Here is a 46,211-nt window from a genome sequence, read left to right as displayed (position 1 = left end):
CTGCCCCGTCTCCGAGGCAACCCCTCGAACTTACCAGCCATTGAGCAGTTCTGCGAACCGATCTCCGGAACCGTTGGTTTCAAGGGGTTGTCGACAAGCACAGGGCAGCCCACATCGAAGTCACCGGAGTGAATGGAGTGGTTTGCGCCGGATCTTGGCGACGTCAAAAGATTAGCAGTCCCCGATGACCACTCGGGACAGAACCGCGAAACCCACCGGCACGGCGTTCCGGCTCATCCGGAACCGGCGGGACCGGAAACATAGACTCGGCGAGTGAGCATCGAGACGCCGCCTACGGCGAAGAAGGTTCCCAGCGAGCGGGTGCACCACGGGGACACCGTGGTCGATGACTACGCGTGGCTGATGGCCAAGGACGACCCGGAGACCATCGCCCATCTCGAAGCTGAGAACGCCTACACCCAGCACACGACCGCCCACCTGAAGCCCCTGCAGGAGACGATCTTCCAGGAGATCAAGGGCCGGACGCTGGAGACCGACCTGTCCGTCCCCACCCGCAAGGGTGACTGGTGGTACTACTCCCGGACCGAGGAGGGCAAGCAGTACGGCATCCAGTGCCGGGTGCCCGCCGACGGGGAGACCCCGCCCGACCTGAAGGCCGAGGAGTCACTGCCCGGCGAGCAGATCCTGCTCGACGGCAACGAGCTGGCCGGCGACAGCGACTTCTTCGCCATCGGCACCAGCGCGGTCAGCCCGGACGGCACCCTCCTGGCCTACTCCGTCAACTTCACCGGCGACGAGCGCTTCACCCTGAAGGTGAAGAACCTCGTCACCGGCGAGACCCTCCCCGACGAGATCCCCGGCATCTTCTACGGCGGCGCCTGGGCGGCCGACGGCAGCACGTTCTTCTACACGACGGTCGACGAGGCCTGGCGGCCCGACAAGGTCCACCGGCACGTGATCGGCACCCCGGCCGCCGACGACGTCCTCGTCTACGAGGAGACCGACGAGCGGTTCTGGATCGGCATCGGCCTGACCCGCAGCGAGCGCTACCTCGTCCTCTCCGCCGGGAGCAAGATCACCAGCGAGATCCGCATCCTGGAGGCGGACGACCCGACCGGCGGGTTCCGCGTCGTACGGCCCCGCAAGACCGGCGTCGAGTACGGCATCGACCACGCGGGCGACCGCTTCCTGGTCCTGCACAACCGCAACGCCGAGAACTTCGAGGTGGCCACGGCCCCGATCGACGACCCCGGCACCTGGACGCCGCTGATCGAGCACCGCCAGGACACCCGCCTGCTCGACGTCGAGGCGTTCGCGAGCCACATCGTGGTGCACTTCCGCCGGGACGGCCTCACCGGCATCCGCGTGCTGCCCACGGAGGGCGGCACCGACCGTGACGCGCTCCTGGCGGCGGCGTACGAGATCCCCTTCCCCGAGCCGATCTACGACGTGGCCCCCTCGGGCAACCCCGAGTTCGTCACCGGCCGCCTCCGCCTCGGCTACACCAGCATGATCACGCCGCCCTCGGTCTACGACTTCGACCTGCGGAGCAGGGAGCTGATCCTGCTCAAGCGCAAGCCCGTGCTCGGCGGCTACGACCCCGGCGACTACGAGCAGTTCCGCGAGTGGGCCACCGCCTCGGACGGCACCCGCGTCCCGATCTCGATCGCGGTCAGGAAGGGCACCGAGCGGCCGGCGCCCACCGTCCTGTACGGCTACGGCAGCTACGAGATCTCGATCGACCCGTCGTTCTCGGTGGCCAGGCTGAGCCTGCTCGACCGGGGCTTCGTCTTCGCCATCGCCCATGTCAGGGGCGGCGGCGAGATGGGCCGCAGGTGGTACGAGGACGGCAAGTTCCAGCACAAGAAGAACACCTTCACCGACTTCGTCGCCTGCGCCGAGCACCTCAAGGCCACCGGCTGGTCCTCCAGCGTGGTCGCGCGCGGCGGCTCGGCCGGCGGGCTGCTGATGGGCGCGATCGCCAACCTCGCGCCGGAGCTGTTCGCGGGCGTGGTCGCCGAGGTGCCGTTCGTGGACCCGCTGACCTCGATCCTCGACCCGTCGCTCCCGCTCACCGTCATCGAGTGGGACGAGTGGGGCGATCCCCTGCACAACCCGGACGTGTACCACTACATGAAGTCGTACTCGCCCTATGAGAACGTGAGCGGGAAGGTCTACCCGCCGATCCTGGCGATCACGAGCCTCAACGACACCCGGGTCCTCTATCACGAGCCCGCCAAGTGGGTCGCCAGGCTCCGCGAGGTCGCCCAGGGCGGGCCGTTCCTGCTCAAGACGGAGATGGGCGCCGGGCACGGCGGCCGCAGCGGCAGGTACGACTCCTGGCGTGAGGAGGCCTTCACCCTCTCCTGGATTCTCGACACATCGAAGGTGACGCAGTGACATACATCGCCGCCGCCGACCGCTACGACGGGCGGCAGCCCTACAACAGGGTGGGCAGGAGCGGGCTCAGGCTGCCCGCGGTCTCGCTGGGGCTGTGGCACAACTTCGGCGACGACAAGCCCTTCGGGGTCCAGCGGGACATCCTGCGCCGGGCCTTCGACCTCGGAGTGACCCACTTCGACCTGGCCAACAACTACGGCCCGCCGTACGGCTCGGCGGAGACCAACTTCGGGCGGCACTTCCGCGAGGACTTCGCCTCCTACCGCGACGAGCTGGTCATCTCGACCAAGGCGGGCTACGACATGTGGCCCGGGCCGTACGGCGAGTGGGGTTCGCGCAAGTACCTGCTGGCCAGCCTGGACCAGTCGCTCAAGCGGATGGGCCTGGACTACGTCGACATCTTCTACAGCCATCGGTTCGATCCGGACACGCCGCTGGAGGAGACGATGGGCGCGCTGGACCACGCGGTGCGCTCCGGCAGGGCGCTGTACGCCGGGATCTCGTCCTACTCGCCCGAGCAGACCGCCGAGGCGGCGCGGATCCTGCGTGAGATGGGCACGCCGCTGCTGATCCACCAGCCGTCCTACTCGATGCTGAACCGGTGGATCGAGGGCGGGCTGCTGGACGTGCTGCAGGACGAGGGCGTGGGCTGCATCGCGTTCTCGCCGCTGGCCCAGGGCATGCTGACCGACCGCTATCTCGACGGGATCCCGGAGGGGTCGCGCGCGTCGCTGGGGCACTTCCTCAAGCCGGAGATGCTCACCGAGGAGACCATGCGGCACATCCGCACCCTCAACGAGATCGCGGCGGCGCGCGGCCAGTCGCTGGCGCAGATGGCCCTGGCCTGGGCGCTGCGCGACAGGCGGGTGACCTCGGTGCTGATCGGCGCGAGCAGTGTGGCGCAGTTGGAGAACAGCCTCGCGGCGGTGGGGAACCTCTCGTTCACCTCCGAGGAACTGGCGGCGATCGACAAGGACGCGGTCGAGGCCGGCGTCAACCTCTGGGCGGTCTGAGGACGGGCGGTCTGAGGACCCGGGAGCTCACAGGGCCTCGTTGCGCTGCAGGTAGGTGAACGAGGCCCACCCCGGCAGGACCGGGAGCCAGAAGGTGAGCAGCCGGAACAGCAGCACCGCGGGGGTGGCGATCCCCTGCGGCAGGCCGGCGAGGGTGAGGCCGCCGATGAGGGCGGCCTCCACCGCGCCCAGGCCGCCGGGGGTCGGGGCGGCCGATCCGATGGCGTTGCCGGCGAGGAAGACCACGGCGACGGCGGCGAAGTTGAGGGATCCGCCGAAGGCCCGGACGCAGGAGTCGAGGCAGACGACGAAGAAGATCGTCAGCAGCAGGGTGCCGGTGAACCCCTCGGCGATCTTCCGGGGGGACTGGAGCACGTCCAGCAGCCGGGGGACGACGCCGGAGAACAGCGAGCGCAGGCGTGAGGTGACCATCCGCCGCAGCTTCGGGATGCCCACGACGAAGACGATCAGCACGGCCACGGCCAGCAGCACGAACACCAGCGTGCGCGACGGGGTGAAGGACTCGGCCGTGCCGGATCCGGTGATGTAGGCGAACAGCAGCAGCAGCCCGATGTGGAAGGCCAGGCCGACGAACTGGGAGGCGCCCACGCTGGCCATCGCCTGGCCCGGCGGGATCCCGCGCTTCTGCAGATAGCGGGTGTTGATGGCGACGCCGCCCACCGCGGCCGGGGCGACCAGCTTGACGAACGACCCGGCGAACTGCGCGAGCACGGTGTGGCCCAGCGGGAGCTTCTCCGGCACGAAGCCCATCAGCATCAGCGCGGCGGCCACGTAGCTCAGCATCGCGGCGGCGAAGGCCGCCCCCGTCCAGCCCCACTTCGCCGAGGTGATGATGTTCAGGTTGAGCTGGGTCAGGTAGTACACCACGAAGTAGGCGGCGAAGGCACTGGCGATGATCGTGACGAGGGTCCGCGGGCGGAACCGCTCCAGCCGGACCTCCTCGGCCTCGGCCTTGGGTTCGAGGGCGACGATCTCCTCGCGGATCGCGGTCAGCAGTTCCTTGTTGTCCTTGTTCAGGGCCGCCCTGGTCTCGCGGGTGAGGGCGATGCGCTGCAGCAGCGGCATCGCGGCGGCCAGCGTGTTCGCCCCGGTCACGGCCGCCGCGGCGCGGACCGAGCGCTCGGCGCCGACCCGCAGGCTGAGGTAGGTGAGCAGCTGGGCGATGTCGAGGCGCAGCAGCAGGTCGCCGGCGGCGATCTCGCCGCTGCGGGCGTCCATCAGGACGACCCGGCCCTCGTTGTCGACGTGGATGCTGTCGCCGGTCAGCCTGCGGTGGGCCAGCCGCTGGACCTGCAGGAGCAGGACCTGCTCCCAGATCTGGGCGAGCAGGTGGTCGTCGATCTCCTCGTCGGGGATGTCGGCCAGCGCGCGGGTGCCGGTGTGCTCGTAGACGAGCAGCGCGGCCTCGGCGCCGATCTCGCTGGTGCCGACCAGCCGGGGACTGCCGACCCCGGCGGCCTGCGTGGCGTAGGCCATCAGGGCCTCGCGCTCCAGCTCGGCGCGGAGCGAGCGGATGGCCCGGCGGCGGGTCTCGGAGTTGAGCCGGATCCGGCGCCAGAGGCGGTAGAGCAGGCCGGCGACCTGGCGGTCGCGGTCGAGGACGGTGACGTCGAGGCGTTCGCCGTCCCTCAGGCCGATGGCGTATCTGCGGCTGCCCTGGTGGTCGTCCTCCAGCCTGCGGGCCTTGACCGGGTGGAAGCCCAGCTTGCGGACCGCGGCGACGATCGCGCTGCCCGGCGGGCGGGTGTTGGGGCTGCCGATGCCGTACAGCGTGGCGAACCCGACCGCGAGGCCGACGAGGATCGAGACGATGATGCCCAGGACGGTGGCGGCCAGGCCGGCGAACAGCGCGACCGCGTTGACCCCGACGGCCGTCCACAGGGCCGCGCGCCAGGTGGGGCGGCGGGAGATGCGCATCGCCGTGACGTAGGCGATGACCGAGGTGAGCAGGGTGTTGATCGGCTCGACCCCGGTTCTGCCGCCGGTGAGCAGCAGCCGCAGGTCCTCGGGACCTGCGGTGAGGATCCACTCGCCCAGGACGAAGGACAGCACCATCCCGGCGATGGCCGCGAACAGTCCCTCCGCCACGCGCAGACCGTCGCGGTGGAGCACCCGCTCCACCGCGTAGGCGGTGGGGATGCCGAGCATGGCGACTCCGCCCAGCACGCCGACCAGGCCGCTCAGCAGGAACGGCACGCGCTTGGTGCCGTCGGCCACGTCGGCCTCCAGCCCGTTGAGCGTCTTCTTCGCCACCAGCGCGAGCAGGATGACCGCGGCCAGGGCCGCCAGGGTGGCCAGGAACCGCAGGGCGTCCGAGGGACGGCGGATGCGCTGCGGGAGCAGCGGCTCGACGACGAGTACGACGGGGTCATCCCCGGCCGGCGGCCTGCCGCCGGTCGTCGTCTCGTCGCGTTCCTTGGTGTCCTTCACTGGGAGCGATTCTGCCCGTTTCGTATTACAGGTGCATCACTGATCTTTCCCTCCAGTGTCCACAATGAAGTCATGCGCATCTCACTGGCCTCCGACAGTCTTGACGGCGTGGCGCCCGTTCTGGTCTCCGAACTGGAGGGGCGGGGGCACACGGTCATCGCCCGCGGCGCCGTTTCCGGCGAGCGGGCCGACTGGGCGTGGTGCTGCGCGAGGGCGGCCCGTGACGTGGCCGAGGGGGCCGCCGACCAGGCGGTCGTGTGCTGCTGGACCGGGACCGGGGCGTCGATCGCGGCGAACAAGGTGCCCGGCGTGCGCGCGGCGCTGTGCGTGGACGCGGCGACCGCGGCCGGGGCGCGCAAATGGAACGACGCCAACGTGCTGGCCCTCAGTCTGCGGCTCACCTCGGTCCCGCTTCTGGGGGAGATCCTGGACGCCTGGTTCGACGGCGCTCCCAGCACCGACGAGGAGGACATGGCCAACATCGCGTATCTCTCCGAGATGGAGAATTGACCTTTCCTCCCGTCACGGCGATTGGATCGACCGAGGTGGCGCCTGTCAGGCTGGCTCCGTACCCCGCCTGACGTGGTCGCGGGGGCTTTCCCTCTCCGATGGAGTCAGAGGAGTTCTCGCATGCGCACTCGCGCGTACCTGGCTCTGCCGGCCGTTCTCGCCGCGGCGTCGGCCGTGGCCCTGTCCGCCCCGGTCCCGGCCCTGCCCGCCGTACCGGCCCCGGCATCCCCGGTCGTGTCGGCCTCGGTGCCACCGGTCGTACGGGCCGTGCAGGCCGTACGGGCGGTGCAGGCCCTGCGGGCCGCGCGGATCGCCCGGGCCGTCGTCCCCGATCCCGTACTGCGCCGCCGGATGGTCACGGCCCCCTTCGTCAGGCGGCACCTGCAGACGTTCCAGGAGATCGCCGACGCCAACGGCGGGACCCGCGCCGCGGGCACCTCCGGATACGACGCCTCGGCCGCCTACGTGGCCGGCCGGCTGCGCAGGGCCGGGTACGCGGTCACCCTGCAGGAGTTCGAGTTCCCGTTCTTCCGGGAGATCACCGAGACCACCATGAGCAGGGTCTCGCCCCAGCCGAAGGTCTACACGCGCGACACGGACTTCACGACCATGGTGTACTCCGGCTCGGGCCGGGTCACCGCCGCCGTGCGGCCCGTGGACCTCACCCTGCCGCCGGGTGAGGTCAACACCTCCACCTCCGGGTGCGAGGCGGGCGACTTCGCCGGGTTCCCCCCGGGTGACATCGCGCTGATCCAGCGCGGCACCTGCACCTTCCAGGTCAAGGCCGAGAACGCCCAGGCCGCCGGGGCCGGAGGCGTGATCATCTTCAACGAGGGCCAGGAGGGCGAGGGCGACGCCGACCGCCGCCGCCTGCTGCGCGGCAACCTCGGCGCGCCGAACACGCGCATCCCCGTCCTCGGGACCACCTTCGCGATCGGCCAGGAGCTGTCCGCGCCCGGGACGACGGTCTCCCTGGCCGCGGACACCGAGAGCGACCTGAGGCGCAAGACCCGCAACGTGCTGGCCGAGAGCCGCCGGGGCGACCCGTCGAAGGTCGTCATGGTGGGCGCGCACCTGGACGGCGTCACCGAGGGTCCGGGGATCAACGACAACGGCTCGGGCAGCGCGGCCGTACTGGAGACGGCGCTGAAGGCGGCCATGCTGCCCACCGTGAACCGGCTGCGCTTCGCCTTCTGGGGCGCGGAGGAGCTCGGCCTGCTCGGGTCCCAGCACTATGTGACCGGCCTTCCCCCCGAGGAGAAGGCGAAGATCAAGATGTATCTGAACTTCGACATGATCGCCTCTCCCAACTACGTCTACGCCGTCTACGACGGCGACGACTCCGACGCGGTCGGGTCCCCGGCCGGCCCGCCCGGCTCGGACGAGATCGAGAAGTTCTTCGAGTCGTACTACACGGCCGCCGGCCTGCCGTACACCGGCACCGACTTCACCGGCCGCTCCGACTACGGCCCCTTCATCGCGGCCGGCATCCCGGCGGGCGGCCTGGACACCGGCGCCGAGGGCATCAAGACCGCCGAGGAGGCCCGGAGGTTCGGCGGCACGGCGGGGACGGCCTACGACCCGTGCTATCACCAGGCGTGCGACGACATCGGCAACATCGACGCAACGGCCCTGACGGTGAACACCGGTGCGATCGCCGCCGCGACCTTCGCATACGCCTACGCCGCGGACCTGCCCGGGTAAAGTCGAGGCATGCAGGGTGAATTGCGGGTTCTGGGGGCATGCCCCCTGGATTGTCCGGACACGTGCTCGTGGGTCGTCACGGTCAAGGACGGCCGGGCCGTCGGCATGCGCGGCAACCCCGACCACCCCTACACGCGCGGCGCTCTCTGCGTGAAGGTCAACCGCTATCTGGAGCACGCCGGGGCCGCCGACCGCATCCTGTATCCGATGCGGCGGGTCGGCCCCAAGGGGTCGGGCCGGTTCGAGCGGATCTCCTGGGACGAGGCCCTGGAGGAGATCTCCGTACGGCTGCGCGCGATCGTCGACGAGCACGGCGGCGAGGCGATCTGGCCCTACGTCGGCACCGGCAACCTGGGCTACGTGCAGGGCGCCGAGGGCATCGCGGGACGGCGGTTCTGGAACGTCCTGGGCGCTTCGCGGCACTTCCTGAACATCTGCTCGACCGCCGGCAACGTCGGGCTGTACCACACCAACGGCACCCCGGCCGGCATGGATCCCGAGACCTTCGCCCTGTCGAAGCTGATCCTGCTGTGGGGCACCAACACCCTGACCAGCGGGCACCACCTGTGGAAGTTCATCCAGGACGCCCGCGCGGCCGGGGCGTACGTGGTGGCGATCGACCCGATCCGCACCCGCACCGCCGAGCAGGCCGACCAGCACCTGCCGATCCGGCCGGGCACCGACGCGGCGCTGGCGCTCGGCCTGCTCCACGTCGTCCTGGAGGAGGGCGCCGAGGACCGCGACTACATCGCCCGCCACACGGAGAACTGGGAGGAGTTCCGCGAGGAGATCCTGCGCCACACCCCGGAGCGCGTGGCCGGGATCACCGGCCTGCCCGAGGCGGACATCCGCGCCCTGGGGCTGCGCCTGGCGCGCACCCGGCCCACCGGCATCCGCGCCACGATGGGCATCCAGCGGCACGCGGGCGGCGGCGCCGCGCTGCGCGCGCTGTCCGCGATCCCCGGGGTGACCGGTGACTGGCGTCATCCCGGCGGCGGGATCGCCTACTCCACCAGCGGTCACGTCAACCTGAACGTCGACACCCGCGAGGACCTGCTGGCGAAGCCGGTGCGGACGCTGGTCATGACCCGGCTGGCCGAGGGGCTGGACGAGTCGGTCAAGTGCCTGTGGGTCTACATGGCCAACCCGATGGCCTCCACCTCCGACCAGAACCGCGTCCGCGACAGGCTCCTGCGGGAGGACCTGTTCACGGTCGTGATGGAGCAGTTCGCGACCGACACGGTGGACTACGCCGACATCGTCCTGCCCGCGACCATGCAGATCGAGCACATGGACCTGCACGCGGGATACGGGCACATGTACCTGCTGTGGAACGAGCCGGCCGTGGAACCGCCGGGCGAGTGCCTGTCCACCACCCAGACCTTCCGCCGCCTGGCCCGGCACATGGGCCTGACCGAGCCGTCGCTGTTCGACTCCGACCTGGAGCTGGCCGAGCAGCTGCTCTCCTCCGGGCATCCGTCCCTGAACGGGATCACGGTGGACCGGCTGCGCAAGGAGGGCTGGGTCCGGCTCAACGTGGCGCAGCCGTTCGTGCCGTTCACCGAAGGCTTCCCCACGCCCTCGGGGCGCCTGCGCTTCCCGAAGGGACCGGCCTACGTGCCCCCGCACACGGCCTCGGCCCCGGACGGGCCGTACCCGCTGACGCTGGTGACCCCGGCCGCCCACACCTTCCTCAACTCGACCTTCGGCAACAACCCCGAGCTGCTGCGCCGCGCCAAGGGGCCGCGGGTCTTGGTGAACCCGCAGGACGCCCTGGACCGGGAGCTGACCGACGGGCAGCGGGTGCGGGTGTTCAACGCCACCGGAGCCTTCGAGGCCGAGGTGGAGATCAGCCGGAAGGTACGGCCCGGCGTGGTGGCCTCCACCAAGGGGCACTGGCGCAAGCTCAGCCCGGGGGGCGCCACGGTCAACGCCGTGGTGGAGGAGCGCGACGCCGACATGGGACGCGGCGCGGTCTATCACGACAATTTCGTCGAGGTCACTCCAGTGTGAGCTTGAAGCCCTCGTGGGAGGCGACGAAGCCCAGGGAGTCGTAGAAGCGGTGGGCGTCCCCGCGCCGCTTGTCGGTGGTGAGCTGGACCACCGTGCAGCCGCGCTCGCGGCCCCGCTCGATCGCCCAGCGCATCATGGTCCCGCCGAGCCCCTGCCCGCGCAGGGACGCGGCGATCCGGACGGCCTCGATCTGCAGGCGCAGGGAGCCGCGCCGGGAGATCCCCGGGATGTAGGTCAGCTGCATGGTGCCGACCACCTCGCCTTCCCGCTCGGCCACGATCAGCTCGTTGTTCGGGTCGGCCTCGATGGCCTCGAACGCCTCGCGGTGCTCCCTGCCGTACGTCCCGGTCCGGGCGGCGGCGATGGAGTCGTCGGCGATCATGGCCACGATGTGCGGGAGGTCGTCGAGGCGGGCGGGGCGGAATTCCACTGACATGCCGCTCAACCTAGCCAATACGGCGACACGCCCCTCGCCGGGAGCCGGGAGGGGCGTGTCGCCGTGGAGCGGGGCGCTTACTTGACGCCGCCGCCGCGGATGGCCTTCACCTTCTTCAGCTTCGGCTTCTCCAGCTTGACCTTCGTCTTCCACTTCTTGACGGCCGGCTTGGGCTTGACCGCAGGCTTGGGCTTGACGACCGGCTTGGGCTTGACGACCGGCTTGGGAGCCACGGAAGTGCCGCAGTCGGCCAGCAGGACCGAGACACCCTGCGACAGCCCGCTCGACGTCGCCAGGTCGCTCCGGTTGTCGGCGTTGAAGCGGCCGCTGACCATGTCCAGTCCCATGCTGCCCGCGTTGAAGGAGACGGGCGCCTGGAAGGTGCCGTCGCCCTTGCCGAGCAGCAGCGAGCCGCCCATCGGGGATGTGAAGGCGGCGTCCGTCTTCCCGTCGCCGTTGTAGTCGCCCAGCGTGGGCCACCCCAGGCCGCCGTTCCCGGTGTAGGGAAGCGCGCTCTGGAAGGTGCCGTCGCCATTGCCGAGCAGCACCATTCCGTCGCCCAGGCCGCTGGAGATCAGGTCGGCCTCGTTGTCGCCGTTGAAGTCGGCCGTGAAGACGAACAGGGCGCTCGTTCCCGCGCCGTAGGCGGTGGAGAGGCCGAAGCTGCCGTCGCCGTTGCTGGGGAAGACCGCGATCCCGTTGGTGCCCATCATGCTGCCGTCGCCGAACGCCACGTCGTCGTCGCCGTCGCCGTCGAAGTCGGCCACGGCGGCGAGGGGCGCGTATCCCGTGAAGCCGGTGGGAACCGGCGCCTGGAAGGTGCCGTCGCCGTTGCCGAGCATGATCGAGTTGTCGTTGCTGCCGCTGGTCACCAGCACGTCGAGCCGGTCGTCGTTGTCGAAGTCACCCGGGATGACCATCGAGGCGTTCAGAATCGTCGGGGTGGTGATGGCCGCGCCGAAGGTCCCGTCGCCGTTGCCGGGCAGGACCCGGACCGTACCGCTCGCGGAGTCCGCCACGACGATGTCGATGCTGCTGTCCAGGTCGGAGGTGATGTCGCCGGTGGCGAGGCGGCTCGCCGAGGCCATGCCGGGGTCGGCGCCCACAGCCGGGTCGAAGGTCCCGTCGCCGTTGCCGGTCAGCACCTCGATGTCGCCGCCGCCGTGTCCGTACGTCGCGAGGTCGGTCTTGTGGTCGGCGTTGAAGTCGGCCGTCGCCGCGAAGAGCACCATGTTCGCGGTGGCGTAGGTGACCGCGGGGGCGAATCCGGGGGTGGCGCAGGCGGGGACGGGGACGGCGGAGGCGGGGGCCGCGGTGGCCGCCAGCGCGCCGGAGGTGAGGGCGGCCGCCGCGAGCAGGGAGACCGCACGACGCCGGCGGGGCATGCCGAAGCGCGAGGAAACAGAGATGTTCACAGGAAAGCTCCTCCATGAGCTGGAAATGCCGTGCGCGGAGCCTTCCGTGGACGACTGCGCAGGCGCTGTGTCCCTCCCATCGGCTGACCGAAGGAGTTTCGGAGGGTTTGCGGAGGATTGCTTTCCCCGGACGTGACGCGGGGCGGGAAACCCTGAGGTCCGAGTGGATCTGCCGGGGTAAGAACCAGGGTTCGTCCCCGATGTGGGCGGGGGGTCGCCGCAGGCACCCTGATGTCATGAAAGACGAACTGACTCGACGTGACGAGATGTCCCTCGCCGGCGCGGCCCTGCACGGAGCGCCCTGGAAGACGGCCGCGGTGACCGGTGGCGCGGTGGCGGCGGCCAGCGTCGGCATGGGCTGGCTGCTGCCGGGCAGCGCCGATGTGACCTGGGCGCTGTGCCTGGGTGTCAGCCTCTTCTCACTGATCGCCGCCATCGGCGCGATCGCCAGGCCCAACACCGGCGACCGGGTGACCCGGCAGGCCAGGCAGTGGGCGCTGCGCCACCCGTGGCGGTTCTCGCTCTACCCCTCGCTCGGCGCCGCCGTACTGATGTATCCGGTGCAGCTCGTCATCGACGGCGAGGGCCCGTTCAGCGCGGCCCTGGACGCGGTCCAGGGCGGCGTCGCGGTCTATCTGATCACCGCGGTGCTGGCGCTGGTCCTGCGGGGCCGGGGACAGGCCTCCCTGCCGCCCGGCCGCTGAGCGCCGCTCCCGGGCCCCGCCGTCCGGCGGTCAGGCCTGCCCCGCCCCGGCCTTGACGGCCTCCAGCTCGGCCTTGCCCTGGCAGACGCAGAACTCGTTGCCCTCGGGGTCGAGCATGGTGACCCAGCCGCCGCCGTCGGGCTTGCGGCGGTCGGCCTGAACCGTGGCCCCGAGCCCGAGCAGCCGCTCCACCTCCTGGTCGCGCGTGCTGTCGTCGGAACCGGTGACGTCCACGTGGACGCGGTTCTTGACGCTCTTGCCCTCGGGAACCTTGATGAAGAGCAGATTGATCGGGCCGAGGAGGAGGACCTCGTCGTCCTCCTCGCCCGTGGCCGGGTGGAACTCCAAGCCCGCGGCGTCGCGCCAGAAGGTCGCCAGCTCGTACGGCTGCGCGCAGTCGAAGGTCACGTAGTGGATCTCAATCATGGGCACACCCAATCGCGACACCGTCTAAACCGTCAAGACGGTTACGTAACCCCCTAAACGCTTAGGCCGGTTATGTCACGCCTCATGACGCCGGCTCCCACCACAGAGTGATCCACCGCTCCCGCGGCACCGGCCACATGTCCAGCGCCGTCACGGCCGCGACGACCTCCTGCGCCCGGCCGGGGTCGAGGCACAGCCTGCGGCAGGCGCTCTCGGCCAGCGCGTCCATGTCCGCGAACCGGCTCAGCGGGGCCAGCCGCTCCGTCCGCCGGACGTCGTACCCCAGAGCCTCGGCGATGGCGGCGACGTCGTCGGCCGTGGGCCGCTGCGGGCGTACGACGCCGTGGAAGTGGGCCCACAGCGGGTTGAGCCAGCTCATCGGGTGGCGGTACGGCAGTTCCAGGACGACCCGGCGGCGGGCGTGGGCGGTCAGCCCGGTCAGGAAGGGGACCAGGTCCGGCACGTTGTAGACGACGTGGGCGGCCACCGCGACGTCGGCCACCGGGGCCTGCCCCGCGACGTCGGGCCAGCGACCCCGGATCACCCGCGTGGGCACGCCCAGGGCCGCGGCCCGGGAGGCCAGCTCGGCCAGCATCCCCTCCGAGGTGTCCACCGCGACCAGCTCGCCGAGACTCCCGGCCCCCGCGGGCGGCGCTCCGCAGTCCCCGGTACCGGCCGGCGGCACCGGGGTCCCCGCGGCGGCGGCCAGCGGCAGGGAGGCCGCCCCGGTGCCCGCGCCGACGTCCAGGACCCTGCCGTCCTGCGGCAGGGCCTCGGCGATCCTCGCCAGGGTCGGTCCCTCCGGATCCGCCAGCGCGCGGGCGGTGCGCTCGGCGAAGCGCGCGGGCGAGTGCGCCCACGGATCGGCCGGCGCCTTCGCCGCGATCTCGGGAGGGATGCCCCATCCGGCGAGGTCCGCCCGCCAGCGCTCGCTCAGCCCGTCCAGCCCGTCCACGCGACGATCCAGCCCGTCCATGCGACGAGCCTAGAAGAGCTTGCCCACCTGGTCGATCAGCGTCAGCACCGAGAAGTACCCGAAGAAGGCGAAGACCAGCAGCACGATCACCAGGCGGTAGCCGCGGATCCGGATCTGCTCGGGGATCAGCTTGCGGTTGATGATCGCCAGCAGAGCGGAGTACATGAACATCATGATCCCGCCGACGCTCGCGGAGATCACCAGCAGCGTGATCGGCTGGTCGAAGCCGATCGTGAGCATCGCGATGCCGAAGAGCACGATGAACCAGACGACGAGGGTGTAGACGCGGCTCTCGGTCCATCGCATGCTGTTCGGCAGATAGACGGTCTTGACGATGTCGGCGACCATCCTGCCGACGTAGTCGCAGATGCCCATGCTGGCCGCGAAGAGCGAGAGGGCGCCGATCGACCAGAAGAAGGTGCCGAACCACGACAGCCGCTGGTTGAGCACCTCGCCCTCGGTCTTGAGGAAGGTCACGTTGCTGGCGGTGTCGGCCCCGAAGACGGTGGAGTACGCCAGCATCGACATCAGGAAGATCGTGAAGATCGTGATGGCCACGAACGAGACCAGCTGCTCGATGTTGGCCACCCGCCACCAGCCGCGCCAGCGGGCCATGTTGGCCTCGTCGGGCTCGAAGACGTACCCGGTGGCCGGGGCGGCCTGGTCCTCCCCCGTCACCGGCGAGACCAGGCGCGGGATCCGCGCGCCCATGCCCATGTTCTTGTCGCGGATCCAGTTGCTCTGCACGAGGTTCTGCCCTCCGCCGGCTCCGGCGAAGGCCATGGCGCCCAGCACCAGGGCCGCGCCGAGCTGGGCGGGGACCTGGCCGACGTGGGTGACCGCCTCCCCCAGCCCGCGGTAGGCGTCCCCGGTGATGGCCAGGAACAGAGCGATCACCAGGAAGACGATGACCGCGCCGACCTTGATGAACTGGGTCGCCTCCACGGTCCGGTAGATGACCGGGGACAGCGTGAGCGCCGCGCCGATCAGCAGCAGCTCGACCACGGCGATGACGGTGACGTCTCCCCCGCCGACGGCGTAGGTGAGCACGGTGGCCGAGCTGGTGGCCCAGCCGGGCCAGATGTTGGCCAGCACCGCCATGAGGGCGAAGATCAGGCCCCAGTGCCGCCACAGGCGGCTGAACCCGGCCAGGGCGGTCTCACCGGTGGCGAGCGTGTAGCGCTCGATCTCCATGTTGAGGAAGTACTGGGCGACCACGCCGACCACCGCCGCCCACAGGAAGACCAGGCCGACGTTGGCGGAGATGTAGGGCCACAGGACGAACTCCCCGGAGGCGAGGCCGACCCCCGCCGCGATGACTCCCGGGCCCAGCACCTTCCGCAGCGGCTGGGGGTCCGGGAGGCCAGCCGGGCGGAGCGGGGGAAGCGCCATGTGATCGCTCTTCCCTCAGGACATGTGACAAACGCCCCTATGCCTGCTGTTTTCTAGGGGTTACCGGCGGGTAGCATTCCAGGTAAGGTTACTCACCAGTACGTCCCGAGTCCCAGCTCGCCCGTTCCAAGGAGCAGACCCCATGGGCCACTACAAGAGCAACATCCGTGACCTGGAGTTCAATCTCTTCGAGATGCTCGGACGCCGGGACATCCTGGGCACCGGCCGCTACGCCGAGCTGGACGAGGACATCGTCCGCAGCATGCTCGACGAGCTCAACCGCATGGCCACCGGCGTGCTCGCCGACTCCTTCGAGGAGGGCGACCGCACCCCGCCGGTCTTCGACGCGGCGACCGGCTCGGTGACCATGCCCGCGGGCTTCAAGAAGTCGTACGCCGCCTTCCGCGACGCCGGCTGGACCAACCTCGACCTGCCCGTCGAGCTGGGCGGCCCCGGTGTGCCGCGCAGCGTGGCCTGGGCGCTGGCCGAGCTGATCCTGGGCGCCAACCCGGCGATCTGGATGTACTCCAGCGGTCCCGGCTTCGCCCACATCCTGCACACCATCGGCAACGACGAGCAGAAGCGCTTCGCCGAGACGGCCATCGAGCGGCAGTGGGGCTCCACCATGGTGCTCACCGAGCCCGACGCGGGCTCCGACGTGGGCGCCGGCCGTACCAGGGCCGTGCAGCAGCCCGACGGCACCTGGCACATCGAGGGCGTCAAGCGCTTCATCACCAGCGCCGAGCACGACATGGCCGAGAACATCTTCCACCTGGTGCTGGCCCGCCCCGAGGGCCACGGCCCCGGCACCAAGGGCCTGTCGATGTTCCTGGTGCCGAAGTACCACGTGGACCTGGAGACCGGCGAGCTCGGCGAGCGCAACGGCGTCTACGTCACCAACGTCGAGAAGAAGATGGGCCTGAAGGTCTCCACGACCTGCGAGCTCACCTTCGGCGACAAGCACCCGGCGATCGGCACCCTGGTCGGCGACGTGCACGAGGGCATCAAGCAGATGTTCATGGTCATCGAGCAGGCCCGCATGATGGTCGGCACGAAGGCCATCGCCACGCTGTCCACCGGCTACCTGAACGCGCTGGAGTACGCCAAGTCCCGCGTCCAGGGCGCCGACCTGACCCAGATGGCCGACAAGTCCGCCCCGCGCGTGACCATCACCCACCACCCGGACGTGCGCCGCGAGCTGATGCTGCAGAAGGCCTACGCCGAGGGCATGCGGGCGCTGGTCCTGCTGACCGCCACCTACCAGGACGCGGTGCAGATCGCCGAGTTCGAGGGCCGCCGGGACGAGCACGCCGAGGCGATGAACGACCTGCTGCTCCCGCTGGTCAAGGGCGTCGGCTCCGAGCGCTCCTACGAGATGCTCGCCCGCTCGCTGCAGACCTTCGGCGGCTCCGGCTATCTGCAGGAGTACCCGATCGAGCAGTACATCCGGGACGCCAAGATCGACTCCCTCTACGAGGGCACCACCGCGATCCAGGGCCTGGACCTGTTCTTCCGCAAGGTCCTGCGCAACCAGGGCGTCGCCCTCGGCTCGCTCTACACCGACGTCAAGGCCTTCGCCGCCTCCGAGGCCGGCAACGGCCGGCTGAAGGAGGAGCGCAAGCTCCTCGACGAGGCCGCCGACGAGGTCAAGGCCATGGCCGACACCATGGCCGGCTGGGCGCTCGGCTCGCTGGAGACCCCGGCCGAGGTCTACAAGGTCGGCCTCAACACCACCCGGTTCCTGCTCGCCCTGGGCGACCTGGTGATCGGCTGGCTGCTCCTGCGCCAGGCCGAGATCGCCCTGAAGGCCCTGGGCGAGTCCGACACGGACAAGGCCTTCTACACCGGCAAGGTCGCGGCCGCCTCCTTCTTCACCCAGACCGTCCTGCCCAGGCTGGCCGCCGAGCGCCGCATCATGGCCGCCACCGACCAGGAGCTCATGGAGCTGCCGGAGGACGCGTTCTGAGAAAGGTCACCTGCTCCCGCGGCAGGTAGGCGATGAGAGGGCGGTCCCGTGTGCCACACGGGGCCGCCCTCTCTCCATTCCCCTCCTCCACGGTCCCGCCGGGCCGGGAGAACGGGCCGGGAGAACCCTGTGAGATCCCCGGCGGCCGGTGCCGGTACGGCCCGCGCGGTGGACGACCCGGGCTTCGGCCTCGGGCCGGGCGGCGGGTGTCGTCAGTGCCGCATCTCGGCCAGGAGCCGGGAGAACTCCGACTGCAGGCGGCCCGCCTCGGCGGCGAGGTCCGCCGACAGGCTCTCGATCCGGGCGGCCACCCGGCCGGTCGCCTCGGCCGAGTGCCGCACGCTCACGTTCTGCGCGTCCCCGTTCTCACCCGCGATCGCCGCGGCGACCTCCCCGGTGCTGGTGCCGAGGCTGCGCACGGCGTGGGCCATGCGGTCGATGACCTGCGCGGCGCCCTGGGAGGTGTGCTGGATCGCCTCGATCTCGCGCGCGATCTCGTCGGTGGCCTGCGAGCTCTGCTGCGCCAGCTCCTTGACCTCGTTGGCCACCACGGCGAAGCCCTTGCCGATGTCGCCCGCCCTGGCCGCCTCGATGGTGGCGTTGAGCGCCAGCAGGTTGGTCTGGGCCGCGACCCGCCGGATCACCTCCACCACGCCGCCGATGGTCTCGGCCGCCGCGGTGAGGCCGTTGACCGTGCCGCCGGCGCTGGCCGTCTCGGTGGCCGCCTGCGCCGCCGTCGCGCTCGACTGCTCGGCCAGGTGGGAGATCTCGCGCACGGTCTCGGTCAGCCCGCCGGTGGTGGTGCCCAGTTCCGCCGCGCCGTCCCGCATGGCCAGGACCGCCTCGTCGAGGCGGGCGACGACCGTCGAGACCGTCGCCTCCAGCCGGGTGGCGAGCGTCTCGACGGAGCGGCGGCGCTCCTCCTCCGCCCGTGCCCGCAGTTCCCCGTGCTCGCGCTCCAGAACCTGCTTGCCGGCGAGGTCGTCGCGCAGCACGCCGAGGGCGGCGGCCATCCGGCCGATCTCGTCACGCGAGGCCGGCGGCAGCGTCACGTCGGAGTCGCCGTCGGCGAGCTTGCGGGTCGCGGCGGTCAGGGCCCGTACCGGCCGGGAGATGCCCAGTCCGACCAGGACGAGCACGACGAGCACGGCGCCCACGACCGCGCCGGTCTGAAGGACGGTGCTCCGCTCCTTGTCCAGGACGGTCGCCTGCATGTCGTCGACGTAGATGCCGGTGCCGATGACCCATCCCCACGGCTGGAAGCCCGCGACGTACGACAGCTTGGCGACGGGCTCCTCCTTGCCGGGCTTGGGCCACTGGTACTCGACGAAGCCCGCGCCCTGGGCCCGCACCACCTTGACGAACTCGACGAACAGCAGCTTGCCGTCGGGGTCGGCGTTGCCCGACAGGTCCTTGCCGTCCAGCTCGGGCTTGATCGGGTGCATGACCATCACGGGGCCCATGTCGTTGATCCAGAAGTAGTCGCCCCCGCCGTAACGCATCGCCTTCACCGCGGTCAGCGCGGCCGCCTTCGCCTGCTCCTCGGTGAGGACGCCCTTCGCGGCCTGCTCGTGGTAGCTCTCCACGACCGAGCGCGCCGACTCCACCAGGCTCTGGACCTTCGCCTTGCGTGCGGCGAGCTCGGTCGGCTCGATGTCCGCGAACCTGCTCACCCCCACGGCGAGGACTCCGATGACGGCGACCATGGCGAGCACGGCCAGCTTCGCCAGGATGGGGGTGTTCCGAAGATTGATCACGCTCTGACCTTCCGACCTGTTACGACACACCACCGGTCGGCGGGTGGGCGATCGACATGAGTGATTTGCGTTACACATCGCCACCGAAACTGCGGATTGACAGGGCCTCAAGTCCTTCTCATACTGAGATTGTCTCAGTTTGAGAAGGACAGGCGATGAGTGAGAGTGAATACCTGGCCGGCTACGATCCGCGGGCCTATCCGGCGGTCGCCGTGACGGTCGACGTCGTGGCGCTCACGATCATCGGGGGCGTGCTGCACGTTCTCCTGGTCGAGCGGGGCGAACCGCCCTACGCGGGGCGGTGGGCGCTGCCGGGCGGGTTCATCCGGCCGGGCGAGGACCTGGACCAGGCCGCGCTGCGGGAGCTGTCGGAGGAGACCGGGATGACCGACCGGGTCCACATCGAGCAGCTGGCCAGCTACGGCGCGCCGGACCGGGACCCCCGGATGCGGATCGTCTCGGTGTCCTATCTGGCCTTCGCCCCGGACCTGCCCGACCCCCGGGCGGGCTCCGACGCCGCCGACGCCGCGTGGTACGGCATCGACAACCTGCCGAAGCTCGCCTTCGACCACGAGCGCATCCTGGGCCACGCCCTGGAGCGGGCGCGGGCCAAGCTGGAGTACACCCCGCTGGCCACCGCGTTCGTGGGCGAGACCTTCACGATCTCCGAGCTGCGCCGGGTCTACGAGAGCGTGTGGGGGGTCCCGCTGCACGCGGGCAACTTCCACCGGAAGATCCTCTCGGTTCCGGGGTTCGTCGAGGGCACCGGCGAGACCACCGAGAGCGGCGGCGCCCGGGGCGGGCCCCGGGCCAAGCTCTACCGCGCCGGAGACGCCCGGCTCCTCCACCCCGCTCTGCTGCGACCGGAGCGGGAGGAGGAGATCCGGTGAACGCCGCGACCGGGCCGGGACGGGACCCGGCCGACACCGGGCGGGCGGCGAGGCGGGCGACGACGACGACGGACGAGGCGATCGCCCTGGTCAACGCGGCCGGGGCCCCGCACGACCTGTTCGGCGGCGACGCGCCGGGCACCGTCTACCGCCGGCTCGCCCGGCTCCTCCACCCCGACCTGGCCCCCGGCGCGGAGGCCACCGCGGCCTTCGTCAGGCTGGCCGGGCTGTGGGCCGCCCGTTCCGCCCCCATCCGTCCCACCTCCACCCGTTCCGCCCCCGGGCCGGGCGGGGCCGCCGCCTCGGACCGCGCCTCCTCCGCCCGCCACGGGAGCGCGGGCGGAGAGCGGGGCGGCGGGCCCGGCGGGGAACGGGACGGCGAGACGGTGATCACCACCAGGCGGGGGACCTACCGTCTCGGCGGGGTCCTGCGACGCGGGGCCACGGCCGTGCTCTACCGGACCGACGGCGACACCCTCGTCAAGCTGCCCCGCAGCCCGGCCGACAACGACCTGATGCGGCGCGAGGCCGAGACGCTCCGGACCGTCGAGCGCGAGGGCGACCCGCTGCTCCTGCCGTACGTGCCGCGGCTGGTGGAGTCCTTCCGGCACCGCTCGGACGGGACGGAGCGGCAGGCCAACGTGATCAGCCGGGCGCCGGACGGTTTCCTGACGCTGACCGAGATCTCCCGCCGCCGCCCGCGGCTGGACCCCCGGGACGCGGCGTGGATCTGGCGGCGGCTGCTGGTCGCGATCGGCACCGCCCACCGGGCCGGGATCGTGCACGGCGCCGTCTTCGGCCACCACGTGCTGGTCCACCCGATCGAGCACGGGCTGATCCTCGTCGACTGGAGCCTGTCGGTCCCGGTCGGCAGCCCGCTGACCGCCCTGGTCTCCCGGCACCGCGACGACTACCCGCCCGGCGCGCTCGCCGGGGAGCCGGCCACCGCGGCCCTCGACATCCGCCTGGCCACCCGCTGCGTCGCCGCGCTCATGGGCGGGCCGGACGGTGACACGCACCATCTGCCCGCACCGATGCGCGCCTTCGTACGGGGGAGTCTGCTGAGTCCCCCGCACGACGCCTGGCGCCTGCTCGCCGAACTCGACGAGCTCCTCGACGACCTCTACGGCCCGCGGAAGTACCGGCCGCTCCACCTCTAGCACGCCCCTCCAGCACGACCTTTTCGGAAAACAGGAGTCCCCATGGGAAGCGGAATCTGGTCCACCGACGTCTACTCCGCCGCCGAGCGCCTGCGCGCCGACAGCGGCGCCAGCGCCTTCGCCTACAGCGACAGGGGCGCCCGCACCGTGCACGAGGACCTCGACCCCCACGGCGTGCGGGTCCGCGAGAGCCGCGACTCCGACGAACATCCCCAGTCGCTGGCCGTGGCCGTGCTCTTCGACGTGACCGGCTCGATGGGCGGGGTGCCCCGCGCGCTGCAGACCAAGCTGCCGGACCTGCTCGGCCTGCTGCTGCGCAAGGGGTACGCCGTCGACCCCCAGATCATGTTCGGCGCGATCGGCGACGCCACGTGCGACCGGGCGCCGTTGCAGGTCGGGCAGTTCGAGTCCGACAACCGCATGGACGAGCAGCTGGGCAACATCCTGCTGGAGGGCGGGGGCGGCGGTCAGATGACCGAGTCCTACGAGCTGGCGATGTACTTCATGGCCCGGCACACCTCGATCGACTGCTTCGAGAAGCGGGGGCGCCGCGGCTATCTGTTCATCATCGGGGACGAGCTGCCCTACCGGAAGGTGAAGCGGCGCGAGGTCCGCGACGTGATCGGCGACCGGCTGGAACGGGACATCCCGATCGCCGAGATGGTCGGTGAGCTGACCCGGATGTACGACGTCTACTACATCCTGCCCGCCGGGGCGAGCTACGCGGGCAACCGCGACGTGCTCGACGCCTGGCGCGCGCTGCTCGGGCAGAACGTGCTGGAGCTGGACGACCTGGACGCGGTCTCCGAGACCATCGCGCTCACCGTCGGTCTCGGCGAGGACGCCATCGACCTCGCCGAGGGGCTCGACGACCTGGAGGAACTCGGCTCGGCCGCCGGCGCCTCGGTGTCCAAGGCGCTGGCCCGGCTGGATCGCGGAACCCTGGTGGTGAGCGACGGTCTCGGCCTCGACCACGGCGCGAGCGGGGTGACACGGCTGTGAAGGACCACATGATCGTCGTCGATCTCGGGTACGGCGACGCGGGCAAGGGCGGGGTCGTCGACTGGCTCTGCGCGCAGGGCGACGTCGCCGCCGTGGTCAGGTTCAACGGGGGCGCCCAGGCCGGCCACAACGTGGTGCTGCCCGACGGGCGCCACCACACCTTCTCCCAGTTCGGGTCCGGGACCCTGCGCGGCGTCCCGACCCACCTGTCCCGGTACGTGGTGGTCGACCCCCTGGCGCTGACCGCCGAGGCCGAGCACCTGCGCCGGCTCGGCGTCTCGCGCCCCTACGACATGATCACCGTCGACCGGGAGGCCCTGCTCGCCACGCCGTACCACGTCGAGGCCGGCCGGGCCCGCGAGCTGGCGCGCGGCGAGGACCGGCACGGGTCCTGCGGGATGGGCGTCGGCGAGACGATGGCCTACGCGCTGGAGAACCCGTTCGTGGCGCCCAAGGTCGGCGACTGCGAGCGGCCGGGGCTGCTCGCCCAGAAGCTGAACCTGCTGCGCGAGCGGCTGGGGGCCGGCGGACCCCCGGTCGCCGACTGCGTGGCCGCCTACCGGGCGTTCGCCGGGCGGGTGGCCCTGGTCGACTCCTCTCACATGACCCAGCTGCTGCGCCGCAGGCCCGTCGTCTTCGAGGGCGCCCAGGGGGTGCTGCTCGACGAGTGGCACGGCTTCCACCCCCACACGACCTGGAGCACGACGACCTTCGACAACGCGCTCGCGCTGCTGGAGGGGGTGCACGCCGTACGGCTCGGCGTGCTGCGCACCTACACGCCGCGGCACGGGCCGGGACCGCTGGTCACCGAGGACCCCGGCCTGGCCCTGCCCGAGCCGCACAACGGCGACGGCCGCTGGCAGGGGCCGTTCAGGACCGGGCACTTCGACGCCGTGGCCCACCGCTACGCGCTGGCGGTCGCCGGCGGGGTGGACGCCCTGGCCCTGACCCACCTGGACGCGCCGGTGTCGCGGATGTGCGACTCCTACGGCATCGGGGAGCTGCCGGTGGGCCGCAGGGGCGACCTGGCGGGCCAGGCCGCGCTCACCGCCCGGCTGGGCGAGGCGCGCCCGCACTACGTCGACGGGGTCACCGACTGGCCGGCGGCGGTGTCCGAGGCGCTGGGCGTGCGCGTCTGGCTCGGCTCCTCCGGCCCGACGGCCAGGGCCAAGTCGCTGTTCCCCTCCGCCCCGCCGCGCAGGAAGGACCTGCGCGCCATGGCGCACGCGGGGACGCCGAGGGAGCCGGCCGGCTATCGGCCCCGCCCGCTGCGCTGGGCCTGAGACCGCGATTTTGCGCACGCCGGGGCGGGTATGACCGACCCCGAACGTGTTGTTTACCTGGCCGCTAAGTGTGCCCGGAGGTCCGGATGGGTGTCGGGGTCAGCATCTTCTTTCTCACGCTCGGTGCCATCCTCCGGTTCGCCATCGAGCCCGACGTCCTGGGCAAGGACGTGCACATCGACGTCATCGGCCTGATCTTCATGATCGTCGGCGGGGTGGGGGTGGTGCTGAGCATCCTGCTCGCCCCGCGGCGCGGCAGCACCTCCGACAACCGCCTGATGCACCGGGAGAACAACCCGCCGGAGTTCTGACCGCGGTCGGGCGGTGCGGAGCCCCGGCCGGCGTTCAGTAGGAGTACTGCGCGGCCGAGCGGGAGGCCAGGATCGGCTTGACGTACTGGGCGATCACCGCCTGGTGGGCCGGGTGGTCGCGGTAGACGAGATAGTCGTCGGCGCTGTCGAAGTCCGCGACCAGGGCGAACTCGTAGTTGCCCGGGTTCACCCCGGCGTCGGTGCCGAGGGTGTAGGAGCGGATCTCGGGGATGATCCCGGGGAGCCTGCCGAGCTCGGTCGCCACCGCGGCCCTCTGCTCGTCGGTGGCGTCATCGGCCCAGGTGAACAGCACGACGTGGCGGAACATGGTCGTCCTTTCGGTTCGGATGCCCCGCCAGCGTACGGCCGGCGGGCGGGACGGCCCGCGCCGCCCCGCCCCGTGGGATCCGCGGCCGGCTCAGCCCCAGGCGAGCATGCGCAGCGGGTCCTCCAGCATGTCGCCGACATCGCGCAGGAACCGCGAGCCGAGTTCGCCGTCCACGATCCGGTGGTCGAAGGAGAGCGCCAGCGTGCACACCTTGCGCGGCACGATCTGCCCGTCCACCACCCACGGCAGGTCCCTGATCTGGCCGAAGGCCAGGATCGCGGACTCGCCCGGGTTGAGGATCGGGGTCCCCGCGTCCACCCCGAACACGCCCACGTTGGTGATCGTGAACGTGCCCCCCGCCATGTCGGCGGGCTGGGTGCGGCCCGCCCTCGCGGTCTCGGTCAGCGCGCCGAGCGCCGCCGCGAGCTCCGGCAGCGACAGGGCGTGGGCGTCCTTGACGTTGGGGACGATCAGGCCGCGCGGGGTGGCGGCGGCGATGCCCAGGTTCACGTAGTGCTTGACCACGATCTCCTGCGCCGCCTCGTCCCATGCCGAATTGATCATCGGGTGGCGGCGGGCCGCGACGAGCACCGCCTTGGCGAGCAGCAGCAGCGGCGAGACCTTGACCTCGGCGAAGTCGGGCAGGGCGCGCAGCCGCGCCACCGCCTCCACTGTCGCGGTCACGTCGACCTGGAGGAACTCGGTCACGTGCGGGGCGGTGAACGCCGAGGAGACCATGGCCTGGGCGGTCGCCCTGCGCACCCCCTTGATCGGGATCCGCTCCTCGCCCCCGGCCGGTACGGCGCGCGCCGCCGGGCGGGCGGGCTCGCTCTCCCATCCGGGTGCGGCGTTCGCGGCCGAGTGCACGTCCTCTCGGGTGATCGAGCCCTGCGGCCCTGTCCCGGAGAGGGTGGCGAGGTCCACTCCGAGGTCCTTGGCGAGCTTGCGCACCGGCGGCTTGGCCAGTACGGCGGCGCGGCCCGTACCGGGGCCGTTCATCCCGGAGACCGCCGGGGCGGCGCCGGCGGGCGCGTTCCCCGCAGGAGCCGGGACCGGGGCCGGCGCGACCGGCGCCGCGGCGGCCGGGGTCGCGGAGACGCCGGAGGGCGGGGACGCCGGGGGCTGCTTGCGCGGGCGGCGCTTGGCCGCGCCCATCTTGACGCCGTAGCCGACCAGCACGGGCTGGCGCTCCTCCTTGGGAGCGGCCGGGACCATGTCGTCGGCCAGGGCCTCGTCCCGCCCCGCGCGCTCGGCCGTACCGCCCTCCCCGCCGGACAGCGCCTCCCCGGCCGCCGCGCCGCCGGACCCGGCCGCCGGGCCCGACCCGTCGTCGACCGCGATGATCGGCCTGCCCACGTCGACGGTCTGCCCCTCCTCGGCCATCAGCGCCGAGACCACGCCCTCGAACGGGCAGGGCAGCTCGACCACGGCCTTGGCGGTCTCGATCTCCACGATGGTCTGGTTGACCTTGACCGGGTCGCCGACCTTCACGTGCCAGCGGACGATCTCCGCCTCGGTCAGGCCCTCTCCCACATCGGGGAGCTTGAACTCCTTCATCAGCTCCCTCTCAGAACGCGAACGAGCGGTCGACGGCGTCGAGCACCCGGTCCAGGTCGGGCAGATAGTGCTCCTCCAGCCGGGAGGGCGGGTACGGCGTGGACGGCCCGCCGACGCGCAGCACCGGAGCCTCCAGGCTGTAGAAGCACTCCTCGGTGATCCGGGCGGCGAGCTCGGCGCCGTAGCCGCTGAAGACGGGCGCCTCGTGCACCACCACGCACCGCCCGGTGCGCCGTACGGACTCCGCGACCGCGGGCATGTCCAGCGGGTTGAGCGAGCGCAGGTCCACGACCTCCACCGAGCGCCCGTCCTCCTCGGCGGCCGCCGCGGCCTCCAGGCAGGTCTTCACCATCGGGCCGTAGGCGAGCAGGGTGATGTCGGCGCCGGAGCGGGCGACACGGGCCTGGTCGAAGGCCGGCCAGTCGCCCTCGCCGGGGGAGGTGTCGACCTCGGCCTTGTCCCAGTAGCGCCGCTTGGGCTCGAAGAACACGACCGGGTCGTCGCACCGGATCGCCTGCTGGATCATCGTGTAGGCGTCCGCCGGGTTGGAGCAGGCCACCACCCGCAGGCCCGCGGTGTGGGTGAAGTACGCCTCGGGGGACTCGCTGTGGTGCTCCACGGCCCCGATGCCGCCGCCGCAGGGGATGCGCACGACCACCGGGAGCCTGATCGCGCCCAGCGAGCGCAGCGGCATCTTGGCGAGCTGGGTGATGATCTGGTCGGCGGCCGGGAAGACGAAGCCGTCGAACTGGATCTCGCAGACCGGGCGGTAGCCGCGCAGCGCCAGGCCGATGGCGGTGCCGATGATGCCCGACTCGGCCAGCGGGGTGTCGATCACCCGGTCCTCGCCGAAGTCCTTCTGCAGCCCGTCGGTGACCCGGAACACGCCGCCGAGCTTGCCCACGTCCTCGCCCATGACGAGGACCTTGGGGTCGTCCTCCATGGCCTTGCGCATGCCCTCGTTGAGGGCCTTGGCCAGGGTGAGCGTCGTCATCGGCTGCTCTCCTCGCTCTCGAACCCGGCGAGGTAGGCGGCGAACCGTGCTCTCTCCTCGTCCATCAACCGGTGCGGCTCCGTGTAGACGTGATCGAAGATCTCCAGCGGCTCGGGATCGGGCATCTCCAGGCAGCGCCTGCGCACGTCGCGGCCGAGCTCGTCGGCCTCGGCGTCGATCTTGTCGAAGAACGCCTGGTCGGCCAGCTGGTTCTTGAACAGGTAGGCCCGGACCCGCTCGATCGGGTCCTTGAGCTTCCAGGCCTCCAGCTCGTCCTGCACCCGGTAGCGGGTCGGGTCGTCGGAGGTGGTGTGGGCGCCCATGCGGTAGGTGAAGGCCTCGATGAGCGTGGGCCCCTGGCCCTCGCGGGCGTTCTTCAGCGCCTGGCGGGTGACGGCCAGGCAGGCGAACACGTCGTTGCCGTCCACCCGGATGCCGGGGAAGCCGAACCCGCTGGCCCGGCGGTAGAGGGGGATCCGCGACTGCTTCTCCAGCGGCTCGGAGATGGCCCACTGGTTGTTCTGGCAGAAGAACACCACGGGCGCGTTGAAGACCGACGCCCAGATGAACGACTCGTTGACGTCGCCCTGGGAGGTGGCGCCGTCACCGAAGTAGACGATCGTGGCGGCCCCGTCCTCGCCGACGGCCCCGTCGCGCTGGATGCCCATGGCGTACCCGACGGCGTGCAGCGTCTGGCTGCCGATCACGATCGTGTACAGGTGGAAGTTGTGCTCGGCGGGGTTCCAGCCGCCGTGGTTGACGCCGCGGAACAGGCCGAGCAGGTTCAGCGGATCGACGCCGCGGCACCAGGCCACGCCGTGCTCGCGGTAGGTCGGGAAGGCCATGTCCGCTTCGGTGAGCGCCCGGCCGGAACCGATCTGCGCGGCCTCCTGGCCGAGCAGGGAGGCCCAGATTCCCAGCTCGCCCTGGCGTTGCAGGGCGACGGCCTCCAGGTCGACCCGGCGGATCATGACGAGGTCGCGGTAGAGGCCGCGGACCTCCTCGGGTGTCAGGTCGATGTCGTAGTCGGGATGCTCGACCCGCTCTCCCTCGGGGGTGAGCAACTGGACGAGCTCGGGGGGTGCTTGCGCACCACGAGAGGCGTCGGCTGTCACGTGCCGCTCCTGTGTGCTCGGGGCCGCCTCGGCAGGATCGCTGCCGCCGACCGGCCGGTTAGCGACGCATCGGATCCGTCTGGTAGGGGTTCGTCAGCGCTTGTGGACATCGTGGCAGAGGTCACATACCTGTGCGCAAGACCTGCTCCGGCGTCCATGCCTTCCCCGTTCCCCCGTCGCCCGGCTTTCATCCCCCCGCCCACCCCCTGCCAAGATCTTCGCATTCCCGGAGAATCCCGCCTTCCGGGCGCCAGCCCGGCCCCGGCGACGACCGCCCGTCCGGGACCGTTACGCTTGAGGCGCCCGACCGTCCCGTGACACCTGGAGGAACACCGTGGCGCGCGTCATCGTCGACGTCATGCTGAAGCCCGAGATTCTCGACGCGCAGGGCCAGGCCATCGCCCGCGCGCTCCCCCGGCTCGGCTTCTCCGGTGTCTCCGCGGTGCGGCAGGGCAAGCGGTTCGAGGTGGAACTCGAGGGCCCGGCGGACGAGGCCGCGCTTTCGGATGTCCGAAAGATGGCGGAGACCCTTTTGGCGAATACGGTGATCGAAGATTTCACCGTCACCGTCGAGGCGTGAACGCCTGCCTCCATCGAGGCACAAACAGCCACATATGTAACACACCATTCCGGCCCGGCCACAGGAATTGGTCTAGAGAGCCTGCTGAACGCCACGCCTTGACCAACGGCGGATAACATCACAGTTATTTTGCGGTTAGGCCGGATTCGGGGCGGGAAACCTTCACAAGGTGACGTCTGGCCCCGGGAGGAATCCGGTGGATATCGAGTTCTCGTTGGCTCTGCCAAGAGAGGCCATCGGCATTCCGATGGTCCGTAGAGTACTCGGTGACTCCCTTCGCTCCCTCCACGTCACGGAGAACTGCGTCTCCGACATCCTGCTCGCGGTCAGCGAGGCGTGCGGCAACGCCGTGCGCCACGGCGGCCCCGCCAACCGCTACCACGTCGAGGCGGCCATCGGCCTCGGCCGCTGCGACGTCCGGGTCATCGACAAAGGGCGCGGCCAGGTCCGGATCCCCGAGCAGTACCCCTCCTCCGACATCGAGAACGGCCGGGGGATCCTCATCATGCAGGCCGTGGTCGACGAGATCTCCTTCGAGATCTCCCCGGGCCGGGGGACGACCGTCCACCTGCGCAAGCGGCTCGACGTCGACGAGGAGGCCGTGACCGCGCGCCCCCGCGAGCTCGCCTCGGTCTGATCACCGCTTCGCGGACGCCTCCCGATCCCTTCCGGCGCCCCCGGCCACAGGGTGGCGTTCGTAGGATCCTCCAAAGATCACGAGGTCCGGGCGGGGGCGGCCTGTGCGATCAGACGGATCCCGGTATGACCCTTCGGCGCGGAGCGGATAGCCTAAACGCACCGCCGCAGACCGACGTCCGCTGTGTGAGACGTCGGCGCGGCGCTCGTTTGTGGAGGGGAACGCTGCCATGAGTGCTGCCCGCGTGGGCGTCGTCACTTTTCCCGGAACTCTTGACGATCAGGACGCGGCCCGCGCCGTGCGGCACGCGGGCGGCGAGGCCGTCCCGCTGTGGCACGCCGACCGCGACCTCAAGGGCGTCGACGCCGTCTTCCTGCCCGGCGGGTTCTCCTACGGGGACTACCTGCGGTGCGGGGCGATCTCCCGCTTCGCCCCGCTGATGGAGGAACTGATCCCCGCCGCCCGGGCCGGGCTGCCCGTCCTGGGCACCTGCAACGGCTTCCAGATCCTCTGCGAGGCCCACCTGCTGCCCGGCGCGCTGATGCGCAACGCCGGCCTGCACTACATCTGCCGCGACCAGGGCATCCGGGTGGAGAGCACCGCCACCCCGTGGACCTCGGACTTCACCGAGGGCCGGGAGATCGTGCTCCCGATCAAGCACGGCGAGGGCCGCTACGTCGCCGACGAGGCGACCCTCGCGGCCCTGGAGGCGAACGGCCAGGTCGTCTTCCGCTACGTCGGGGGCAACCCCAACGGCTCCCTCAACGACATCGCCGGCGTCCGCAACGAGGCCGGCAACGTCGTCGGCCTGATGCCCCACCCCGAGCACGCCGTCGAGGACCTGACCGGCGCCCCGAGCACCGACGGCCGCGGGTTCTTCACCTCGATCCTGAAGAAGCTGGTGAACGCGTGACTCAGCCCTCTGCCCTCGACAGCGTCAAGCGCGCCGCCGACACCCCCGACGAGCGTCAGCCGTACGCCGAGCTGGGCATGAAGCGCGAGGAGTACGACCGGGTCCGCGACATCCTCGGCCGCCGCCCGACGAGCTCCGAGCTGGCCATCTACAGCGTCATGTGGAGCGAGCACTGCTCCTACAAGTCCTCCAAGGTGCACCTGCGCCAGTTCGGCACCAAGGCGCCGCAGTCCGAGGCGCTGCTCGTCGGCATGGGCGAGAACGCCGGCGTGGTGGACATCGGCGACGGCTGGGCCGCCACCTTCAAGATCGAGTCGCACAACCACCCCTCCTACGTCGAGCCGCACCAGGGCGCGGCCACCGGCGTCGGCGGCATCGTGCGCGACATCATGTCGATGGGCGCCCGGCCGATCGCGGTCATGGACGCCCTGCGCTTCGGCGGCGCCGACCAGTCCGACACGCGGCGGGTGCTGCCCGGCGTGGTCGAGGGCATCAGCCACTACGGCAACTGCCTGGGCCTGCCCAACATCGGCGGCGAGGTCGTCTTCGACCCCTGCTACATCGGCAACCCGCTGGTCAACGCGCTGTGCGTGGGCCTGCTGCGCAAGGACCAGATCAAGCTGGCCACCGCGCCCGGCCCCGGCAACAAGGTCGTGCTGTTCGGCGCGCTGACCGGCCCCGACGGCATCGGCGGCGCCTCCGTGCTGGCCAGCGCCACCTTCGAGGACGAGTCGCAGGCCAAGCGGCCCAGCGTCCAGGTCGGCGACCCGTTCATGGAGAAGCTGCTGATCGAGTGCTGCCTGGAGCTGTACCAGGCCGACGTGGTCGTCGGCATCCAGGACCTCGGCGCGGCCGGCGTCTCCTGCGCCACCACGGAGCTGGCGGCCAAGGGCACCGGCGGCATGGACGTCCAGCTGGACCTGGTCCCGCTGCGCGACCCGTCGCTGCGGCCCGAAGAGATCCTGATGAGCGAGTCGCAGGAACGCATGATGGCGGTCGTCACCCCCGACGACATCGATGCCTTCATGGCGATCTGCGCCAAGTGGGACATCCCCGCGACCGTGATCGGCGAGGTCACCGACTCCGGCCGCCTGGTCATGACCTGGCACGGCGAGACCATCGTGGACATCCCGCCGGGCACCGCGGCCGACGAGGGCCCGGTGTACGAGCGCCCGTTCCACGAGCCGGACGGCCAGGCCGCGCTCAACGCCGCCACGCCCGCGGACCTGCCCCGGCCCGAGGACCTGCGCGCGACGCTGCTGCAGCTGCTCGGCTCGCCGAACCTGGCCTCCAAGGAGTGGGTCACCTCCCAGTACGACCGCTACGTCCGGGGCAACACCGTGCTGGCCCAGCCCGCCGACGCCGGCGTCCTGCGGATCAGCGAGGCCATGCCCGGCGCCGAGGAGACCACCCGCGGCATCGCGCTGGCCACCGACGGCAACGGCCGCTACGCCCGCCTCGACCCCTACGCCGGGGCGCAGCTCGCCCTGGCCGAGGCCTACCGGAACGTGGCCGTGACCGGCGCCACCCCGCTGGCGGTGACCAACTGCCTGAACTTCGGCTCCCCCGAGGACCCGGAGGTCATGTGGCAGTTCGCCGAGGCCGTGCGCGGCCTGGCCGACGCCTGCAAGACCCTCGGCGTCCCGGTGACCGGCGGCAACGTGTCGTTCTACAACCAGACCGGCTCCGCCGCGATCCACCCGACCCCGGTCGTGGGCGTGCTGGGCGTGATCGACGACGTGGCCGGGCGGGTGCGCAGCGGCTTCACCGGCGAGGGCGACAAGGTCGTCCTGCTGGGCGAGACCCGCGAGGAGTTCGGCGGCTCGGAGTGGGCGCACGTCGCCCACGGCCACCTCGGCGGCCTGCCGCCGGAGGTCGACCTGGAGGCCGAGCGCGCCCTGGCGCGCGTGCTCGTCGAGGCCGCCGCGCGCGGCCTGCTGACCGGCTCCCACGACCTGTCCGACGGCGGTCTGGCCATCGCCCTGGCGGAGGCCTGCCTGGCTCAGGGCGTCGGCTGCTCGGTGGCCCTGACGGGCGAGGACGCCTTCACCGACCTGTTCAGCGAGTCGGCGGCCCGCGCCCTGGTGACCGTGCGTCCGGAGTCCTTCGACGCCCTCGCCGAGCTCTGCGCGACCCACGAGGTGCCGTGCTACGGCCTGGGCACCACCGGGGGCACCGCGCTGACGGTCGAGGGGGTCCTGGAGATCCCGCTCCCCGAGCTGCGCGAGGTCCACACCGGCGCCCTGCCGGCCATCTTCGGCTGACGGCTTCAACGGACGAAGCTGAAGGCTTCAACGGACGAAGGGGTACGGCTCGCGTGAGCCGTACCCCTTCGCCGTGCGAGGGCCCTGCCGCCGAGGCGTCCGAGCAGACGGCGGGCCCTGCATCCCGGGTGGGACCCTCCGGCAGCCATCCGGAGGGCCCTATCTCAGGAGGTCTCGGGATCTCAGGAGGTCCCGGGCCGGGAATCCCGCACCGGGATCAGGAGAAGGACATGCAGACCGCGTAGGCGGTGCCCTTGCTGGTCACGCCGGACACGGTCCAGCCGGTCGGCGTGCCGCCGGAGGGCGCGCTCCTGGTGATCTCGCCCAGGGTGCCGGTGATGCTGTAGCCGCCGCCCGTGGCGATCTGGCCCTGGCCACAGCTCGCGGTCACGCTGCCGCCCGTGATGCCGAAGTTGAACGAGGCGGTGGCGACGGTGACGTCGGGGCTGGAGGAGCCGCCCTGGCCCTTCAGGAACTCCCAGAACTGCTGCAGCGTCTTGTTGCCGTTGCCGGGCTGGGCCTTCCAGACCTCGTAGGCGCTCTTGCCGTCGGGGCCCGCCGGACCCTGCGGGCCCTGCGGGCCGGTGTTGCCCTGCGAGCCGTTGTTGCCCTTCGGCCCTTGCTCGCCCTTCGGGCCCTGCTCGCCCTTCGGCCCCTGAGCCCCGTCCTTGCCGTCCTTGCCCGGGGCACCGTCCTTGCCGGGGGCGCCGTTCTCGCCGGGCTTGCCCTGCGGGCCCTGCTCACCCTGCGGCCCCTGCTTGCCCTGCGGGCCGGTCTCGCCGTCCTTGCCCGGGGCGCCGGTGTCGCCCTTGGGACCCTGCGGGCCGGTGTCGCCCTTCGGGCCCTGGATGCCCTGCTTGCCCTGCGGGCCGCGGAACCCCTGCGGGCCCTGGGGGCCGGCAGGACCGACCGGGCCCTGCTTGCCCTGCGGGCCCTGCTCACCCTGCGGACCGGCGGTGGCCACGCCCTGCTGACCCTGGGAGCCCCACGTCACGCGGACCTCCGTCGTGCGGCACTTGGCCGTCGCGTTGACGATCCGGGTGTAACGCGTCTTCTTGTGGACGCAGGCGTGCACCTCCTCCCCGGCGGTCGCGGCGACTGCGCTGCCGCCCACCGAGAGCATGGTTCCGGCCAGCACTCCGACGGCCACGACACTGATCGTGCGCACGCCCGGGACGTTGAAAGCCACGGGGCTTCCTTTCTGCGACACCAGGGGACTGGTGTGATCTGAGGGTCGGATGTTTCACGTTTCAACCGTTCCAAGAGTTGTCACGGAGAACATCACGCTTTGGCTGCGAAGCCGTGAACACCAGGTCACTCAAGATCAGCCAACAGGGTGCGGTCCACGTGAACCGCACCCTGTCGATCAGCACCCCGCCGATCAGCACCCGCCGATCAGCATCGTGTCGCTCAGCACCCCGTCGTTCTACGAGGTCCCGGACCGGCTCACCGGAGCCGCGGGCCGATCGGGAAGCGCCGGCCGGTGGAAACGCCGTTGGCGACATCCGCGAGGTACCGGAATAATCAAACCGTTCGGGGGAGCCCTGTCCGATGGACGGGGACGGACGCTACAGGGGGTCGAGAACCCCCGCTGAATACGGAGGCCACTGTGCCGACGAACGACCCGACGGCCACCGCGGACACAGGCGGCGCCGGGCGCGAGCCGTACCTTCCCCCGGCCACGCAGCCGGTCCGCGCGGTGGTCTGGACGCTCCACCTGGCCCTGCCGCTGCTGGGACTGTGGCTGCTGCTGGCCAACCCGCACATCAACGTCGAGTGGCATCACAACCCCAGCCACTTCTGGCTGATCATCCTCGTGGCGGGGATCAACGTGGTCCTGGGCGCCATGATCGGCCAGGCCTCGGCCCGGCGGTCGGACGCCAGGCTTCTCCTCGTCTCTCTCGTCTTCCTGAGCAGCGCCGGGTTCTTCTTCATGCACGGCCTGGCCACCCCTCAGATCATCCTTCCGAACGGCAGCTACGGGTTCGACCTGTCCCAGCCGGTCGGCCTGTTCATCGCCTCGGGGTTCGCCCTCGCCTCGGCGCTGCCGCTGAACGAGCGCGCCGCCTCCGCCGTACTGCGCAATCAGGCCTGGCTGCGCGGCGGGCTCGCGCTGGTGCTGGTCGTGTGGGGAGTGCTCTCACTCGTCCCCGGCCTCACCCCGCTCAGCTCCAAGCCGCCGGCGCTGGGCGCCGGTCTCGGCGGGGCCGAACTGATCGGGCTGGTGCTGTACGGCGTCGCCGCGGTGATGCTGTTCCGGATCCACCGCAGGCGCCCGGCGGCGATGCTGATCAGCATGATCACCGCCTACGCCCTGCTGGCCGAGGCGATGCTCGCCGGGATGTACCACCGCAACTGGCACCTGTCGTGGTGGCTGTGGCACCTGCTGCTCACCTTCGCCTTCGTCTTCGTCGCCTACGGCGCCCACATCCAGTCGCGCCGGGAGGGCTCCACCGCCGGGCTGTTCGACTCGATCGCCCTGGCCGCGACCGTCCGGCGGATCCGGGCGGACTACGAGCGGGCCCTGGAGGAGCTCGTCGGCCACCTGCGGCGCAGCGCGGACAGCCGGGTCCCGGTCGCGACCCGGCTGGCGGGCAAGTTCGGGCTCACCGAGGCGCAGGCCGCCGTGCTCGACCGGGCGGGCGAGGCCCTGGCCAACGAGCGGGAGCTGTCGGAACGGCTGGGCGCGCTGGTGGAGCTGGGCAACCGGGCCCGGGTGGGGCTGCCCGAGAACGAGCTGCTCGTGCAGTCGCTGGAACGGGCGCGGCAGGCGTACGGGGACGTGCGCATCGCACTGGTCTCCGACGGGACGGTCTCCATGGGCTCGGCCGAGTACCGCGAGGGCGACTTCCCCGCGAGCGGGCCGGTCCGGTCCGGCGACGCGGTCGTGCACCCGCTGACCGTCAAGGGACGGCTCGCCGGGGCCCTGCGGGTGCCCGTCGGCCGGACCCCCCAGGACGACGCCCTGGCGGCCACTCTGGCCGGCCAGATGTCCATCGCCCTGGAGAACGCCCGGCTCTACCAGGAGCTGGAGACCCTCTTCCGGCAGTACATGTCCCCCGACGTGGCCAAGTCCCTGCTGGCCGACCCCAGGACGGCCGAGCTGGGCGGCGAGCTGGTCGAGCTCACCGCGCTGTTCGCCGACCTGAAGGGGTTCACGAGCTTCTCCGAGCGGGTGGCGCCCGCGGAGATCGTGGAGATGCTGAACCGCTATCACTCGGCGGCGGTGCCGATCATCCTCGGCAACGGCGGCACGATCGTGCAGTTCGTCGGCGACGCGCTGCTGGCGCTGTTCAACGCCCCGGCGCGCCAGGCCGACCACGCCGCGGCCGCGGCCCGCGCGGCCCTGGCCATGCAGGAGGCCGCCGAGAAGATCGTCGCCACGAGCCCCGGCTATCCGCGTTTCAGGATCGGCATCAACACCGGCCCCGCCGTGGTCGGCAACATCGGCAGCCCCCAGCTGCGCGGGTTCAACGCGATGGGCGACTGCGTGAACGTGGCCGCCCGGCTGGAGGGGATCGCCGAGCCCGGCACCGTCGTGATCGGCCAGACCACCCTCGACCTGATCGGCCCCCGGGCCCAGGCCCGCTCACTGGGCGATCTGAGCCTGAAGGGCAAGGAGAACCCCGTGCACGCCTACGTGCTCTCCGCATTGATGTGAGACCGGGGGAATTCATGGCCGTTCACACGGTGGATACGGATCGGGTGATCCGAACGGGAGAATGCGTTTTTCACCCGGGGGCCGTACCGACATAATCGACAGGGCAACCGCACGGCGCCGCACCGCCAGGAGGTTCCCGTGAGCCCTTCATCCGAGCCGGGCGAGTTCCTCGCGCTACTCACCCCCGACGAGGCCGCCGCGCTGCGCGCCGCGGGGCGGATGCGCCGCTGGGATCGGGGGGCGACCCTGATGACCGAGGGCGACGTGTCCGACTGGGTGCTCATACTGACCTCCGGCCGGGTCAAGGCGTCCTCGCACACGGCGAACGGCACCGAGGTGGTCCTCGCCGTGCGCGGGCCCGGCGCGTTGCTCGGCGAGTTCTCGGTCATCGACGGCCTGCCCCGCTCGGCCACGGTCACCGCGCTGGAGCCGGTGGAGGGCGTCGTCCTGCGCGACTTCACCGCCTTCTTGCAGGAGCACGGCCGGGTGGCGGTGCTCCTGCTGCAGATGGTGACCGGCCGGGTCCGCGACGCCGACCGCAAGCGGATCGAGTACGGCGCGTTCGACACCACCGGCCGGGTGGCGACCCGGCTGGTGGAACTGGCCGAGCGGTACGGCAGGCCCGCCAACGGCGGGATCCGGGTGGAGCTGCCGCTCTCCCAGGACGAGCTGGCCGGATGGACCGGGGCCTCGCGCGAGGCGGTCAGCAAGGCCCTGCGCTCCCTCAGGGACCGGGGCCTGATCGAGACCGGCCGCCGCCGAGTGGTCGTCCACGACCTGGAGGGACTGCGCAAGCGCGCCAGGTGACCGCGCCCCGGGCGACGTGCGACGGCGTCCGGGACCGCGGGCCCGTGGCACATCGGGTACGGCGTGCCGGATCATCGTCCGGCGCCACCCCGGACAAAACGGGCGTACGCCGTACGTCACACTGGGAGTCATGGTCGCGATTCCCCAGGACCTCCCCGGCTCCCCGGAGTACGCCTCCAAGCTGCGCTACGCGTGGCGGGTCTGCTCGGTCACCAGCCTCGGCCTGGTGCTGATCGGCGTCTCCGGGAGCACGCTCAACGTGGCCCTGCCGGAGGTGGTCAGGCACTTCAGGGCGGACGCCTTCGCCTCCGGGTGGATCCTGCTCGCCTTCCTGCTGGTCAACACGGCCACCCTGGTGTTCTTCGGCCGGGTGGCCGACCTGCTGGGCCGCCGGGAGGTCTACCTCGCCGGCTTCGCCCTGTTCACCGTCGCCTCGCTCCTGGCCGGCCTGTCGCCGAACGTCTGGTTCCTGATCGCGATGCGCGCGGTGCAGGCGATCGGCGCGGCGATGATCCTCGCCAACGGGACCGTGATCATCACCGACGCCTTCCCGCCCGACCGGCTCAGCCAGGGCATGGGCGTCTACATCGGCACGCTCTCGGTCGCCCAGCTCGCGGGCCCCACGCTGGGCGGCCTGGTCGCCGAGGCGGCCGGGTGGCAGTGGATCTTCTGGGTGAACGTGCCCGCCGGCCTGATCGCCCTCGTCTGGGGGGCGTTCACGCTGCGGAAGGTCGAGCGCGGCGGCGCCCGCGAGCCGGTGGACGCCCTGGGGAACCTGATCGTCTTCGCCGCCCTGTCGGCCGCGCTCATCGCGCTCTCCGAGGCGGGCTCGCGGGGGCCGGGCAGCCCGGTGGTGATCGTGGGGGCGGCGGTCGCGCTGGTCCTGATCCCGCTGCTGGTCGTCGTGGAGCGCCGCGCCTCGAACCCGGTGCTCAACGTGCGCCTGTTCGGCGAGCGCATGCTGGCCTTCGCCAACCTGGCCTCGTTCTGCAACGCGCTGGCCCGCGCGTCGCTGATCCTCCTGGCCGCCCTGTACTTCCAGGCCGCCAGGGGCGTCGACGCCGTCACCGCCGCGCTGGGCGTGCTGCCGGTCCCGGTGGGCATGGCGCTGGCCTCCCCCGTCGCGGGCGCCGTCGGCCGCCGGATCTCCCCCTACGTCCTGTCCGTGGGCGGCGCGCTGCTGAGCACGTCGGGACTGGCGGTGCTGATGCTGAACACCGCCCCGGCGACGCCGTACTGGGTCGTCGGAGTGGGCCTGTTCCTGTGCGGCTGCGGCAGCGGCACGTTCCTGACCGGCAACACCACCCAGGTGATGAAGGCGCTGCCCGCCGGGAGCCTGGGCGTGGTGAACGGCTTCAGGCTCATGGTGATGAACGTCGGCATCGTGCTCAGCGTCGCCCTGACCCTGAGCGTGCTCACCGGCACGGTCAGCCCCGGGCTGCGCTCACAGGTCTACGCGGGCACGCTCTCACGCATCTCCCCGGTCGCCGTGGAGCAGCTCATGGAGGGATTCCGCAGGACGTACGGCGTGCTGTTCGCCGTCGCCCTGGCCGGCGCCGTCCTGGCCGCCCTGGCCCGCCCCCGCAGGACCCCGCCGGCCCCCGCGGCGCAAGACGCGCCTACCGGTGCGGACGGGCGGCCATCGCCTCGATCCCGCCGATGAGCAGGTCGACGCCGAAGGTGTCGTAGAGACCGGCGTCGGCTCCCTCGGCCAGGGGGACGGCCATCTCCACGATGTGCGGGTAGACGTCGGGCGGCAGCGACTGCAGGGTCAGGCGCTTGACGCGCAGGCGCTCGGCGGCCTCCCCCTCCGACAGGCCGGGGCAGCGCCGCCTCATCGGCCCGCCGGCCAGGGCGATCGCTCCCTGCAGCAGGTACCGGGAGATCAGGCAGCTCTCCTCGTAATCGAAGCCGGCCCGCTTGGCCAGGCCGAGGGCGGTGTCCCACACCCGCAGGAAGCTCGGCACGGCCATCTGGTCCACCTCGTCCACCACCTGTACGGCGCACGGGTGGCGGCGCAGCACCCGGACCAGGCCGGTGACGAGCTCGTGCAGCTGCTCCCGCCACGGGGCGGAGAAGTCCTCCTCGATCACGAAGCCCTGGATCAGGTGGTCGGCCATGCCGACGACGAGCTGCTCCTTGTTCTTGAAGTGCCAGTACAGCGCCATCGGCGTGACGCCCAGCTCCTGGGCGAGGCGCCGGATGGTCACCCCCCCGAGCCCCTCGGCGTCACCGATCTCCAGCGCCTGCCCGACGACCGCCTCACGGGTCAGTTTTCCCATCACGCTTGACAACTATACGCCGTACACGTTCCACTATCCACCGTACATATACGCCGTACATGTACTGAATACATCTACGATGTAGAGGAAAGCTGATGACGGACACCCGCAGGTGGTGGGCCCTGGGGGCGATCGCCCTGGCCACCTTCATGACCTATCTCGACAACAACGTGGTCAACGTCGCCCTGCCGACGATCCAGCGGGACCTCGGGCTGAGCATCTCGGGGCTGGAGTGGATCGTGAGCGGCTACATCCTGGTCTTCGCCGGGCTCATGCTGGTCGGCGGGCGGCTGGCCGACCTGTTCGGCGGGCGGCGGATCTTCCTGATCGGGCTCGGGGTCTTCACCCTCGCGTCACTGGCCGCAGGGCTGTCCGGGGACGGCACGACGCTGATCGCCACCCGGGCGCTGCAGGGCGTGGGGGCCGCGCTCTTGACCCCCACCGCGCTGGCCCTGCTCACCTCCACCTTCCCCGACCCGAGGGAGCGGGGCACCGCCGTCGGCCTGTGGAGCGCCGTCGGCGCGCTCGCCCTCGCCCTCGGCCCGCTGACCGGCGGGTTCATCAGCGAGCGGTGGGACTGGGGCTGGATCTACCTGATCAACGTGCCGATCGGGATCCTGACCCTCGGCCTGGGCCTGTGGGCCATCCGCCCGGCTCCCCGCGACCGGGCGCGGCGCGGCCTGGACCTGCCCGGCCTGGCCACCTCCAGCCTGGCCCTGTTCGCGCTGACCTACGGCCTCATCGAGGGCGAGGGCGCCGGATGGACCTCCCCGGAGATCCTGGGGGCCTTCGGGCTCGCGCTGGCCTCGGCGCTGGCCTTCGTCGTGACCGAGACGCGCAGCCGGGAGCCGATGATCGACCTGTCGCTGTTCCGCTCCCGGGTGTTCAGCGGGGGCACGCTGTCGATGGGCCTGTGGGCGTTCGGGGTGTTCGGGATCTACTTCTTCACCGCCCTGTACCTGCAGAACGCGCTGGGCTTCTCCCCCGTCGAGGCCGGGGCCTCGTTCGTGCCGATGGCCCTGCTCATGGCCGTCACCGCCGCCCTCGCCCCCAGGATCAGCGGCGCCCTGGGCACCGCGCGGACCGTGGCCGGCGGCCTGCTGCTGATGGCCGCGGCGATCTTCGGGATCTCCTTCGTCGGCGAGGGCGGATCGTTCGGCGACCTGCTGCCGTGGTTCCTGCTCTACGGGCTGGGCGGCGGTCTGCTGGTGCCGCTGACGACCGCCATCCTGGGCACCCTGCCCGAGGCCCGCGCCGGGGTCGCCTCCGGCGTGCTGAACGTCTCGCGTGAGATCTTCGGCCTGCTCGGCATCACGGTCCTGGGCGCGATCCTCAACGCCCGCCAGACCTCGAACGCCGCGGACGGGGCCGGACCGCTGCCGGCGTTCCTGTCCGCCTACCAGTTCACGCTGGTGCTCGCCGCGGCCATCGTGCTGGTGGGCGTCCCGATCAGCCTGTTCTCCCTGCGGACGGCCCGCCGGACCGCCGGCCGTACGGCGGTGCGGGAGAACGCGGGCGAGCGCCCCGCCGTACCCGCCGCGTAGGGCGGGGGCCGGGCGGGGCGCTCGCGAGGGGGAGAGGAGAGGGGATGCGCGGCCCGCGTCCCGGGGGTCCGCGCCGTGGTCCGGCGGGACGCGGGCCGTACCGGGATCAGGAACCGATCTTCCTGCCCTGCGTGTGCCAGGTCACGGCGACCGAGGGGCGGGGCTGGCTGGTGCCGCCGTCGGGCCAGTGGCTGGCGGGGGCCTCCGGCGAGGCCCCGTCGACCTCACCCGGGTGCTGCACGGCGACGAAGACGCTGCGCTGGTCCTGAGTGATCATGGGGCCGCAGGTCTCCGCGCCGATCGGCACGGTCAGGAACTGGCGCAGGTAGCCGTGCTCCCGGCCGGTGACCGGCATGACGAACAGGCCGTCGTTGGAGCCCAGCGCGTTGCCGTCGGTGGAGATCCACAGGTTGCCGTCGCGGTCGAAGGCCACGTTGTCCGGGCAGGAGATCGCCGAGACCTTGGTCTTGTCGAACCCGGCGAAGTAGGTGGCGGGGTCGTTCGGGTCACCGCAGACCAGCGGCAGCCACCAGGCGAAGGCGGTCGCCCCGGCGTCGTCGCGCCGCTCGACGATCTCCAGGACGTGGCCGTGCCTGTTGGAGGGACGCGGGTTGGCCTCGTCCACCTGGGCGGCGGTCCGGTTGGAGTTGTTGGTCAGCGCCACGTAGACGCCGCCGGTGACGGGGTTGCGCTCGATGTCCTCGGGGCGGTCCATCTTGGTCGCGCCGGCCTTGTCGGCGGCCAGGCGGGTGAAGACGAGGACCTCGGCGGCCGTCATGCCGGGCACGTGCGAGACGTTCCCGGTGACCAGCGGGATCCACTGGCCGGAGCCGTCGAACCGCCCGTCGGCGGGGAGCCTGCCCGTGCCGTCGATCTCGGCGGCCGGGCTGTCGCCGGTGAACTTGGCCACGTACAGCGTGCCCTCGTCCAGCAGGGTGCGGTTGTGGCGGTCGAAGCCGGGGATGTAGCGCTTCTTGGAGACGAACTTGTAGATGTACTCGAAGCGGGAGTCGTCACCCATGTAGGCCACGACCCGGCCGTCCTTGGCCAGGGTGGTGGTGGCGCCCTCATGGGCCAGGCGGCCCAGGGCGGTGCGCTTGATCGGGGTGGAGTCGGGGTCGAACGGGTCGATCTCCACGATCCAGCCGAAGCGGTTGGCCTCGTGCGGGTGCCTGGACAGGTCGAAGCGCTCCTCGACCCGGTCGAAACGCCGCCCGCCCGGGGTCGTCGCGGTGATGTCGATGCCGTACCGCTTGAGCCCGGCCTTCTGCTCCTCGGGGGCGCCGCTGCCCAGGACGAAGTACTGGTTGAAGTTCTCCTCGCCGCTCAGCACGGTGCCCCACGGGGTGGTGCCGCCGGCGCAGTTGTTCAGCATGCCCAGGACGGTGGTGCCGGACGGGTCGGCGGCGGTCTTCAGCAGGTCGCCGCCCGCGGCCGGGCCGGTGAACTTCATGGGGGTCTGCGCGGTGATGCGCCGGTTGTAGCGGCGGCGGCCCCTCGTGACCAGCCTCCACTGCCCGGAGCCGCCCACCCGCTCGATCTCGACGACCGAGCCGCCGTGCGCGGCCAGAGCGATCTTGATCTGCTCCTCGGTCGCGGCGTTCCCGCCGGTGTAGCCGCGGAACATGAGCGCCTCGTCGGAGTACTCGTGGTTGACCCACAGCAGTCCGCGGCTGCCGCCCATGGGGAAGAACGTCACGAAGTCGCAGTTGTAGCCGAACTGCCTGGTCTGGGCCTCGGCCGTCTGGTTCTCGAAGTCGAACGCCGGGGCGTCGGGCAGGACGGGGTCGCCCCAGCGCACGACGGCGGCCGACTCATAGCCCTCGGGGACGACCAGGCGGTCCTCCCTGTTGGGCGCGACCGCGGCGAAGCGGAGCCCGCCCCGGCCCCGGTCGCCGCCGTGCCTGAAGGCCTCGGCCTCCGGCGTGGGCTCGGCCGCGGCGGGCGCGGCCCCGGCCAGCCCGGCCGCGCCGGCCCCGGCGGCCAGCGCCCCCAGCGCGCTCGCGCGGAGCATGCCGCGGCGGGAGAGGACCGAGGTGACCACGTCACCGAAGTAGGCGTTGCCGCTGGCGTTCGCGACCTCGTGCGCGCAGGCGTTGCCACAGCGGAATTCGCAGGTCATGGCGCTGCGACCACCCTTGTGCGGGCTCGTGAGCAGCGGGAGCATTCGGCGCGGCGACGGGTTCGCCACAGGGGCCTCCAAGGGTGTGCAGATGTTCCGGGCCGGGACGCTACGGGCACCGGCCGAACCCCAGGTGAACGACGTTTGCCCGGATGATGAACCATTTGTCGCGAATAGCCGGGTAACGGGCCGTGGTCCGGCTGCGCTCCGGCTGTGCTCCGGCGGAGGAGGACGACGCGGGGGTACGGCGGGCGGGCATGATTGGGGGCGTGCCAGCACACAAGCCCGATCCCGCCAAGATCCACTCTGCCCTGGACGCCCAGCTGACCGCCCTCGGCGAGCCGCCCTACGACGGCCCCGAGAGCCCCGGCGCCCTGCTGGGCGCGTGCGTCACCGTGGTCATGCGGGCCTACGAGCGAGACGTCCGGCCGGAGCGGGAGGCGGCGCGCCTGGCCGTGCGTCACCTGCTGGACCGGCTGGCGGCCGCGGCCCCGGGCCGGACCGTCGAGGTGCGGGTCCCGCCGTACGCGGCGGTGCAGTGCGTCGAGGGGCCCCGGCACACGCGGGGCACCCCGCCGAACGTGGTGGAGACGGACGCGCGGACCTGGCTGGAGCTGGCCACCGGGCGGCTGACCTGGGCCGAGGCTACGGCGGCCGGGCGCGTCGCGGCCAGCGGCTCCCGGGCCGATCTCACGGACCACCTGCCGGTCACCTGAGCGTCGCGGGACTCCGCCGGGTTTCCCGCTCACGCTCCCCTTGCGGGGGCGGGGGCGGGGGCGGGGGCGGGGGCGGGGGCGGGGGCGGGGGTCAGGGCACGGGCTGGAGCTGGATGCCGAACTTCTGCTCGACGCAGTACCGCTGGAGTTCGGTGGGCATCTCCAGGCAGTCGCCGACCTTGTTCGCGAACCAGGCGAGGACCACCGCGGCGATGATCAGGGTCAGGGCGCTCAGGATCAGGCCGACCCAGGCGCGGCCGCGGTTGGAGTTCTTGACGACCGCGACGATGCCGATGATCACGCCGACGATCGCGGTCAGCGCGCCGATCCCGCAGGCGAGGAGCAGGACGAGGCTGACGATGCCGAGCACCAGGGCGGCTGTTCCGAGCCCGCCGCCCCGCCCGGGCCCGAACCGGTCGCCCCGGGGCGGCGCCGGATAGCCCCCGGGTCCCGCGGGATGGGCCGGGGCGTAGGGCTGCGCGCCGTACGGCTGCGCGGAGGCCCCGCCGTACGGATGGGCGCCGGTGGAGGCCGCCTCGGGAGCTCCGGAGGGCATCCCGTGCGGAGGCGCGCCGGGGTGCGCCCCCGCCGCGCCGGAGGCGGGGAAGCCGCCGTACGGGCCGCCGGGCGGAGCGCCGTACGGACCGCCCGGTCCCCCGGGAGCGGCGTGCGAACCGCCCGGGACGGGAGCCCCGTACGCAGGGGCGGCCCCGGCGCCCGGGTCACCGTACGGACCGCCCTGACCGGCGGATGGACCGCCGGGGGCGCCGCCGTACGGACCGCCCTGACCGGCGGATGGACCACCGGACCCCGGGGCACCGTACAGACCGCTTCGAGCCGCGGATGGACTGCCGGGGGTGCCGCCGTACGGGCCGCCGGGCACCGGCTCGCGGCCCGGCGGGAACTCGCCGGTGACGGGCTCGGTGGCCTCGGACGGCACCGTGGACAGGCTCTCCGGCGGTGTCGGCGGGTCGTACCGCGAAGGCTGCACGACGCCCGGCGGCGCGCCGATGTCGTCGAGGGGGGCCTGCTCGGGGGCGCTCTCCCAGCCGGGGTAGGCGGGCGGCGCGGCCCCGGGAACCGGGTAGGAGGCGGGCGGCTCCGCGGCCGGAGACCCCGCCTCCCCCTGCCCTCCGGGGTTCTGCCACGGCTCGGCCTCCCCTGGGACTCCGGCGTCCCCCCGGGATCCCGCCTCTCCGGGTCCCGGGGTGCCCGCCGAGGGCCACGTGTCCCCCGGGCCTGCGGCCTCGGGGGACGGGCCCGCCTGACCGGACCGCGGAGAGTCCGGTGCGGCCGTCTGGACCGGCGGGAGCACCTCGGGTGCGTCCGGCAGGTCCGGGTGCGGCGGCACCGGTTCTCCGGGGGCCGGGTCAGGCAGGCCGGGAGCCTCCCCCGGGGCCGGTTCCGGACGGCCCGGGGGAACCTCGCCGGGGCCGGCGGGTTCCGGAGTGTTCGGTGGCAGCTCGCCGGGGCCGGCGGGCTCCGGGGTGCCCGGCGGCATCTCCCCGGCTCCGGAGGACCCGGCGGCCGAGGGAGGTCGTGAGGCGGGCTCGTCCGGCGTGGACGGCCGGTCCCGGGGCTCGCGCCACGGGTCGGGCTGGGGTGAGTCGATAGGTGATGTCACTTCTGCTCTCCCGACGGTCGAAATGCCGGATACCCCACCATCCCCCGCGTCCCCGCGCCGAAACGAGGACGCCACGGCAAAGCGCCGACGATTGTTCGGTCAGGTCATCGTTGGGGCGAGTTCCGGCCCCGGGGCACGGGCAGCGAAGCGGCCGACCTAAACTGAAGCCGTGCTGAAGGGCGACGGCCAGCTGAGCCATGACCTTGACCCCCATGACCGACCTCCGAAAGACGCCTGTGGCGTCTTCGGCGTATGGGCCCCCGGGGAGGAAGTCTCCAAACTCACCTACTACGGGCTGTACGCGTTGCAGCACCGCGGGCAGGAATCCGCGGGCATCGCGGTCAGCGAAGGCAGCCGCATCCTCGTCTACAAGGACATGGGCCTGGTGGCCCAGGTCTTCGACGAGTCGGTGCTGGGCACCCTCCGCGGCCACCTGGCCATCGGCCACTGCCGCTACTCGACCACCGGGTCGAGCGTCTGGGAGAACGCCCAGCCGACGCTGAGCTCCACCGAGGTCGGCGGGCTCGCGCTCGCCCACAACGGCAACCTGATCAACACCCGTGAGCTGGCCCGGCGCCTCGCGCCGGGCGCCACCCGGGCGACCACCGACACCGAGGTGCTGACGTCGCTGCTGGCCCAGGACCGCAGCCAGCCCATCGACGACGCGGCCGCCGAGCTCCTCCCGCAGGTGAAGGGCGCCTACTCCCTCGTCTTCATGGACGAGAGGACGCTTTACGCCGCCCGCGACCCGCAGGGCATCCGCCCGCTGGTCCTGGGCCGGCTGGAGCGCGGCTGGGCGGTGGCCTCCGAGACCGCCGCCCTCGACATCGTGGGCGCCACGTTCGTCCGCGAGATCGAGCCGGGCGAGCTCATCACCATCGACGAGCGCGGCGTGCGGTCCCGCAGGTTCGCGCTGTCGGAGCCCAAGGGCTGCCTGTTCGAATACGTCTACCTCGCCCGTCCCGACACCACGATCGCCGGGCGCAGCGTGCAGTCCACCCGGGTCGAGGTCGGCCGCGTGCTGGCCCGCGAGCACCCGGTCGAGGCCGACCTGGTCATCCCCACGCCCGAGTCGGGCACCCCGGCCGCCGTCGGTTACGCCGAGGCGAGCGGGATCCCGTACGGCCAGGGCCTGGTCAAGAACTCCTACGTCGGCCGGACCTTCATCCAGCCGTCCCAGACCATCCGCCAGCTCGGCATCCGGCTCAAGCTGAACCCGCTGAAGGAGGTCGTGGCGGGCAAGCGGCTGGTCGTCGTGGACGACTCCATCGTGCGCGGCAACACCCAGCGGGCCATC

The 46,211-nt window shown here is 71.7% G+C and carries 37 protein-coding genes (1 of these 37 only partly in view); 22 read left to right on the top strand and 15 right to left on the bottom strand.

What is annotated here, in order from left to right; translation table 11 throughout:
- Positions 1-273: 273 nt before the first annotated feature.
- Together Pta02_RS31270 and mgrA are read left to right on the top strand one after the other, a co-directional pair.
- Positions 274-2,361, top strand: a complete 2,088-nt coding sequence (locus Pta02_RS31270; protein WP_203878571.1) for a S9 family peptidase — start codon at positions 274-276, stop codon at positions 2,359-2,361.
- Entirely contained in the window at positions 2,358-3,374 is a 1,017-nt protein-coding gene (gene mgrA / locus Pta02_RS31265; RefSeq protein ID WP_203878570.1) for an L-glyceraldehyde 3-phosphate reductase, read from the top strand. Before Pta02_RS31270 ends, mgrA begins: the two co-directional genes overlap by 4 nt.
- A 27-nt stretch (positions 3,375-3,401) precedes the next feature.
- On the opposite strand, the gene Pta02_RS31260 is transcribed toward mgrA, so the two are convergent.
- Positions 3,402-5,825 (bottom strand): lysylphosphatidylglycerol synthase transmembrane domain-containing protein, encoded by a 2,424-nt coding sequence (locus tag Pta02_RS31260; protein ID WP_203878569.1) that lies wholly within the window; start codon positions 5,823-5,825, stop codon positions 3,402-3,404.
- A 72-nt stretch (positions 5,826-5,897) separates the two neighbouring features.
- Between Pta02_RS31260 and Pta02_RS31255 the strand changes: the two genes are divergently transcribed.
- The 3 genes from Pta02_RS31255 to Pta02_RS31245 all read left to right on the top strand — a co-directional run bounded on the left by Pta02_RS31255 (position 5,898) and on the right by Pta02_RS31245 (position 10,052).
- Positions 5,898-6,335, top strand: a complete 438-nt coding sequence (locus tag Pta02_RS31255; protein WP_203878568.1) for an RpiB/LacA/LacB family sugar-phosphate isomerase — start codon at positions 5,898-5,900, stop codon at positions 6,333-6,335.
- Between the two features lie 120 nt (positions 6,336-6,455).
- The gene (locus tag Pta02_RS31250; RefSeq protein WP_239131361.1) at positions 6,456-8,039 is read left to right on the top strand and encodes a M28 family metallopeptidase; all 1,584 of its coding nucleotides are present in this window, start codon (positions 6,456-6,458) and stop codon (positions 8,037-8,039) included.
- A 9-nt stretch (positions 8,040-8,048) separates the two neighbouring features.
- Positions 8,049-10,052, top strand: a complete 2,004-nt coding sequence (locus Pta02_RS31245; protein WP_203878567.1) for a molybdopterin-containing oxidoreductase family protein — start codon at positions 8,049-8,051, stop codon at positions 10,050-10,052.
- Here Pta02_RS31245 and Pta02_RS31240 read toward each other — a convergent pair.
- Positions 10,039-10,488 (bottom strand): GNAT family N-acetyltransferase, encoded by a 450-nt coding sequence (locus tag Pta02_RS31240; protein WP_203878566.1) that lies wholly within the window; start codon positions 10,486-10,488, stop codon positions 10,039-10,041. The genes Pta02_RS31245 and Pta02_RS31240 overlap by 14 nt on opposite strands.
- A gap of 77 nt (positions 10,489-10,565) precedes the next feature.
- A complete protein-coding gene (locus tag Pta02_RS31235) occupies positions 10,566-11,903 on the bottom strand; it encodes an FG-GAP repeat domain-containing protein (protein WP_203878565.1) in 1,338 nt (445 codons plus the stop codon).
- Positions 11,904-12,139: 236 nt separating this feature from the next.
- Here Pta02_RS31235 and Pta02_RS31230 point away from each other — a divergent pair, with 236 nt between their 5' ends.
- A complete protein-coding gene (locus Pta02_RS31230; RefSeq protein ID WP_203878564.1) occupies positions 12,140-12,607 on the top strand; it encodes a hypothetical protein in 468 nt (155 codons plus the stop codon).
- Between the two features lie 30 nt (positions 12,608-12,637).
- Here the strand turns inward: Pta02_RS31230 and Pta02_RS31225 are convergent, their stop codons facing one another.
- The 3 genes from Pta02_RS31225 to Pta02_RS31215 form a co-directional block, all read right to left on the bottom strand.
- A complete protein-coding gene (locus Pta02_RS31225; RefSeq protein ID WP_203878563.1) occupies positions 12,638-13,033 on the bottom strand; it encodes a VOC family protein in 396 nt (131 codons plus the stop codon).
- A gap of 82 nt (positions 13,034-13,115) precedes the next feature.
- A complete protein-coding gene (locus Pta02_RS31220) occupies positions 13,116-14,009 on the bottom strand; it encodes a class I SAM-dependent methyltransferase (protein ID WP_239131360.1) in 894 nt (297 codons plus the stop codon).
- Between the two features lie 9 nt (positions 14,010-14,018).
- Positions 14,019-15,401, bottom strand: a complete 1,383-nt coding sequence (locus Pta02_RS31215) for an Nramp family divalent metal transporter (protein ID WP_203878562.1) — start codon at positions 15,399-15,401, stop codon at positions 14,019-14,021.
- Positions 15,402-15,543: 142 nt separating this feature from the next.
- On the opposite strand from Pta02_RS31215, the gene Pta02_RS31210 reads away from it, so the two are divergent.
- Positions 15,544-17,367 (top strand): acyl-CoA dehydrogenase, encoded by a 1,824-nt coding sequence (locus Pta02_RS31210; RefSeq protein ID WP_203878561.1) that lies wholly within the window; start codon positions 15,544-15,546, stop codon positions 17,365-17,367.
- 212 nt (positions 17,368-17,579) lie between these two features.
- Here the strand turns inward: Pta02_RS31210 and Pta02_RS31205 are convergent, their stop codons facing one another.
- Positions 17,580-19,124, bottom strand: coding sequence for a cache domain-containing protein (locus Pta02_RS31205; RefSeq protein ID WP_203878560.1), 1,545 nt, complete (start codon positions 19,122-19,124; stop codon positions 17,580-17,582).
- Between the two features lie 155 nt (positions 19,125-19,279).
- Here Pta02_RS31205 and Pta02_RS31200 point away from each other — a divergent pair, with 155 nt between their 5' ends.
- The 5 genes from Pta02_RS31200 to Pta02_RS31180 all read left to right on the top strand — a co-directional run bounded on the left by Pta02_RS31200 (position 19,280) and on the right by Pta02_RS31180 (position 23,770).
- Complete coding sequence (locus Pta02_RS31200) at positions 19,280-20,014, top strand: NUDIX hydrolase (protein ID WP_203878559.1); 735 nt, start codon at positions 19,280-19,282, stop codon at positions 20,012-20,014.
- Positions 20,011-21,174, top strand: coding sequence for a lipopolysaccharide kinase InaA family protein (locus Pta02_RS31195; protein ID WP_203878558.1), 1,164 nt, complete (start codon positions 20,011-20,013; stop codon positions 21,172-21,174). Before Pta02_RS31200 ends, Pta02_RS31195 begins: the two co-directional genes overlap by 4 nt.
- A gap of 42 nt (positions 21,175-21,216) precedes the next feature.
- Entirely contained in the window at positions 21,217-22,176 is a 960-nt protein-coding gene (locus Pta02_RS31190) for a hypothetical protein (RefSeq protein WP_203878557.1), read from the top strand.
- Positions 22,173-23,459: an adenylosuccinate synthetase gene (locus Pta02_RS31185; RefSeq protein ID WP_239131359.1), complete on the top strand. Its 1,287-nt coding sequence runs from the start codon at positions 22,173-22,175 to the stop codon at positions 23,457-23,459. Before Pta02_RS31190 ends, Pta02_RS31185 begins: the two co-directional genes overlap by 4 nt.
- Positions 23,460-23,545: 86 nt before the next feature.
- On the top strand, positions 23,546-23,770 hold the full coding sequence (locus Pta02_RS31180) for a hypothetical protein (protein WP_203878556.1): 225 nt from the start codon (positions 23,546-23,548) through the stop codon (positions 23,768-23,770).
- Positions 23,771-23,804: 34 nt separating this feature from the next.
- Here the strand turns inward: Pta02_RS31180 and Pta02_RS31175 are convergent, their stop codons facing one another.
- The 4 genes from Pta02_RS31175 to pdhA all read right to left on the bottom strand — a co-directional run bounded on the left by Pta02_RS31175 (position 23,805) and on the right by pdhA (position 27,764).
- Positions 23,805-24,098, bottom strand: coding sequence for a Dabb family protein (locus Pta02_RS31175; RefSeq protein WP_203878555.1), 294 nt, complete (start codon positions 24,096-24,098; stop codon positions 23,805-23,807).
- Between the two features lie 90 nt (positions 24,099-24,188).
- Positions 24,189-25,655: a dihydrolipoamide acetyltransferase family protein gene (locus Pta02_RS31170; protein WP_203878554.1), complete on the bottom strand. Its 1,467-nt coding sequence runs from the start codon at positions 25,653-25,655 to the stop codon at positions 24,189-24,191.
- Positions 25,656-25,665: 10 nt separating this feature from the next.
- Complete coding sequence (locus Pta02_RS31165; RefSeq protein WP_203878553.1) at positions 25,666-26,649, bottom strand: alpha-ketoacid dehydrogenase subunit beta; 984 nt, start codon at positions 26,647-26,649, stop codon at positions 25,666-25,668.
- Positions 26,646-27,764 (bottom strand): pyruvate dehydrogenase (acetyl-transferring) E1 component subunit alpha, encoded by a 1,119-nt coding sequence (gene pdhA / locus Pta02_RS31160; protein WP_203878552.1) that lies wholly within the window; start codon positions 27,762-27,764, stop codon positions 26,646-26,648. The genes Pta02_RS31165 and pdhA overlap by 4 nt, the downstream gene beginning before the upstream one ends.
- 334 nt (positions 27,765-28,098) lie before the next feature.
- Here pdhA and purS point away from each other — a divergent pair, with 334 nt between their 5' ends.
- The 4 genes from purS (at position 28,099) to purL (ending at position 32,158) form a co-directional block, all read left to right on the top strand.
- Positions 28,099-28,344: a phosphoribosylformylglycinamidine synthase subunit PurS gene (gene purS, locus Pta02_RS31155; RefSeq protein ID WP_203878551.1), complete on the top strand. Its 246-nt coding sequence runs from the start codon at positions 28,099-28,101 to the stop codon at positions 28,342-28,344.
- Positions 28,345-28,591: 247 nt separating this feature from the next.
- Positions 28,592-28,981, top strand: a complete 390-nt coding sequence (locus Pta02_RS31150) for an ATP-binding protein (protein WP_203878550.1) — start codon at positions 28,592-28,594, stop codon at positions 28,979-28,981.
- A gap of 229 nt (positions 28,982-29,210) precedes the next feature.
- Positions 29,211-29,894 carry a phosphoribosylformylglycinamidine synthase subunit PurQ gene (purQ, locus tag Pta02_RS31145; RefSeq protein ID WP_203878549.1) on the top strand — a complete coding sequence of 228 codons (684 nt, stop codon included), beginning with the start codon at positions 29,211-29,213 and terminating at the stop codon, positions 29,892-29,894.
- A complete protein-coding gene (gene purL, locus Pta02_RS31140) occupies positions 29,891-32,158 on the top strand; it encodes a phosphoribosylformylglycinamidine synthase subunit PurL (protein ID WP_203878548.1) in 2,268 nt (755 codons plus the stop codon). The genes purQ and purL overlap by 4 nt, the downstream gene beginning before the upstream one ends.
- 217 nt (positions 32,159-32,375) lie before the next feature.
- On the opposite strand, the gene Pta02_RS31135 is transcribed toward purL, so the two are convergent.
- On the bottom strand, positions 32,376-33,347 hold the full coding sequence (locus tag Pta02_RS31135) for a collagen-like domain-containing protein (RefSeq protein WP_203878547.1): 972 nt from the start codon (positions 33,345-33,347) through the stop codon (positions 32,376-32,378).
- Positions 33,348-33,767: 420 nt separating this feature from the next.
- Here Pta02_RS31135 and Pta02_RS31130 point away from each other — a divergent pair, with 420 nt between their 5' ends.
- From Pta02_RS31130 to Pta02_RS31120, 3 genes are all read left to right on the top strand, one after another.
- The gene (locus tag Pta02_RS31130; protein ID WP_203878546.1) at positions 33,768-35,819 is read left to right on the top strand and encodes an adenylate/guanylate cyclase domain-containing protein; all 2,052 of its coding nucleotides are present in this window, start codon (positions 33,768-33,770) and stop codon (positions 35,817-35,819) included.
- Between the two features lie 138 nt (positions 35,820-35,957).
- The gene (locus tag Pta02_RS31125) at positions 35,958-36,626 is read left to right on the top strand and encodes a Crp/Fnr family transcriptional regulator (protein ID WP_203878545.1); all 669 of its coding nucleotides are present in this window, start codon (positions 35,958-35,960) and stop codon (positions 36,624-36,626) included.
- A gap of 130 nt (positions 36,627-36,756) precedes the next feature.
- Positions 36,757-38,289: an MFS transporter gene (locus Pta02_RS31120; RefSeq protein WP_203878544.1), complete on the top strand. Its 1,533-nt coding sequence runs from the start codon at positions 36,757-36,759 to the stop codon at positions 38,287-38,289.
- On the opposite strand, the gene Pta02_RS31115 is transcribed toward Pta02_RS31120, so the two are convergent.
- Positions 38,246-38,908 (bottom strand): TetR/AcrR family transcriptional regulator, encoded by a 663-nt coding sequence (locus Pta02_RS31115; RefSeq protein ID WP_239131364.1) that lies wholly within the window; start codon positions 38,906-38,908, stop codon positions 38,246-38,248. The two genes, Pta02_RS31120 and Pta02_RS31115, sit on opposite strands and share 44 nt — an antisense overlap.
- 95 nt (positions 38,909-39,003) lie before the next feature.
- Between Pta02_RS31115 and Pta02_RS31110 the strand changes: the two genes are divergently transcribed.
- Positions 39,004-40,452, top strand: coding sequence for a DHA2 family efflux MFS transporter permease subunit (locus tag Pta02_RS31110; RefSeq protein ID WP_203878542.1), 1,449 nt, complete (start codon positions 39,004-39,006; stop codon positions 40,450-40,452).
- A gap of 106 nt (positions 40,453-40,558) precedes the next feature.
- Here the strand turns inward: Pta02_RS31110 and Pta02_RS31105 are convergent, their stop codons facing one another.
- Positions 40,559-42,574, bottom strand: a complete 2,016-nt coding sequence (locus Pta02_RS31105; protein ID WP_239131358.1) for a PhoX family protein — start codon at positions 42,572-42,574, stop codon at positions 40,559-40,561.
- Positions 42,575-42,831: 257 nt separating this feature from the next.
- Here Pta02_RS31105 and Pta02_RS31100 point away from each other — a divergent pair, with 257 nt between their 5' ends.
- Entirely contained in the window at positions 42,832-43,290 is a 459-nt protein-coding gene (locus Pta02_RS31100; protein ID WP_203878576.1) for a sterol carrier family protein, read from the top strand.
- Positions 43,291-43,381: 91 nt separating this feature from the next.
- On the opposite strand, the gene Pta02_RS31095 is transcribed toward Pta02_RS31100, so the two are convergent.
- Positions 43,382-44,641 (bottom strand): DUF4190 domain-containing protein, encoded by a 1,260-nt coding sequence (locus tag Pta02_RS31095; protein WP_203878541.1) that lies wholly within the window; start codon positions 44,639-44,641, stop codon positions 43,382-43,384.
- Positions 44,642-45,083: 442 nt separating this feature from the next.
- Here Pta02_RS31095 and purF point away from each other — a divergent pair, with 442 nt between their 5' ends.
- On the top strand, positions 45,084-46,211 hold the 5' portion of the coding sequence (purF, locus tag Pta02_RS31090; RefSeq protein WP_203878540.1) for an amidophosphoribosyltransferase. It continues 309 nt past the right edge of the window; the window shows 1,128 of its 1,437 coding nt (coding positions 1-1,128); it begins with the start codon at positions 45,084-45,086; its stop codon lies beyond the right edge, outside the window.

This window comes from Paraplanobispora takensis, from assembly GCF_016863195.1.
Taxonomy (GTDB): domain Bacteria; phylum Actinomycetota; class Actinomycetes; order Streptosporangiales; family Streptosporangiaceae; genus Planobispora; species Planobispora takensis.
Note: the sequence above shows the minus strand (reverse complement) of the source record. Positions and strands in the feature narration are given on the sequence as shown.

Bases quoted from the DNA above. Each gene is read 5' to 3' on its own strand.
- Pta02_RS31240 (WP_203878566.1), bottom strand. From the start codon at position 10,488: ATGTCAGTGGAATTCCGCCCCGCCCGCCTCGACGACCTCCCGCACATC.
- Pta02_RS31105 (WP_239131358.1), bottom strand. From the start codon at position 42,574: ATGACCTGCGAATTCCGCTGTGGCAACGCCTGCGCGCACGAGGTCGCG.
- Pta02_RS31175 (WP_203878555.1), bottom strand. From the start codon at position 24,098: ATGTTCCGCCACGTCGTGCTGTTCACCTGGGCCGATGACGCCACCGAC.
- Pta02_RS31200 (WP_203878559.1), top strand. From the start codon at position 19,280: ATGAGTGAGAGTGAATACCTGGCCGGCTACGATCCGCGGGCCTATCCG.
- Pta02_RS31150 (WP_203878550.1), top strand. From the start codon at position 28,592: ATGGTCCGTAGAGTACTCGGTGACTCCCTTCGCTCCCTCCACGTCACG.
- Pta02_RS31210 (WP_203878561.1), top strand. From the start codon at position 15,544: ATGGGCCACTACAAGAGCAACATCCGTGACCTGGAGTTCAATCTCTTC.
- Pta02_RS31110 (WP_203878542.1), top strand. From the start codon at position 39,004: ATGACGGACACCCGCAGGTGGTGGGCCCTGGGGGCGATCGCCCTGGCC.
- Pta02_RS31100 (WP_203878576.1), top strand. From the start codon at position 42,832: ATGATTGGGGGCGTGCCAGCACACAAGCCCGATCCCGCCAAGATCCAC.
- Pta02_RS31120 (WP_203878544.1), top strand. From the start codon at position 36,757: ATGGTCGCGATTCCCCAGGACCTCCCCGGCTCCCCGGAGTACGCCTCC.
- Pta02_RS31250 (WP_239131361.1), top strand. From the start codon at position 6,456: ATGCGCACTCGCGCGTACCTGGCTCTGCCGGCCGTTCTCGCCGCGGCG.
- Pta02_RS31180 (WP_203878556.1), top strand. From the start codon at position 23,546: ATGGGTGTCGGGGTCAGCATCTTCTTTCTCACGCTCGGTGCCATCCTC.
- Pta02_RS31220 (WP_239131360.1), bottom strand. From the start codon at position 14,009: ATGGACGGGCTGGATCGTCGCGTGGACGGGCTGGACGGGCTGAGCGAG.
- purQ (WP_203878549.1), top strand. From the start codon at position 29,211: ATGAGTGCTGCCCGCGTGGGCGTCGTCACTTTTCCCGGAACTCTTGAC.
- Pta02_RS31215 (WP_203878562.1), bottom strand. From the start codon at position 15,401: ATGGCGCTTCCCCCGCTCCGCCCGGCTGGCCTCCCGGACCCCCAGCCG.
- Pta02_RS31245 (WP_203878567.1), top strand. From the start codon at position 8,049: ATGCAGGGTGAATTGCGGGTTCTGGGGGCATGCCCCCTGGATTGTCCG.
- Pta02_RS31165 (WP_203878553.1), bottom strand. From the start codon at position 26,649: ATGACGACGCTCACCCTGGCCAAGGCCCTCAACGAGGGCATGCGCAAG.
- Pta02_RS31225 (WP_203878563.1), bottom strand. From the start codon at position 13,033: ATGATTGAGATCCACTACGTGACCTTCGACTGCGCGCAGCCGTACGAG.
- Pta02_RS31115 (WP_239131364.1), bottom strand. From the start codon at position 38,908: ATGGGAAAACTGACCCGTGAGGCGGTCGTCGGGCAGGCGCTGGAGATC.
- Pta02_RS31170 (WP_203878554.1), bottom strand. From the start codon at position 25,655: ATGAAGGAGTTCAAGCTCCCCGATGTGGGAGAGGGCCTGACCGAGGCG.
- Pta02_RS31230 (WP_203878564.1), top strand. From the start codon at position 12,140: ATGAAAGACGAACTGACTCGACGTGACGAGATGTCCCTCGCCGGCGCG.
- Pta02_RS31190 (WP_203878557.1), top strand. From the start codon at position 21,217: ATGGGAAGCGGAATCTGGTCCACCGACGTCTACTCCGCCGCCGAGCGC.
- Pta02_RS31255 (WP_203878568.1), top strand. From the start codon at position 5,898: ATGCGCATCTCACTGGCCTCCGACAGTCTTGACGGCGTGGCGCCCGTT.